Annotated in this window: 52 protein-coding genes and 1 riboswitch (2 of these 53 cut by a window edge); of the genes, 11 read left to right on the plus strand and 41 right to left on the minus strand. The window is 35.1% G+C overall.

Annotated elements, in window-relative coordinates; all coding sequences use genetic code 11:
- From SM124_RS16425 to SM124_RS16515, 19 genes are all read right to left on the minus strand, one after another.
- Nucleotides 1-467, minus strand: partial view of an acyltransferase family protein gene (locus tag SM124_RS16425; protein WP_322447604.1) — the 5' end (the start) only. 664 nt of this gene lie to the left of the window's left edge; 467 of the gene's 1,131 nt are visible here — the first part of the coding sequence; its start codon is at nt 465-467; its stop codon lies off the left edge, out of view.
- A gap of 133 nt (nt 468-600) precedes the next feature.
- Nucleotides 601-1,743, minus strand: a complete 1,143-nt coding sequence (locus SM124_RS16430; protein WP_322447605.1) for a GNAT family N-acetyltransferase — start codon at nt 1,741-1,743, stop codon at nt 601-603.
- 159 nt (nt 1,744-1,902) lie between these two features.
- Nucleotides 1,903-3,417, minus strand: a complete 1,515-nt coding sequence (locus SM124_RS16435) for a lipopolysaccharide biosynthesis protein (protein WP_322447606.1) — start codon at nt 3,415-3,417, stop codon at nt 1,903-1,905.
- A gap of 3 nt (nt 3,418-3,420) precedes the next feature.
- Nucleotides 3,421-4,710 carry a glycosyltransferase family 4 protein gene (locus SM124_RS16440; RefSeq protein ID WP_322447607.1) on the minus strand — a complete coding sequence of 430 codons (1,290 nt, stop codon included), beginning with the start codon at nt 4,708-4,710 and terminating at the stop codon, nt 3,421-3,423.
- Nucleotides 4,685-6,115: an O-antigen polymerase gene (locus tag SM124_RS16445; RefSeq protein WP_322447608.1), complete on the minus strand. Its 1,431-nt coding sequence runs from the start codon at nt 6,113-6,115 to the stop codon at nt 4,685-4,687. Before SM124_RS16445 ends, SM124_RS16440 begins: the two co-directional genes overlap by 26 nt.
- A 27-nt stretch (nt 6,116-6,142) precedes the next feature.
- Nucleotides 6,143-7,297, minus strand: coding sequence for a glycosyltransferase family 4 protein (locus SM124_RS16450; RefSeq protein ID WP_322447609.1), 1,155 nt, complete (start codon nt 7,295-7,297; stop codon nt 6,143-6,145).
- 28 nt (nt 7,298-7,325) lie between these two features.
- Nucleotides 7,326-8,543: a glycosyltransferase gene (locus tag SM124_RS16455; protein WP_322447610.1), complete on the minus strand. Its 1,218-nt coding sequence runs from the start codon at nt 8,541-8,543 to the stop codon at nt 7,326-7,328.
- 2 nt (nt 8,544-8,545) lie between these two features.
- Nucleotides 8,546-9,670 carry a non-hydrolyzing UDP-N-acetylglucosamine 2-epimerase gene (gene wecB, locus SM124_RS16460; RefSeq protein ID WP_322447611.1) on the minus strand — a complete coding sequence of 375 codons (1,125 nt, stop codon included), beginning with the start codon at nt 9,668-9,670 and terminating at the stop codon, nt 8,546-8,548.
- Nucleotides 9,671-9,673: 3 nt separating this feature from the next.
- Complete coding sequence (locus tag SM124_RS16465) at nt 9,674-10,783, minus strand: polysaccharide biosynthesis C-terminal domain-containing protein (RefSeq protein WP_322447612.1); 1,110 nt, start codon at nt 10,781-10,783, stop codon at nt 9,674-9,676.
- Between the two features lie 22 nt (nt 10,784-10,805).
- The gene (locus SM124_RS16470; protein WP_322447613.1) at nt 10,806-11,831 is read right to left on the minus strand and encodes a polysaccharide biosynthesis protein; all 1,026 of its coding nucleotides are present in this window, start codon (nt 11,829-11,831) and stop codon (nt 10,806-10,808) included.
- Nucleotides 11,832-11,847: 16 nt separating this feature from the next.
- Nucleotides 11,848-13,044 (minus strand): glycosyltransferase family 4 protein, encoded by a 1,197-nt coding sequence (locus tag SM124_RS16475; RefSeq protein WP_322447614.1) that lies wholly within the window; start codon nt 13,042-13,044, stop codon nt 11,848-11,850.
- 54 nt (nt 13,045-13,098) lie between these two features.
- A complete protein-coding gene (locus SM124_RS16480; RefSeq protein ID WP_322447615.1) occupies nt 13,099-13,227 on the minus strand; it encodes a hypothetical protein in 129 nt (42 codons plus the stop codon).
- A 109-nt stretch (nt 13,228-13,336) separates the two neighbouring features.
- Nucleotides 13,337-14,023 (minus strand): CpsD/CapB family tyrosine-protein kinase, encoded by a 687-nt coding sequence (locus tag SM124_RS16485; RefSeq protein ID WP_322447675.1) that lies wholly within the window; start codon nt 14,021-14,023, stop codon nt 13,337-13,339.
- Entirely contained in the window at nt 14,016-14,744 is a 729-nt protein-coding gene (locus tag SM124_RS16490; RefSeq protein WP_322447616.1) for a YveK family protein, read from the minus strand. Before SM124_RS16490 ends, SM124_RS16485 begins: the two co-directional genes overlap by 8 nt.
- A gap of 147 nt (nt 14,745-14,891) precedes the next feature.
- Nucleotides 14,892-15,500 (minus strand): SGNH/GDSL hydrolase family protein, encoded by a 609-nt coding sequence (locus SM124_RS16495; RefSeq protein ID WP_322447617.1) that lies wholly within the window; start codon nt 15,498-15,500, stop codon nt 14,892-14,894.
- A 273-nt stretch (nt 15,501-15,773) separates the two neighbouring features.
- Nucleotides 15,774-16,118, minus strand: coding sequence for a helix-turn-helix domain-containing protein (locus tag SM124_RS16500; protein ID WP_322447618.1), 345 nt, complete (start codon nt 16,116-16,118; stop codon nt 15,774-15,776).
- A gap of 69 nt (nt 16,119-16,187) precedes the next feature.
- The gene (locus tag SM124_RS16505; RefSeq protein WP_322447619.1) at nt 16,188-17,351 is read right to left on the minus strand and encodes a DegT/DnrJ/EryC1/StrS family aminotransferase; all 1,164 of its coding nucleotides are present in this window, start codon (nt 17,349-17,351) and stop codon (nt 16,188-16,190) included.
- A 50-nt stretch (nt 17,352-17,401) separates the two neighbouring features.
- The gene (locus SM124_RS16510; RefSeq protein WP_322447620.1) at nt 17,402-18,019 is read right to left on the minus strand and encodes a sugar transferase; all 618 of its coding nucleotides are present in this window, start codon (nt 18,017-18,019) and stop codon (nt 17,402-17,404) included.
- Between the two features lie 152 nt (nt 18,020-18,171).
- The gene (locus tag SM124_RS16515) at nt 18,172-20,001 is read right to left on the minus strand and encodes a polysaccharide biosynthesis protein (RefSeq protein WP_322447621.1); all 1,830 of its coding nucleotides are present in this window, start codon (nt 19,999-20,001) and stop codon (nt 18,172-18,174) included.
- Between the two features lie 1,241 nt (nt 20,002-21,242).
- Here SM124_RS16515 and SM124_RS16520 point away from each other — a divergent pair.
- The 4 genes from SM124_RS16520 (at nt 21,243) to SM124_RS16535 (ending at nt 24,498) form a co-directional block, all read left to right on the plus strand.
- Nucleotides 21,243-22,349: a hypothetical protein gene (locus tag SM124_RS16520; RefSeq protein WP_322447622.1), complete on the plus strand. Its 1,107-nt coding sequence runs from the start codon at nt 21,243-21,245 to the stop codon at nt 22,347-22,349.
- Nucleotides 22,350-22,545: 196 nt separating this feature from the next.
- Nucleotides 22,546-23,235 (plus strand): hypothetical protein, encoded by a 690-nt coding sequence (locus SM124_RS16525; RefSeq protein ID WP_322447623.1) that lies wholly within the window; start codon nt 22,546-22,548, stop codon nt 23,233-23,235.
- Between the two features lie 14 nt (nt 23,236-23,249).
- Nucleotides 23,250-23,819 carry a signal peptidase I gene (gene lepB, locus SM124_RS16530; protein WP_322447624.1) on the plus strand — a complete coding sequence of 190 codons (570 nt, stop codon included), beginning with the start codon at nt 23,250-23,252 and terminating at the stop codon, nt 23,817-23,819.
- Nucleotides 23,820-23,838: 19 nt separating this feature from the next.
- Entirely contained in the window at nt 23,839-24,498 is a 660-nt protein-coding gene (locus tag SM124_RS16535) for a hypothetical protein (RefSeq protein WP_322447625.1), read from the plus strand.
- Nucleotides 24,499-24,909: 411 nt separating this feature from the next.
- On the opposite strand, the gene SM124_RS16540 is transcribed toward SM124_RS16535, so the two are convergent.
- Both SM124_RS16540 and SM124_RS16545 read right to left on the minus strand, forming a co-directional pair.
- A complete protein-coding gene (locus SM124_RS16540; RefSeq protein ID WP_322447626.1) occupies nt 24,910-26,013 on the minus strand; it encodes a 5-methyltetrahydropteroyltriglutamate--homocysteine S-methyltransferase in 1,104 nt (367 codons plus the stop codon).
- Nucleotides 26,014-26,126: 113 nt separating this feature from the next.
- Nucleotides 26,127-26,228, minus strand: a riboswitch (SAM riboswitch).
- A gap of 94 nt (nt 26,229-26,322) precedes the next feature.
- Nucleotides 26,323-26,886, minus strand: coding sequence for a CGNR zinc finger domain-containing protein (locus tag SM124_RS16545; RefSeq protein WP_322447627.1), 564 nt, complete (start codon nt 26,884-26,886; stop codon nt 26,323-26,325).
- Between the two features lie 204 nt (nt 26,887-27,090).
- On the opposite strand from SM124_RS16545, the gene SM124_RS16550 reads away from it, so the two are divergent.
- The gene (locus SM124_RS16550) at nt 27,091-28,245 is read left to right on the plus strand and encodes an epoxide hydrolase family protein (RefSeq protein ID WP_322447628.1); all 1,155 of its coding nucleotides are present in this window, start codon (nt 27,091-27,093) and stop codon (nt 28,243-28,245) included.
- A 243-nt stretch (nt 28,246-28,488) separates the two neighbouring features.
- Entirely contained in the window at nt 28,489-29,316 is an 828-nt protein-coding gene (locus tag SM124_RS16555; RefSeq protein WP_322447629.1) for an alpha/beta fold hydrolase, read from the plus strand.
- A gap of 89 nt (nt 29,317-29,405) precedes the next feature.
- On the opposite strand, the gene SM124_RS16560 is transcribed toward SM124_RS16555, so the two are convergent.
- The 7 genes from SM124_RS16560 to SM124_RS16590 all read right to left on the minus strand — a co-directional run bounded on the left by SM124_RS16560 (nt 29,406) and on the right by SM124_RS16590 (nt 38,318).
- Entirely contained in the window at nt 29,406-30,752 is a 1,347-nt protein-coding gene (locus tag SM124_RS16560; protein ID WP_322447630.1) for an MATE family efflux transporter, read from the minus strand.
- Between the two features lie 150 nt (nt 30,753-30,902).
- Entirely contained in the window at nt 30,903-31,724 is an 822-nt protein-coding gene (gene nikE / locus SM124_RS16565; RefSeq protein WP_322447631.1) for a nickel import ATP-binding protein NikE, read from the minus strand.
- 19 nt (nt 31,725-31,743) lie between these two features.
- Nucleotides 31,744-32,574 carry a nickel import ATP-binding protein NikD gene (gene nikD, locus SM124_RS16570; protein WP_322447676.1) on the minus strand — a complete coding sequence of 277 codons (831 nt, stop codon included), beginning with the start codon at nt 32,572-32,574 and terminating at the stop codon, nt 31,744-31,746.
- 19 nt (nt 32,575-32,593) lie between these two features.
- Complete coding sequence (gene nikC, locus SM124_RS16575) at nt 32,594-33,424, minus strand: nickel ABC transporter permease subunit NikC (protein WP_322447632.1); 831 nt, start codon at nt 33,422-33,424, stop codon at nt 32,594-32,596.
- Nucleotides 33,421-34,365 carry a nickel ABC transporter permease subunit NikB gene (nikB, locus tag SM124_RS16580; RefSeq protein WP_322447633.1) on the minus strand — a complete coding sequence of 315 codons (945 nt, stop codon included), beginning with the start codon at nt 34,363-34,365 and terminating at the stop codon, nt 33,421-33,423. The genes nikC and nikB overlap by 4 nt, the downstream gene beginning before the upstream one ends.
- Before the next feature lie 16 nt (nt 34,366-34,381).
- On the minus strand, nt 34,382-36,019 hold the full coding sequence (nikA, locus tag SM124_RS16585; protein ID WP_322447634.1) for a nickel ABC transporter substrate-binding protein: 1,638 nt from the start codon (nt 36,017-36,019) through the stop codon (nt 34,382-34,384).
- 334 nt (nt 36,020-36,353) lie between these two features.
- Nucleotides 36,354-38,318 (minus strand): hypothetical protein, encoded by a 1,965-nt coding sequence (locus tag SM124_RS16590; RefSeq protein ID WP_322447635.1) that lies wholly within the window; start codon nt 38,316-38,318, stop codon nt 36,354-36,356.
- Between the two features lie 281 nt (nt 38,319-38,599).
- On the opposite strand from SM124_RS16590, the gene SM124_RS16595 reads away from it, so the two are divergent.
- From SM124_RS16595 to SM124_RS16605, 3 genes are all read left to right on the plus strand, one after another.
- Entirely contained in the window at nt 38,600-38,755 is a 156-nt protein-coding gene (locus tag SM124_RS16595; RefSeq protein WP_322447636.1) for a hypothetical protein, read from the plus strand.
- An 88-nt stretch (nt 38,756-38,843) separates the two neighbouring features.
- Nucleotides 38,844-39,227, plus strand: a complete 384-nt coding sequence (locus SM124_RS16600) for an aspartyl protease family protein (protein WP_322447637.1) — start codon at nt 38,844-38,846, stop codon at nt 39,225-39,227.
- A gap of 347 nt (nt 39,228-39,574) precedes the next feature.
- Nucleotides 39,575-41,272, plus strand: coding sequence for a M3 family oligoendopeptidase (locus SM124_RS16605; protein ID WP_322447638.1), 1,698 nt, complete (start codon nt 39,575-39,577; stop codon nt 41,270-41,272).
- 223 nt (nt 41,273-41,495) lie between these two features.
- On the opposite strand, the gene SM124_RS16610 is transcribed toward SM124_RS16605, so the two are convergent.
- From SM124_RS16610 to SM124_RS16645, 8 genes are all read right to left on the minus strand, one after another.
- On the minus strand, nt 41,496-42,302 hold the full coding sequence (locus SM124_RS16610; protein WP_322447639.1) for a DUF8832 domain-containing protein: 807 nt from the start codon (nt 42,300-42,302) through the stop codon (nt 41,496-41,498).
- Entirely contained in the window at nt 42,295-44,781 is a 2,487-nt protein-coding gene (locus SM124_RS16615) for an FtsX-like permease family protein (RefSeq protein ID WP_322447640.1), read from the minus strand. The genes SM124_RS16610 and SM124_RS16615 overlap by 8 nt, the downstream gene beginning before the upstream one ends.
- Complete coding sequence (locus SM124_RS16620; protein ID WP_322447641.1) at nt 44,753-45,469, minus strand: ABC transporter ATP-binding protein; 717 nt, start codon at nt 45,467-45,469, stop codon at nt 44,753-44,755. The genes SM124_RS16615 and SM124_RS16620 overlap by 29 nt, the downstream gene beginning before the upstream one ends.
- Nucleotides 45,470-45,608: 139 nt before the next feature.
- Nucleotides 45,609-45,854: a hypothetical protein gene (locus tag SM124_RS16625; protein WP_322447642.1), complete on the minus strand. Its 246-nt coding sequence runs from the start codon at nt 45,852-45,854 to the stop codon at nt 45,609-45,611.
- A gap of 209 nt (nt 45,855-46,063) precedes the next feature.
- Complete coding sequence (locus SM124_RS16630; protein WP_507185125.1) at nt 46,064-47,446, minus strand: sensor histidine kinase; 1,383 nt, start codon at nt 47,444-47,446, stop codon at nt 46,064-46,066.
- On the minus strand, nt 47,409-48,089 hold the full coding sequence (locus tag SM124_RS16635; RefSeq protein WP_322447644.1) for a response regulator transcription factor: 681 nt from the start codon (nt 48,087-48,089) through the stop codon (nt 47,409-47,411). Before SM124_RS16635 ends, SM124_RS16630 begins: the two co-directional genes overlap by 38 nt.
- Before the next feature lie 309 nt (nt 48,090-48,398).
- On the minus strand, nt 48,399-49,829 hold the full coding sequence (gene aspA / locus SM124_RS16640) for an aspartate ammonia-lyase (protein WP_322447645.1): 1,431 nt from the start codon (nt 49,827-49,829) through the stop codon (nt 48,399-48,401).
- A 172-nt stretch (nt 49,830-50,001) separates the two neighbouring features.
- Nucleotides 50,002-50,886 (minus strand): glycerophosphodiester phosphodiesterase family protein, encoded by an 885-nt coding sequence (locus tag SM124_RS16645; RefSeq protein ID WP_322447646.1) that lies wholly within the window; start codon nt 50,884-50,886, stop codon nt 50,002-50,004.
- 386 nt (nt 50,887-51,272) lie between these two features.
- Between SM124_RS16645 and katG the strand changes: the two genes are divergently transcribed.
- Entirely contained in the window at nt 51,273-53,453 is a 2,181-nt protein-coding gene (katG, locus tag SM124_RS16650) for a catalase/peroxidase HPI (protein ID WP_322447647.1), read from the plus strand.
- A gap of 115 nt (nt 53,454-53,568) precedes the next feature.
- On the opposite strand, the gene SM124_RS16655 is transcribed toward katG, so the two are convergent.
- The 5 genes from SM124_RS16655 to SM124_RS16675 form a co-directional block, all read right to left on the minus strand.
- Nucleotides 53,569-53,946: a VOC family protein gene (locus tag SM124_RS16655; RefSeq protein ID WP_322447648.1), complete on the minus strand. Its 378-nt coding sequence runs from the start codon at nt 53,944-53,946 to the stop codon at nt 53,569-53,571.
- Nucleotides 53,947-54,025: 79 nt separating this feature from the next.
- Nucleotides 54,026-54,421: a VOC family protein gene (locus tag SM124_RS16660; protein WP_322447649.1), complete on the minus strand. Its 396-nt coding sequence runs from the start codon at nt 54,419-54,421 to the stop codon at nt 54,026-54,028.
- 219 nt (nt 54,422-54,640) lie between these two features.
- Nucleotides 54,641-55,378, minus strand: a complete 738-nt coding sequence (locus SM124_RS16665) for a CPBP family intramembrane glutamic endopeptidase (protein WP_322447650.1) — start codon at nt 55,376-55,378, stop codon at nt 54,641-54,643.
- A 26-nt stretch (nt 55,379-55,404) separates the two neighbouring features.
- Nucleotides 55,405-55,953, minus strand: a complete 549-nt coding sequence (locus tag SM124_RS16670) for a hypothetical protein (protein ID WP_322447651.1) — start codon at nt 55,951-55,953, stop codon at nt 55,405-55,407.
- A gap of 26 nt (nt 55,954-55,979) precedes the next feature.
- The gene (locus SM124_RS16675) at nt 55,980-56,420 is read right to left on the minus strand and encodes a MarR family winged helix-turn-helix transcriptional regulator (RefSeq protein ID WP_322447652.1); all 441 of its coding nucleotides are present in this window, start codon (nt 56,418-56,420) and stop codon (nt 55,980-55,982) included.
- A 237-nt stretch (nt 56,421-56,657) separates the two neighbouring features.
- On the opposite strand from SM124_RS16675, the gene SM124_RS16680 reads away from it, so the two are divergent.
- Nucleotides 56,658-57,671: the 5' portion of a M1 family metallopeptidase gene (locus SM124_RS16680; protein WP_322447653.1), read on the plus strand. Its footprint extends 534 nt past the window's final position; the window shows 1,014 of its 1,548 coding nt (coding positions 1-1,014); the start codon lies at nt 56,658-56,660; its stop codon lies beyond the right edge, outside the window.

A 57,671-nucleotide genomic window follows, 5' to 3' on the forward strand; every position in this document is an offset into this window, starting at 1 on the left:
ATTAGGGTCCAGATTACAACATTTATTGCATAAATGTTATAGTTACCAATAAACAGGTAATGTTCGAGGATTATTTTTTTATTTAGAGGCTCTACCCAAGAAGTATTTAAAAGGTTACCTAAAGTTGCAATTCCTCCTTTTGACAACATAGAACATAAGAATATAGCAACAGTGATTGCTACAACATACGGAATAAACAACCGAATTACTCTTTTTAATATAAATGGGAAATAAGAAATCTTATTTCTGGAGAAAAAGACTAGTGAAAGAACATAGCCACTTAGAACAAAAAATAGGATTACATGTTGCTTTCCTGTAAAAAAGAAGTGAAGTGGAGAGAGGTTTAAGACATTCCACGTTATTTTTTCTCTCCATGAATCTGGAAAAACCATTAGAATATGGAATACAAATACACTGAATGCTGCAATTCCTCTTAGGGAATCAAGTTCTTTATACCGTCTAATCATTACATATTCCCCCTATCTGATATAGATAGATTTTGAACTGTTGGAACGCAGGTAGTTTAATTCAGTACATATTAGATTAATATTTTTAATTTTTGTTATTATTTATTATTAGAATTCAATAAAATGCTAACACTTATCTTTCTAGGAATAAGGAATACTGAGGCTTATCACGATAAGACGGAAAAAAGTCACCTGTAACTTTTGTTGAGTAATACTTTTCCCAGTTTGCAACAAGTAATTGGTATATAGAGAGATTATGAATCTTTTTCCCTACATAATATTTACGTAAGCCTTCTTGATTAAATCTATATTTAAAATTGAATAATGAATCTTCCTTTTCATACCCCCCACCTAGATAAAATGTATCACATCCATTAGATTTTCCCCAAAGCGCTAAATTATGGAATAAGAAAATATTTGAACCTAAATTTAGATATGTTTCATTAGAACAGCCTAAATGGTAATGTAATTTGCCATTCTCATACATGCATAGAGCTGCAGCAACCATCTTATCCCCCGTATAAGTGGCAGCTATTAGAGAGTTACTATTTAGTCCAGTCAAAAGTTCTTTTATATAAATCTCTGAGAAATAATAATAGGGGGAAGCCTTAAGTCTATCCATAGTTTTTTTGTATAAATGATAAAAATGATTAACTTGATGTACTGCTTCCTCTTTTTCAAACACTTTAAAATGCAAATTGTTTCTTACAGCCTTCTTAATATTACGTATATGATTTTTATGATAATTGCCCAGAATTTCCTCTTCACTTAATTCTAAATTTATATATACTGTATCCCTATCATAATTTATTTCTAATAAATTATTAAAATATCTATGATTTTCTAAAAGGGGATGAAACCTTATAAATTCACTAATTATGTTTTCATTCTTACAGTAATGATCAAACTCCTTTCTAAATTCCTTAATTTCAATGTCATTTGTATCCTGAGTAATAGGCCCCCCATAACCGTAAGGAGTCATGATATCATACAATTCTTTTTTAGAAAGATTAGTATTGATAAAAGGAAGTTTTATCACTCTTTTTATAAATGGATAACAGATCATCCCGTCATTGTTTTTATATAAAAACAAATAGGGCTCACCTTCTCCATTTAAATATGACAATTCACAGTATTGTTGAAAGTAATAAACATCCTTTACTCGAAAAAGTTCAATCGTCCTATTCCACTTTTCCTTTTCATTAATTGAAATAACTTGATACAAACTAGTAACACATCCTTCAAATAAATTCGTTGGTTCAAAACTATGGTTCAAAAGAACATAACCTCTTCACCATAGATACATCAGCTTATTTCATGTTAATCTATTTCAGAAATATACCTGGTTCATCAAGTCTCAAACACTTTTTTCTATCATCCATGTGACAATGTGAATAGCCAGTAAATGAACTAACTGAAGTGATTACCCATAATACTAAGCTCTTAAAACACTTTTAACCTTAGTATGCAATTTTAATCTTCTAAGTAAATCATATGAAGCCCGAAGATCGGAAACTACATTTAGTGAAACAATAACTAAAAATGTTATAAGAACCACTTTGATAGCTAACTCTAACCAACTGAACCATGAGTCAATGGCTGTAGTAAAAGGAATAAATGTAATAATTAAAACGGCCACCATATTCACAAGCAATCTAATTATTACTTTATGATGGGAACGATTTAAAATGTTTTTATGCGTAAAAACTATAAATAAAATAGTCCTAATCATTCCCGTAATAAAGCCTGCAATTAAAACAGCCAATATTCCATAATATCTAACCAGTATTAAAGATAATACAATATTTAAAATCGCCTCATAGATGTTCAACATTTTATTCTCTTTGTATTTCCCAGCAGCTTCAACAAGTATCACATATGGTATTCTCAAGCTGTATGTAAGTCCACAGCAAACAAATAGAACACCTAAGGTTGGTAAAATATAGTTAATATCATTAATACCTTTTGTATATAAAGAAACAAAAGGGATAATTAATATTAATGCACACAAATAACAAAAAAATGTAACCATAAAATATAAATGTTCATACGTATTAAAGCTTTTGATTAATACTTTTTTCTCATCTGAAGCAATTATGTTTCCAAATGAAGCTGAAAGCCCTGCAGAGAATATTGACACAATCATAGTTAGTGAGCCAAATACCATATTATAAATTGAATAGACACTAGCCTCTTTTAGACCACAGAAAATTGATATGATTACTACTGGGCTATACACTGTAATAATTCCAGAAATTTGGTAACCGAAGGCATCCCATCTTCCTTTGATAGCATCCATAGATGGCTTTACATTAAAGTCAACCTTCGGATAGTTCTTTCTTATATAACGCTTCATTAATAATAGCCGCAAATAAAAAGTTAGGGTTGTTACCAAGAGGATTGTAAGCACAGAAAAATTAAGTTTTATAAACAAAATAGATACAACAGTATTTATAATAACTCCAACAGTTGTTGTCCTAGAAATAATATAGTTTCTTTGATCTGCCACTAATAACACTGTGAATTTATTTACCAAGACTTGTTCCACAATTGCTCCTAATCCGATTATAAAAATGGCTAACATGATAAAGGATGAAGAAAGATTGGTTTGAATGATAAAAGGAAAAGAGGCAATGAAAAGCAATAACAAAAGGCTAAAAATAAACCCTGTTTGGTAAAAATAAGCCTTAGTTGCTGCCAAAATACCATTTGTTTGATTAATATCTTGCTCTGCTAAAGGTTTGTATAAAGCTGCATTAGAAGCTACTGCTATACCTGCACCTGCTATACTAAAATAACCAAGAAATTGCTTTATTGAAGCTACTAATCCATTTACCTCAGACCCATATGCTTCTAAAAAAAATCTAGGTAGAAGTAGACCCGAGAATACAATTATTAACTGAAGGAGGGTACTAGACAGAACGATTCTTATTGCTCTCTTTGTCCGCACAACTTAATCACCTCCTACACCAGAACGAAGCTTATCTTTAGAAGCTTCAATTATTCCCTCAACCGCTTTATCATAATATCTTTCCCATGAGTAGAGTTCTGCAGTTTGTCTTGCATTTTTACTCATTTCAGTAATATAGTCATAATTGTTTAAAAACCAAATAACCCTATCTTGAATAGCCTCAATGCTTGCGCTTTCAACAACGAAACCATTCTTTCCATTAACAACAATATCACTAGCTCCAGTACTCTCGCTAACAATAACAGGCAACCCACAACTCATAGCTTCTAATACAACTAATCCAAAACCATCTGCGAGTGATGGTTGAGTGAGCACATGAGATTTATTGAACAGTTCTACCATTTTGTCATGTGTGACTAATCCCACAAACTCACAGTATTGCTCATAAGGTGTATAAAGCTCTTTATCTCCGTGAATATTGCCTACAACTAGAAGTTTCAATCTTTTATTATTCAATCTTTTAAATGCTTCTAATATATAGAAAATGCCTTTATGTTGAGATACTTGACCTGCATAAATAAAAGTTAAAGGATCTTCTCTGTCTGTTAGTTTTTTCTTGAAGTTGAATTTCTTAATATCAACACCATATTGTAAATTGATAACCTGATTTATTCGAACACCATTATAGAATAGAGATTTATTTACAAATGAGGAAGGGCTAAGGAAAATATCTGCATCCTTAATCTCATCTATATATTTATTAATGAGTTTATGGCCACCAAAATTGGGTAATGTATCTGAAAATCTACCACACCTCTTCTGATCCTTATCAAATATCTCTTTCTGAAAGTTTCTCGCTGGGGTTGAAACGTCCATTACTCGTTTAATATGTGGGGCTTTTTGTTTTAAAATTTTAAAAGCGTTTGAAGAGTTAGAATCGTACATAATAACAACATCGACATTTTGCTTTATTGCATATTGTGCGACCTTCTTCCCAAAACGATTAAAAGTAAACTCATTCCACCAATTATAAATCTTCCCTGTTTTATCAATTCTAGATAATAATAATGTTATTAATCCTTCTATCTCACAGAATTGCAATACATCATGATCTGAGAGTGAAGCGCATTTTCTACTATTGGCTCTTTTTAAATTTTCTTTACTTAAGAACTTTTTAGTTAGTTTCATTAGAATAGAAGAATCTTTGTCATAAACAGTTGTAATGTATTTGAACAATAAATCACCTTTTTTTAGAGCCGTTGCTAATTGGAAGGAATGTTGTCTACCAGGATGAGCTAATAGTACTTTAATTTGATTTTCTTGAATGCTCACGGTAATCACCTCCTTTTTTTGTTAAACTTTCAATAATTATTATTGGCAGCAATAAAAAAACCATCAAATAGAAATTTGATGGTGTATATCCTCTAATAATTAACTGCATTAAGGATGGGAGAAATATTGAATAGGCAATCAATGAATGAACTGAGGTGTTTTTTCCTTGATATAATATTTTAGCCCAGCCACACAGCTTGCCAAAGAAAAACATGAATACAATACAACCTACTATTCCAAACTCCAAATAAAACTCTCCGATATTAGGAAAAGCAATACCTGCATCTGATGCATAAGGAGTCACTGATTTTGCCAGCACCTCATCCAGATTAGAATAAGGTTTATTTGGCCAAATTGCTCTTGGTATAAACATAATTATCGTGTAAACAAATATTTGTGCTCCAAAAGAGTACCCTAATTGATCTGGAATGACCTCCACCATCCCGTAAAAAGGCTGGTATAAATTAAAGTTTCCAATAACAGCATCCATTACGAAATCGAAATTAAAAGAATCCCATTGTGTTTCATTACCATACCTAACATCTCCACGCATAAATCCTATTAACCCAATCATGAACATCATAATTACTCCAAGGAAAATAAGTAATATAATATTAGGAGTCTTTTTATTCTTTATATAGTAATAAATAATAGGAGCCATTATTAAAATCACAATAACAAATCGAAATCCTATTACAATAAAAACAATTAAAGTCAAAACGTACAAGACCTTTTTTAAAAACGAATTTTTACTATACGCGAAAATGTACATCCATATAGGAATCATTGAATATCCAAACATTGAAACAAAGCCTGTAGGAGCATCTATTTTTCTACTTGAATCGATATCTCCAAGTGTACCTATTGTGAGAATGTATAGTATATTTTTTCCACTGATTATCAAATCAATTAAGGAAAGTAAAAAGAAAATAATCCAAAATATTAATGAAATAAGTGTAATTTTACTTTCATCGTAAGATATTCTACCAATACTCTTCTTATCAATGTTCTCTTTCATTTTTGGAGTATTTTTCTTAAAGTAATAGCCGACTAAAAATGCTATATATGAAGTTACAAAAATCCAAGTAGCCTTCTTTGCCCCACCCATAATATCTTTTCCAAAAAATAAAGTGTCACCTTTAATTATATTTATTATTGGAATGATTGAGAAAATCATTAAATAGAGAAATGTCACAAAGATAATCGGTTCAAAAAGGTTCATATTGGTTGCAATATAAGATAGTAAGAATAATCCCGCAACAATAAAGTAACACATCGTTAAGGTAAGATAATTAGCATACTCACTATCTGTTAGATGATGTGGAGTAAATATTATGATGCTAATTCCAATAATTAAGTAGACTAGTGAAAAGATTATTGTTCCGACTATTTTACTTTGCTCCACTCAAAGACTCCCCTTTTAAAACTCAGGTTAATTAAAGCTGTTAATCATTTCTTTAACACATTTTGCTATAGCTCTCTCCGGGTCATACAAGTTTTTTGCAACCATTCTTGAAGTATCTTTTGCCGAATTAATCCAATCCAGATTACTGTCAATTGCTTTTTCAATTTGTCTAATTGTATTTTCAGGATCTTTATAACTAAATAAATATCCGTTTTTGCCCGGAACTAATACTTCAGGGTAATTCCCGACTTGGTCTGATATTAATAAAGGTAACCCACACCATAATGCTTCAATACACGTTAAGGGATTGGGATCATCAACTGAGGGTAACAAAAAGAAGTCCGCAATCGAGTATAGTTTCAACATCTCATCTTGTGATTTAAATCCCAAAAGTCTAATATCTAAATGTTTATTTTGTTTAATTATTTCTTCAATTTTTTCATTTAATTCTCCATCGCCAGCAATCAAGATTGATGCATTTTCGGCATTTCTACAATTAATAAATAATGATAAAAACTCTATTATGCCTTTTTGTTCTGACAATCTAGCTGGACAAATAAACAACCTTTTACTAATATCTAAATGATAAAATGTAATGATTTCATCAAAGCTTTTCATTTTTATTTGATCGACACTTTCATAAAGGCTGTTATCAACCAAGTTAGGCAAAAAATACATCTCCTTACCTTTTGTTGTATATTTCTCAATAAAATCTTTAGAAAGTTCACCAGAGTACCAAAATCCATCAAAATTTTTATACGTTACAAATCTAACCATTTCCCTAATTGTTTTCTTTATCCCCTTTAAATTTTCTCTTTTAACTAAATTAGATTCTGACCAAAATAGTAGTTTAAAATTTAAAGTTTTTTTTAAGGTCAACAATCTTAAAACGGTTGGCATATTATAACTACCTGCAGCAATAACTAAATCAGGGGAAAAAGATTGCAATGTTTTTTTAATAAACCTGTTTATAAATAGATCTTTTTTTCCTAAGTTAATTTGATCCATTAATACCGTAAATGATTTTTTATATTGATGATAATACCAATTCCTATTTGATTCTGTTTCTGCCATTACAAATACTTTAAATTCGATATTTTCACTTAGAAGATAGTTATACAATTTCTCATAAAAAAAAATACGATAAGGTGTTAAAATATTGGTAACTAGAGCTATTTTCACGAGCTTCAGTCCTTCTATATGATATTATCTATACCATTGAGGTAGATATAATAATACTTTTATATAACTCCAGATACTCTTGAAATCGCAAATTTTTATTAAATAGCTTACTTCTGTTTAGACATTGTTCTCTTAAATTATTCGGTTCTCTTTCTTTTATCTGTTCAATGGCTCCTACAAGCCTTTTCATATCCCCTTTTTCGACTACCATTCCACATGTATCGTCAATACTTTCTATGCTACCACCTGTATTAAATGTGATTACCGGGGTCCCACATGCTAAAGCCTCTAAATTTGTGGTTGGAAAATTGTCTTCTAAAGTTGGGTTTACAAAAACGTCTGCTACTGAATATAAATTTGTTAATTCATAAATACTTTCTGTTTTCTTAAATCCTATAATGTTTTTCGGTAAGTTCTTAATTTGTTCCTCATTTAAACCTACAAGAACCATGATGTCATTCTCACTAATCTTCTTTGATAATTCCAGAAAAAAATTGAAACCTTTTCTCCTATCCCAAATATTTGCGACTCCCAAAATAATAAACTTATTTTCCAAATTGTGAGTTTTTCTAAAATCACTATGCGTAGGTTTAAAGATTTGTAGATCTATTCCATTATTTATTACTTTTATAGGATGTTTTCTTAAAAAGGATTGCTTGACTAGTCTAGCTAGCCACCTTGAAGGAGTAACGATACTAAGATTATCCAACTCACTAGTTAATTCTCTTTTCACCCTATAATTCTCACTTGAGTTATCGAATAGGAAGCTGCTAGGATAACTTTCCTTCTGAGGACAACTAGAGCAGCCCGTTTTCCATTTACTACAGTCTACAAAATCAAAATATGCACAATGCCCAGTAAATGCCCAACAGTCATGAAGAGTCCAAACTACAGGTTTCTCGGAAGACTTTAAATAGTTAAGTAAATATTTAATATTTAAATAGTATCCATGGATATTATGCAAATGAATGATATCTGGATTTAATTTTTCCATTGTCCTAATGAATTTTTTTGTAGCATTAATAGATCCGAGTCCATGTCTATCAAAAATTCTTGTCTCAGCAACATGAATGTAGTTATCAAGTTTACTCCCAATTCTTATCGCCGAATCACAGTTCTTTGCCATATTCCTTCCATAGGCTATAAAACTGTCATGACCACTTTCTTTTAAGAATCTATCTAGATCAGTGGCAATTCTGCCTGTGCTTCCAATTCCACAAACAGAATTGATTTGAAGTACACGCATAGCTATTGTTTCCCCCATACAACCTTATTAACAATCTCTGTATAGCTTTGAATAATTTTAACAACTTTCACCGATATATTGTCATCCGCATAGTCATTAGCAAGATACGTCTGCTCTTTGTCAAACATAGTTCTGCTTAATTCCACTGCCTGAACAATGTTTTTTTCTGTAATTCCACCAATAACTACGGTTCCTTTATCCAATACTTCTGGTCGCTCCGTTGATGTTCTTATCAGTATTCCTGGAAAACCGAGAATAGCGGATTCCTCTGAAAGTGTTCCACTGTCTGAAAGCACAGCAAAAGCATTTAACTGTAGTTGATTGTAGTCAAAAAAACCAAAAGGTTTTAGCTGTTGGACTAATGAATGAAATGTAAAACCCCTCTCATCTATTCTTCTCCAACTACGTGGATGAGTGGAATAAATAATAGGAATTTGATAAATCTCAGCTATTTGATTGATTGCATCCATAAGGGATAGGAAGCTCTCTTCATGATCGATATTTTCTTCCCGATGTGCTGAAACAAGAATGTACTTTCCTTTTTTAAGACTGAGTTCTTTAAGTACAGTACTGTTCATAATTTTTTCCATGTTTTTGTTTAACACTTCTGTCATTGGTGACCCCGTAACAAAAATATGCTCTTTTCGAATTCCCTCCAATAATAAGTAACGTCTGCTATGCTCCGTATATGCAAGATTGATATCTGATACATGATCAACAATCTTTCTATTAATCTCTTCAGGAACATTTTGATCAAAACAACGATTTCCTGCTTCCATATGAAAAATTGGTATTTTAAGACGTTTGGCTGCAATTGCACTTAAACAACTGTTTGTATCCCCTAAAATGAGGAGAGCATCCGGTTGGACTTGCTTTAAGACCTTGTATGATGCAGATATAATGTTACCCATTGTTTCACCAAGATCCTCACCAACAACCCCTAGGAAATAATCGGGTTGCTTTAATCCTAATTCTTCAAAAAAAATATCATTTAACGTATAGTCCCAATTTTGCCCAGTATGAACTAAAACATGATTAAAATATCTATCGCATGCTTTTATTACTTCTGATAGTCTAATAATTTCAGGTCTTGTTCCAACAATTGTCATAACCTTCAATTTCTTCACTACCTATACCTCCACGAAGTAAGTATCCGGTTTTTCAGGATTAAAGATTTCACAGGCCCAAAATAAAGTAATCATATCTTCAGTTCCTGTATTTTGAATGGAGTGGGTATATCCTACGGGTATGTCTACAACTTCTGGAACTTCGCCACTTACTTTATATTCAATGATCTTATCTGAATGAACGTTTCGAAACCTAATAACTGCATCTCCCTGTATAACTAGGAATTTTTCTACCTTAGTGTGATGCCAGTGATTTCCCCTTGTAATACCGGGTTTCGTCTTTGAAATAAAAATTTGACCCATACTTTTAGATTTAATGAATTCTGCAAGCCAACCGCGATTATCAACATTCTTCTTTAATTTATATGAAAAATTATCTTCCTCTAAATACGATAAGAAAGTACTATATAAACCTCGATCAAATTCATCTTCTAATGATGGCATTACTAATGATTCTCTATTATCTTTAAAATGATAAAGTTTCTCTGCTATCTCACCTAATCTAACTCTATGTGTGACCGGAACATAGCAAAACTCCCCTTTTCTTGACTCTCCTCCTTCTATTGCTCTCAAGAATTCATTTATGACATCATCTATATAGGCTAAGGTAAGCTCCACATTTGAATTATGGATTTGAATATCTATGCCTCTAGCAATATTGTGAGAAAAAGTCGCAACTACACTGTTATAGTTTGGTCTACACCATTTTCCAAATAAATTTGGGAGTCGGTATACCAGGACTTTTGCACCTGTATCTTTACTATATGAAAACAACAAATCCTCTCCTGCTTTTTTGCTTTTACCGTATAGATTATCTTTTTCAGCTTGAATAGAAGATGTTAAAAGAATAGGCGATTTATTATTATGTTTTTTTAATAATTCTAGTAGTTCCAATGTATAATCACGATTAACTTCCATGAACTCATTTTCATTTTTCGGTCGATTCACTCCAGCGAGATGAAAAATAAAATCACATTCTGCAATATAACTCTCCATTAAGAATGATTCTGTTTCTTTCGTAACCTTAAATATATTTTTATACCCTCTATTAATTAATTCAGCAATCAAATTCTTCCCTACAAACCCATTTGCACCTGTAACTAAAATTTTCACTTGAATCACGCCCTTCATAATCCTAATGAGACACCATAGCGTTCTCCAATTCCCTTTGTATAAATTCTAAATTTAGTAGTTTCTCTTTAATTTGCTCAATATTTAATAACTCAGTATTGTGAGAGTTATATTCCTTCTCTATTGATAATTTTCTATTTCCTAGTGCAAAGTACTTTTCATAGTTCAAATCTCTCTTATCTGCAGGAATTTTATAAAAATCCCCTAAATCTTCTGAAACAAAAAATTCTTCCTTTGTCAGAAGTGTTTCATATAACTTTTCACCATGGCGAGTTCCAATTACTTTAATTACATTTTTAGCCTTAAATATCTCTTTTAGAGCCTGTGCTAAGTCACCAATTAAGCAGGACGGAGCCTTTTGAACCATAATATCGCCAGTCTCAGCATTCTGAAATGCAAAAACGACAAGCTCCACTGCCTCTTCAAGGCTCATAAGGAATCTTGTCATTTCTGGATTTGTAATAGTTATAGGCAGACCATTTTTAATTTGTTCGACAAACAAGGGTATAACGGATCCACGGGATGCCATTACATTTCCATATCTAGTTCCACAGATTAGAGTCTTTTCTGGAGAAACCGTTTTGGATTTCGCTACAAATACTTTTTCCATCATTGCTTTTGAAATCCCCATCGCATTGATTGGATAAGCAGCCTTATCAGTAGAAAGACAAATTACCTTCTTTACGTTATATTCAATTGCTGCCGTTAGAACATTTTCAGTACCTAAAATATTTGTTCTTACCGCCTCCAAGGGGAAAAACTCACAGGATGGCACCTGTTTTAAAGCTGCAGCATGAAAAATGTAGTCCACATTATGCATAGCATTTTTTATGCTCGCTAAATCTCTTACATCACCTATATAGAATTTTAATTTGTCATTTTTATATATGTTTCTCATATCATCTTGTTTTTTTTCATCTCGAGAGAAAATTCGAATTTCCCTTACATCTGTATCAAGAAATCTCTTCATAACAGCATTACCAAAGGAACCCGTTCCACCGGTTATTAAGAGTGTTTTATCACTGAACATATCCTCACATCTCCGTTCACAAATGCTTGGTAATGATACTAACCGTTTTTCTTATATCGTAGTTCTCTTCTAGGAACTTTCTTCCTTTAGCCCCCATTTGCTCCCTAAGTACTTTGTTAGTAGATAGTTTAGTAGCATTTTCGATAAAATGTTCTAAATCACCACTCTCTGACCATAAACCACTGTCAGACTCTAATAAGATATCTCTTAGGTCGGTATATTTATCTGTTGCAGCAAGTATCGGAAGGGAAAATTCCATGTATGCTGTTAGTCTTGAAGGAAAATTAGGAATCGTAAATCTCTTATCTAAAAAAATAAGACCAACATCGGCCATTTCCAGTAAAAGATCATATTCATTCTTGGGTAAAAATTTAAATAAACTGACATTCTTTGGACTAGAGAATTCTATGTGATTCTTTATGGTTTCGTATTCTGTTCCAGAACCAACAATTAGTAGATACCCATTTTTCACTTTATAAAAATGGTCAATTACATCCAATAAGAAAGTGATCCCTTGAGGTTTTCCTAGATTACCGCCATATACAAATAAAGTTGAATCTTTAGGGATGTGGTATCTTGCTAGAAAGTCCTTACTTTGTTTTGGCTTTACTTCATAAATCTCGATTGAATTCGGAAAGATCTCAACCCTATTACTTGGTATAAATGTATTATTATCTAACACGTACTCTACATTTCTTTTTGACATACAACCAATCATATCTGAGACTTTATATAATTTTTTCTCTTTATTTCTAAAGTATTTCCAAATAAAGCTTCTGTCTTTGAGTATTCCAATATCCACAGCATTTTGAGGAAAGATGTCTTTAAGAATTAAGTAGGTTTTACTTTGGTGATTTTTTTTAAAATAGCTAACAATTCTCTCAAAAGTAATTGGTGGGGTTGAATACATCACTAAATCAAACCTAACATCCGGGAAGTACTTTTTAATAGCATTAAGAAACTGATTTTCTATTGTAAGTGTTGAGATTCCCTTTTCAATGAAGTTTGTTTGTGTGATGTTTCCAGTCCTTACTTTTAAAAGTTTAATATTTTCAGAAGCTTTTAACTCGGTAAATAAACCTCTTCTACGTTCCCTTGGAAAAATAACATATACATTGGTACCTCTTCTTGCAAGTTCTCTTACTAAGTCTGTATAAATTCCTCTTTCACTTATATTTTCCATATTTGCTAAAGTTAGGAATAATATATTCAAAATAATCACCCACTATATTCACATTTACACTTAAAATAACCCCATATCTATTTCTTAATCATGGGGTCCAATCATCTCCGTAATCATTTCGTATGTCTCTTGAAAGATAAAATCCCTTGAGGTTGTATCATGTGCATTAGTTACAATAAAGTGAGTTAGTTGATGGTTGATGATACTGTCCATGCTATCAAACTCCATATGGCTCCGAGGACCAACATCCGTATAAGGTAGGATATGGAAATGTGAGACAATCAATCTCAATCGACATAGTCCTTATAATTTATTTGCTCTCTTATTTATATTGACTATAATATTCACCTTTTTTGGAATTCACTCCATTCATAACTACACCAAGTATGTGCGATTGAGCTTTTTCTAACAGCTCTTTTGCTTTCTTGGCTCTCTCCTTTCGGGTCTTTCCACTCCCCACTACCATGACTATTCCGTCACATTTATTTGCTAATATTTGTGGGTCAGATACTGCTAGGACGGGTGGTGTGTCAAATACGATATATTCATACATTTTCTCTATTTGTCTAATTAGGGATTGCATTGGTTCAGAATTCAATAACTCGGAAGGATTAGGTGGTACTGGACCACTTGTTAGAATATCTAACTTAGGTATATGTGTTTTAATTATGGTGTCTTCTAAGCTACTATTCTTTGTAAGTACATTAGTTAGGCCATTTAAGTTACTAATATTAAAGGCATAATGAAGAGTTGGTTTCCTTAAATCAGTATCAACTAATAAAACCTGTGTTCCCTGTTGAGCCAATACAATAGCAAGGTTTGTAGCCGTTGTCGATTTTCCGTCAGCTGGCTCGGACGAAGTAACCATGATAGTTTTTATTTTTTTTTGGACTGAGGAGAATTGTATATTGGTTCGAATAAGTCTATACTGTTCAGAAATCAATGATTTGGGATGGTAATGGGCAATTAAATTAACACCTAGTTTCTCTTTATGTCTCCGCTCATACACCAAGAGTTTCATCTCCCATATTTGGTATTGAATGAATGTTAATATCCTTTTGTTTTGGTAATCTTTGAATGGATCCTAGGACAGGTAATTCAAGATATGCCTCCACATCTTGACCATCTTTTAATGTGTTGTCTAAAAACTCTAAAAGGTATGAAATTACAATACCTAACATTAGACCAACAAAAGCAGCCATCGCTATGTTCATTAAAGGCTTGGGTTTAACAGGTATTGGTTCTTCTTTTAATACCGCTTTTGCTAGAATACTAACATTATCTACATTCATAATGCCTTTTATCTCTTTTTGAAAAGTTTCAGAGACAGAATTAGCTATCACAACTGCCCTTCCTGGATTAGTATCTTGAACAGTGATAGAAAATACTTGTGAATTCTCATGACTATTAATCATAATATTCCTATTAAGATAATCTGCATTGTATGGCAGTTCAAGTTCTTTTATTACCACATCTAAAATGGCTGGACTTTTAATGATGACACTATAAGTATTTATTAAATCTATATTTCCCCTTAATTGGGTTACATCAAGTCTTTCTGAGTCTTTCTGATTTACTAATATTTGTGTTGAAGCTTGATAGATTGGTTTAATTAAAAAAAATGTAATGGAACCACTAGTAGTAGCAGTAAACAATATTAAGAGTAATATTAATTTCCATCGTTTCAAAAGAATGTTAAAAATGGTTTTAATGTTTAAAATATCATCCATTAGGTCCTCCATCCTTCATTCAAGGATTCATTATACCTATTTACTCTTTTCTAAACTTTGTTAATCCAGGTTTTTTAGAAGATTACCTATTGATTTGTGTTAAAGCACCCATTTCTTTGTAGCATTTTTAACCAAAGAAATAAAAAATTAATTTTTAAGGTTATCCTCCTTTAAATAATCGAAAAAACTTTCAAACCATAAGTGATTCCCTCTATCGTTAAAATAAACATAATCACTTGCTAAAATATCCACTAGTAAAACATTTTCTTCTCTTAATTTATTAGCAATTCTCTCAATGGTATTAAAATATAGCCATTTTTGTTCTTTAATAAGTTCCTCTGAACCTTTAATATAGTCTAAATACGATAATCCAACGCTATTAAGGTCTTCACTGTTAGCTATTGGATTTGAAGACATTATAATTATTTTCGAATTGGGGAGTCCTTCTTGTAACATTTTCATGATTTCTTTTAAATTCTCCTGTGTTTCAGCCATACTGGTTGCTTTCAAATAGTTATTAACCATTGCATTTTCAAAGATTACTAGATCAGGCTGATTATTAATAACTAATTCAATCTTTTTCCCCTCCAGTAAATCTGTTGTAGAGTACCCGCTATTTCCGTGCCTAATAAATTGTATTGAATCAAATTCTTCCCTTTCGTAGGGGAGGTTTCTTTTTAAGAGCTCAGACCAGCCATTAAGAGAACTACTAGACCCTCCCTCAGCAGCGCTACTTCCAAATACAGTAACAACCACTTTTTCTTGTGTAAGAGCCCTATACTGTAAGAAATCAAGGATTGATTGCGATTTGTTACTCCCTGGCCTTAAACTAGAAATTAAAGCTTCTTTCTCTTCCTGTTCTTTTCTATTAATATACTCAGTAGCATTTTTCCCATCCGAAATAGCTTTTCTATTGGCATTTTCCCAATACTTATAACCAAATATTAGGATTCCTATACAAATAAAGGGAATTAAAGTTGCAACAATATACTTAATGGCACTTGAGCCTCCTTCCCACTTTGAGAGTGTTTATTTTTTTTCCGAATGATTATTCTGCCATCTGATAAATTCAATCAAAGTTTTGTAATTCTTAATTTCTTCCTTTTCAATCCCTGCTTCTTTGAGCTCTTCTAGAAAATCAACCCACTCTTTCTCAATATGTGGATGTTCTCTCACTTCCGCTCCATTTAATAATGTTAATAAATCTACATTTAGTACGGATGCTATTTTTTGCATAACCTCCAGGGAAGGATTTTTATTTATACTTCGTTCAATATTACTTAAATATGACTTTGAAATATTAGCTAGTTCCGCTAATTCAGACATAGAATATCCTCTGTTTTTCCTAATTTCCACTATGTTTTTTCCAATCATTTTTCTACCTCTTTATTTTTCATTTAGTTACATAAGACTTTTCACTTTCCTTTCAGATAACGAATACATTTACTTATTATTAATAATTTTATTTTTTATACATTTAATAACTCTCATTTGATTTTCAAATGTCATATTTGATCCAGATGGTAAGCATATACCTGAATAAAATAATTTGTTAGAAATGCTCTCTACATCGTAATGAGAATAATATTTATTGTTTTGGAATAGTGGCTGTAGATGGAGGGGCTTCCAAACTGGCCTTGCCTCTATATTCTCTTCTTCCAAAGCAAAGAGTAACTCTTTAATCGAAACTCCGGATTCTAGTTCGTTTATTGTTAACGCTGATAACCACCGGTTGGAGAAGGTATTCTCTAATTCAGGCATAAACTGAACACCCGGAAGGTCACTTAAGTTCTCTTCATAAGTTCTAAAAATCCTTCTTCTTGCTAGTATTCTACTATCTAACACTTCTAATTGACCTCTTCCTATCCCTGCTAACACATTGCTTAAACGATAGTTATACCCTGTTTGACTATGTTGGTAATGAGGAGCCGGATCTCTAGCTTGTGTGGCTAGATACCTAGCTGTTTGTAATTGGGAAGCATGATTAGAAACAAGCATCCCTCCACCTGATGTGGTGATAATTTTATTGCCGTTAAATGAGAAAACCCCAAAATCTCCAAGGGATCCACTAGCTTTTCCTTTATAGGTTGAGCCAAGTGATTCAGCCGCATCCTCTATTATCGGAACATTGTACTTCCTACAAATGGGAACCAATTCATCCATTTTGGCTGACTGCCCATATAAATTTACAATAATAACTGCTTTTGGAAGAGTATTATTTAGATTTGCTTCCCTGAATGCTTTTTCTAATGCTTCTGGTGACATATTCCATGTATCTGGTTCAGAATCAATAAATACTGGTTCAGCACCTTGATAACGAATCGGATTTGCAGAAGCTACAAATGTTAAAGTTGAACAGAAAACCGTGTCACCCTTTTCCACTCCTAATAAAATAAGAGCCAAATGAATGGCTGCAGTACCAGAACTGAGGGCTACAGCTTCATTGACTCCTACATAACTAGCTAATTCTCTTTCAAAAGCATCTACATTTGGCCCCAGTGGTGCAATCCAATTGGATTCAAATGCTTCGTTAACGTATTTAATTTCTTCCCCGCTCATATGTGGTGAAGAGAGAAAAATTCTGTTATTGGTTTTCGTTTTGACCATTTAATCACCTTCAATACATTTGTTATGTTGAATGTATAATGTGATAACTATTATTGCGATAGACTTTTTCCATTCTGCTTAGTTGTCCCTTTAAATGGAATCATTGTATTTTGCTCATCTTGATCTATGCCTTCCGACTTAACTACTTTTATTAATGTTAAACCTAAAATTTTCATATCAAGTAAAAAGGTCTGATGATTGACATACCATACATCTAGCTCGAATTTTTCTTCCCATGTAATGGCATTTCGACCATTTACTTGTGCCCAACCGGTGATACCTGGTTTCACTAAGTGCCTTTTAGCTTGTTCGTTATTATATAAAGGGAGATATTCCATTAATAAAGGGCGTGGTCCGACTAAGCTTAAATCACCTTTTAATACATTAATTAATTGTGGAAGTTCATCCAGACTAAACTTTCTAAGCCATTTACCGAATGAAGTTAACCTTTGTATGTCCGTTAATAAAATCCCTTTACTATCCTTTTTGTTACTCATACTTCTAAATTTATATAGGTTAAAAGGAGTTCCATTTAACCCAGGTCTTTGTTGCTTAAATAGTATAGGTGTACCTAGTTTGAATTTTACCAAAATAGCAATTATGATTATTACTGGAGTTAAAAATACTAACCCAAAAAAGGAAATAATTATATCAAATGCCCTCTTCATGGTTTCACATCCACAAGGTTAATAGTGTACTACTTTACAAAATGTTATCAAAATATTTTAGTTTTAAAAGAGCCCAATCATTGTTTTGCACAAAAACACATCCTCAAACTCTCGAGGTTCTTTGCCTTCCTAACCCTCATGCATTTTCCACCTTATAAGCGGCTCGATGGCATTAATGATTTCTGGTAAGTCTTTTTATTGGCTAATTTTATAAGTGTTTCTCTTAACATCTCTCTATCCATATTTGAAAAAGTATTTATAATGTCTTCAATTTCTTCAATAAAAAGTTCTGCCGGTTTGCCTATATATATTTTGGGATAAACTTGTTCTTCAAGGATTTCTTCTTCATCAAGTAACTCTTCAAATAGCTTTTCACCTGGCCTAATTCCTGAAAACTCAATTCCAATATCTTCAATTGTATTCCCGGAGAGTTTTATCAAGTTTTTAGCAAGGTCCATTATTTTTACAGGCTCCCCCATATCTAAAACAAAAATTTCTCCACCCTTTGCAAGAGCACCGGCCTGGATAACTAATCTTGCCGCTTCAGGTATTGTCATAAAATACCGAACCATATCTGGATGTGTAACCGTGACTGGTCCTCCTTTTTCAATCTGCTTTTTAAATAATGGAATTACACTACCCCGGCTACCTAATACATTTCCAAAACGCACAGCAACAAATTGAGTTTGACTTTGTTGATCCATGTACTGAATGACCATTTCCGCCAGTCTTTTTGTAGCACCCATTACACTGGATGGTTTAACAGCTTTATCAGTGGAAATCATTACAAATCTTTCAACATTAGATAAATTAGCTGCATTTGCTATGTTAATTGTTCCTAGAATGTTGTTTTTGACCGCTTCTTCTGGGTTTCTTTCCATTAATGGAACATGCTTATGAGCAGCTGCATGATACAACACGTTTGGTTTGTGGATATTCATAACAGTTTCCATCTTATTTGCGTCTTGTAAATCAGCAATTTCTGTTACAATTTCTATACTTACGCCTTTAAATGTCTCATTCAGTTCAGTTTCTATATTATAAATACTGTTTTCACCATGTCCCATCAAAATTAGCTTTCTAGGATTAAATTTAACGATTTGTCTGCAGATTTCAGAGCCAATGGAACCACCTGCACCGGTAACTAACACCGTTTTATTTGATATATATTCTGAAATACTATTAATATCTAACTCAATAGGTTCTCTACCTAATAAGTCTTCTACTTGAACATCCCTAAATTGACTAACAGAAACTTTTCCGGTTACTAGGTCTTCTAGCATTGGTAGGATTTTTGTTTTTGCATGTGTTTTCACACATTCTTGAAAGATAGTATTTAATTCCTTTTTATTAAGAGAAGGAATAGCAATGATGATATTATTAATTTCTAAATCCAAAACAGCTTTTTCTATGTCTGTAACTCCTCCATAAACAGGAATTCCGAGAATATCTAATTTATGTTTTTGGGGGTTATCATCTATAAATGCTACAGGAAGTAGTACACATTCATGGTTATTTATTAGCTGTCTTGCTACCATTGTACCCGCTGACCCTGCTCCGATAATTAAAGTACGCTTTCTTTTGTGATTATATTTAATAAAAGTATCTCGATAAACACGCCAACAGAATCTGGACCCACCAATAAACAACAGATTAATTAACCATGTAGTCGCCAATAGCCTTAAATATATTTCTCCTAAGAATAGCTGTTGTACTAGAAAAGTGATGAGTATAGAAAAGGTGACTGCCTTTAGGATAATCACCAATTCTCCAATACTGGCATATTCCCAGGCTTTTTTATAAAGTCTGTAACGGATTGAAAAATAATGAAATAGGAGTAGTAAAGTGAAGGAACTTGTTAGGAGTGGTATAGAAATGAGACTCAGTTTACTAGTTACTAATAAACTGCTAATTAATATTGCTATCAAAATCATAAGGGAATCAATAATGGTTAAAATGGTTACTCTCTGCTGATATATCATATGATGTCACCTACCTTCTTTATGTAAACCCTTCGAAGTATATTAAAGATGAAAGATAAATGAACTACTAAATATTTAACTTAAATAATGATATAACAAATATGGGCATCTAACCCTCCCTCACATCATACTTTCGACGACTTGCGTCTAAGGTCTTACAACCCACAGCATGACCGAGTGCCACCTTTGATATCGGCAAGGTGACATCACCAAGATCTCCTTACTATAACAAACAAACCATTCTTAATTAAGAACAATCGGATAAAAAAATATTTTTCTTCTTTTCCTTTAAGTACAACGCATTATTTATATGTTACCTAATGTTTATTAACCCTAAAATTTATTGTAAGAATGAATGGTCCTTCCCACTATTGCTTTTAAATTTATACTCATTTTATTTATTTGACCTCTTATATAGAACGATAAATTTCATAACTTTCTATATATTGCTTGTATATTTATCTTTTTGCAGTCTCTGCAGTTTAGAATTTTCATATCGAGATATTTGTTAGTATTTATCCCACTGTTTTTTACTTTCAAAATCACATCATTTAAAAACTTTTATTCAAATTTCCGCCTTCATACTTGTTGCTAAAAAAATGGATAGATCTAAACTTCTCTAATGACACACCCTTATAGAGTTAAAGCTTCTATTTTTTTTTTCCTAAGTAGTAATTTCTTCGTTAATCTTCTCTATTACTACACCAACACCTTATTCTTTACTCTGTATTAATATCTGGTAGCTTAAGATCTTAGTTAATTAGATTAATTTTACTATGAAGAAACTAAACACTTATTAAACAAAACCATTTTCCTAGGTCAAAAATAATGTTATTTATATAGAACATAATCGTTTTTTATAAATAACAAAAAAGTAAGGAATTGGGAGATATTTTAAGAAATAGAGAACAAATAGTTCGTTATATGGTAAAAATGAACAAATTTAAAGATTTTCAGTATAAGGAAAATGACATATACTCAAGTTGCGGGTTCAATATAAAGAACGAAACGAACGCTAGAAAGAAGAAGTTTGAACATCAGCATCAAATACATAGTAAAGATCCTTTATTAACTTAAATTTTTTAAGAGTTGAATACTATGTCATATTACATTGCTTGTTCTTAATAACTTACATTTCTAGCTTCGGGATAATTCTTGTCACATTGTCCCTGAAAGTAACACTGCCATTATTCTTACTTATTAATGATGAAAACAAAAAAATTATTAAGGGAGAGAACAAAATGAAAAAAATTCAAATCAAATCAGTTAAAGGTAAAATTGTAGCAGGAGTGGTAGCAGCAAGTGTATTAAGTACTTCGGCTTTCGCGTTCGCTGATACGAACGCAGGAAAACAATTTACTGCTTGGGGTCAGCTGCAAATTGATGCTGCTAAAGCAGCTGTTCAATCTGCAATTGATGGATCACGTACTACAGCTCAGACTAAAGTTGAAAACGATGCAAAAGCTGGTCGTGATGCAGCTGAAGGACAGATTAATTCAGCTGGTGCGGGTGAAAAAGCTGATACTAAAACTAAAATTGAAGGTAAGTTAGCTGAGCACGTTGCTTCATTAACCGCTGCTTTACAAACTTTCATGGATAACATTGGAGCTGATTTTGATGCAGTAGTTGCAGAAGAAAATACTGAAACAACTACTAATCTTAATAACCAATACAACACATTAGAAGCAAATATCACATCCGTGCTTACTGCAGCTAAGAATACTAATGTTAATGATGTAACAGAACAATCTCTATTAGTTAAAGGTAAAGCAACTTCTGACTTAATTAAAAAGATTAATGAAGTTAAGAGTGCTTTACAAGCAGAGATTGATCGACAAAAAAAGGATGCAGATTCTGAAGTAAGCGATCACCTGGCTTCTGAAGTGGCCCGTATCAACAACGCGATAACTGGTTTAATTTCTGGACTTGAAACAGAAGCTAAGACAGCTATTGCCGCTGCTGGTCAAAAAGTTGAGGATAGTGCTATTGCTAATTTTGAAAGAGTAATTAATAGAATTGGTGTTGAGACTCCAGTAGTCGTAGATCCACAAAGATTAGACTGGGTTGTAACTAAAAAATTCGGTGGCGCTTTTGATGGGAAAATTAAATTCAAGGTCACAAATACTAACGAATTTGATGTAGTGTTTAGATATCAGTTTAGAGACCTAAAAGGCGCTCAAGGAGGAGTAACTGAAACTCCATTTGCAGAAAGCAGTGTTAAACCAGGAGTGGAAGAACTAGAATTTAACAACATCCCTGTTCCTGTATTAGGTGCTGGCACTCTGTATATTGAGTACATGGATGAGAATGGTGACTTCCAATATGCTGCAGAATTAGGTTTATGGTAAAAAATATTTAGGCAGAGGATATTCTTCTCCTCTGCCTTTTTTAGAACAAACAAATGTTGTTCTGATTTTCATAGAATAAGAATACTATATCTCTGTATGTCATTCGGGCTATATAATTAAAAAATCTTCATTCCTCTTCTACTCTCTCCCCTGTTTTAGCATAGCCTTATCAAAATAACAATAAGGAGGCACCCAGATGAGGCTTTCAAGAGTTAATAAGTACAGAAAAAAAAGAAGAAAAAAAAATTATTCAATCATTTCAAAAATTAAAAGACAGTCTAAAAACCCAATGAAGAAATTAATAATTAGTTCTACTCTTATAGGTACAGCTCTATGTTCTACATCTGTAGCCTATGCACAGATAGGAATTTCTGATCACATAAGAAATTGGTATATAGAGCGCCTTTCTGAAGTAGAGGAGTTTTTAACCACTTCAATTAAAACAGATGCTACCAATCAAAAGGCAAACTTATTACGCCAAGTTCGTGAACAAACTGAATTATCTGTAAAAGAACTTCAGGAGTATGCAGCAGATAAGAGAGCCTCAATAAGTACCAATATCGAACGAAAAGCTCAAGAAACTGCTACTATTATTGATTCTCAAAATCAGGAAGATATGCAGAAGGCTAAAGAGAACATTGATGAGCAAGTAAATAAAGAAATGGAAGATGCCGCAAAGGATCAAGCAGAAAATCAAAAAGAAAATCCTCCTGAAGAAGACAAGAAACAAGAAGAACAAGAATCAGGTAAGGAAACTGAACAATCAGAACCCACAGGAGATTCTAAAGTTGAAACAGAGCCTTCGGAATCCACAAAAGATTCTAAAAAAGAGGAATCTCCAAAAGAAGATACTACTGAAGAAAATTCTAGTGATAATAATGAGTAATGGAGTTGAAACGCATGGAAAATACTGCAATAAACGAAACCAACATCGAAGTTAAGGATACTACTAAAAAAAGTTCCATTATGGAGTGGGTTAAATTTATTCTAATGCTAGCATTAGTAGTTATTGTAATCCGTAATAGTATAGGCTTTACAAAAATAAGTGGATTGTCTATGTTTCCAACGTTTCAGGATGGGGACTTCATATTAGAAGAGAAAATTAGCAAATACTTTTCATCTCCTGAAACAGGTGATGTTGTCATTATTAATAAACCTGAACAAGGTTATAAAATTATAAAAAGGGTTATTGCTTTAGGTGGAGATACAGTAATGATTAAAGATGGTACTGTATTTGTAAATGATCAACCCCTTCCAGAAATTATGACATCAGGACAATCATCAGATATGGAGGCTACCAAGGTTCCAGCTGATCATATTTTTGTTATTGGAGATAACAGAACTCCTGGAGAGAGCATTGATAGTAGAGATCCAAGTGTGGGACCTATCCCCCACTCAGACATAGATGGTTACGTACTTTTTTCCCTAATTCCTTTTAAGTCAATTCCAAAGCCTATTGAAATTGAATAGATGAACTGAGGGACATTATATGAAACTCATTAAAAGACTGATAAAGAAGCCTTTAACATGGATATTAATAGTATTTATTTGTAGTATTAGTACAGTGTATGCCTCTACTGATACTTATCACCAAACACTCGCTTGGGCAGAAAATCAAAAAAAGATAGCACAGTATCATCTGAAAACCAATCTATATGAAACTGTTAACAACCAAATAGCAAAATTGACTTATAATACTGAAGAATCTTTACAGTTATCAGAAAAACAACTAGAGGATTTTAGTAAATTGGAGTCCCTAGGAACGAGTGACTCAATCACAAATGCACTTAAAAAACATGAAAATGAACTTGAACAAACTGCTCAATCTATTGTAAATAATACTAGCCTAGACTTTGATAATATTGTTAGTAGGGTGAATCATACAGGAAATGAAATTACAAATAGCGTAGAATATGATTATCTAGATGAATTAAGTAAATTGTCTTCAAATCAATTACCTGAACATAAGATACATTCCTCTCAATCTAACGAACAATTAGATAATGAAATACAACTTACACTAGCCACTATCCATCAACTCGAGATGATGTTAGAATCTGAGTCAGATCCTGCTATAAAAGAATTTATACTAAAAAAAATAGATTTATTAAATCAATTAATCATCATACTCACTGATGATGATATATAATAGACCTCTAAATGCGATATTGGTTTACATATTCAAGTATAGAAACAGATTCTATACTTGAATATGTAGTAAAAAATATCAGTTATAAAAAATCTTCTACAACTCAAACAGGTAACAATATTAATTCCAAATCTACTGCTTAGTTATGTTGTTTTTTTCTTTTTTGATTCTTCCCAGCCCCTGATGCTAACTTTATTTGAACCCTCCCATTCTTCTACATGATGAGACCACGAGTAACACCAAACTCAGTTTTATATACTATACTAACAAAAAGAGGATCACATAGATTGACCTTCCTCTTATTTCTCATGTTTTCCTTTTCCACATTAGTCAACGGGACAAGAAAGTGAAGTCACCTCCAAAAGCCTAGGTACTCACTCTACCTTATTAGATGCAATCCAGACTTCTCCCCTACCCCCATATCTCCCGAGAAAGCTCCACAATATACCTTAACTTATCCCATTGCTGCTCCTCAGTTAATATATTCCCATGATGAGTAGAAGCAAACCCACATTGTGGACTAATACATAATTGCTCTATCGGCACATATTTCGTTGCTTCCTCCACACGTGCTTTAATGTTTTCCTTGTCTTCTAGCTCTCCATGTTTTGATGTAAATAGTCCAAGGACCACTTGTGGACCTCCATTTGGAATGTGTTGTAACGGTTCGAAGTCGCCAGAACGGTCATCATCATATTCTAGGAAAAATCGATTTACTTTTTCTTTTGCAAATAAGGTTGGCGCAATTTTGGCATAACTACCTTCAAACGCCCACTTTGAACGATAGTTTCCTCGGCAAAGGTGGGTAGTTACGAGTAAATCTTCTGGTTTATCTTCTAAAATGCTATTCACCACATGTAGTGCTAAATCAATCAACTCTTCGCGGTCTAAACCACTATCATTAAAAGGAATTTCTGGAGCATTAAGACCTGCAATATAAACATCATCTAGCTGCAAGTAGCGACAACCCGCATCATAAAAGGCTTTAATCGCATCACAATAGGTTTGAATCACATCGTTTGTATAATCCTGTAGATTTGGATAGATTTCCAGATTTCGAATACCCGCGTTAAAAAGTTGGTTTGGACTTGGAATCGTTTGTTTGGCAACGGCACGATCACCAACAATTTCTTTAAACAAGGTAAAATCCTTTACATGTGGATGATTCGGATTAAATGAAATTTTACCCGTTACACGTATATCGTATCTTTCCGTTTCCTCCCCTTTAAATTGAAAACCGTGATCTGGAACGTAACCCTCTACTCCGTTTAAATGCTCTAAGAAATCTGTATGCCAGAATCTGCGACGAAACTCCCCATCTGTTACAGCTTGTAGTCCTACTTCAATTTGTTTATCAACAATTTTTCTAATTTCTTCTGTTTCAATGTCATGTAACACTTGAGCTGTGATCTTACCTTCTTGAAATTCTTTTCTAGCTGTATGGATTCTTTCAGGTCGTAATAAGCTCCCCACATGATCTGCTCTAAACGGAGTATGTACCAATGTGTTAGTCATAAATAATTCCACCCTTTTATTAGTTTTGTATTTTTCTTACCTTCTAAACGCAAAAACCCCCTCTTCTACAACATAAGAAGAGGGGTGAAAAAACAAAATGAATGTACCTGCTCTTCTTATCTTCTAGCAAAATGCTACTGGAATTGGCACAGTACTATTAAAAGTCCGCTGCCGAGGTATCAAAGGGCCAGTCCCTCCACCTCTCTAGATAAGAAAGTTTCGAATATTAAATTATTTGAATTCAATATAATATTAAAAAGTTGTTTTGTCCAGTATATTTTAACATTTTTATTTATCTTTCTTAAGAAACTACTCTTTTAGATGTTTTATTTTTTCTCTATAAGTTTTATTTTTTGCTCTATTTCCACAAGCGCTCATAATACACCATTTCCCAGTACCTGGCCTTGAATAATCAATAAAAACCCACTGACAATCTTCAGCAGAACAAACCCTTATCCGATGCCATAAAGCTTTCTTCCTAAGCTCAAAAATTAACAATATTAATCTTCCTATTCCCCTTCTTCCACCCTCTCCATGAGGAATGATTTTTTCAGAATCTAAGGAAAATTCAATTGAAAATGTAAATGCATCTATTAATTTGTTAATTTCTTCTATAAGATTATCATCCGTTTTATTGTAATCATTATTGACAATCATTTTTCGTGCTTCGTTTCTAAACTTAATAGCATGAATTAAGTCCTCATCCGTCACTAGATCTTCTTCTTGAATAAAATGATACTTTAATAACCATGAATAGAGAACCTTTGAGGATGTAAGATGTTCAACACCCTCGTCCCCTTCAAAGCGGGTCCGTTTATCATGAGTATTAAAAAAATCAGCAATAATCTCAAGATCATAATAATTTTTTTCCATAAAAACACTCCTATTGACTATATTTACCATAACCATTAATATAGTTTTAGTGGTCATCGTGACTATTAAACAATTTTTAAAGGTCACCATAGAAGATAGAATACTAGAATAAAGTACATGAACGAATACTTATAAAATGTTCCATTCTTTAATTATATCTTTATCTTACTATTTACTTAATAAAATTATTGGAGGTATGAACTTATGGATATAAGACCATTTTATTTGAATATCAATGAGGAAGAAATTTTGAAATTGAAGAATCGATTAGACTTTACAAGATGGCCTGATGAAGTTCCTGGATCTAATTGGGAATACGGTATCCCTTTAGATTTTATGAAGGATATAACAGACTATTGGAAAAATGAGTTTGATTGGAAAAGAGTGCAGAATAAAATAAATTCATTTTCAAATTTTCAAGTAAGAATAGATGATGTAGATATCCACTTTATTCACGAGCGTGGAAATGGATCTAACTCTCTACCTATCATTATTCCTCATGGTTATCCAGGGTCTTTTTATGAACTGCTAAACCTTATTCCCTATCTGACAAACCCGGAGAAATATGGTGGAGATCCTGAAGATTCTTTCGATGTCATTATTCCGTCTATTCCTGGTCATGGGTTTTCAGGTACTCCATTAAAATCAGGCTTTGAGGATCGACAAGTTTCTCATCTATTGGTGAAATTAATGGTGGATAAGCTAGGATACGAGAAGTTTGCAGCCCATGGGTATGATCTTGGAGCCAGTATTTTAGGATTATTATGCTTAGACCATCCAGAAAAAGTAATTGGTTATCACACTACTACACCTGGAAACCCTAGTCCGTTTGTTCCTGGAAATGCTTTATTAACAGAATCAGAAGAAAATTACCTTAAGCTTTCTAGAGAATGGTATAACGAAGAAGGTGCCTACGCTCATATGCTTGGTACAAAGCCACAAACGATCGGTTACTCACTCACAGACTCTCCGATAGGTCTTGCAGCATTTATTTTAGAAAAATGGTACTTATGGACAAATCCACAAAACGGGAATTTATATAAGCATTTCAATAAGGAAGAGCTACTTGCAAACGTTACCATTTATTGGCTAACCCAAACTATTAATTCAGCAAATAGATTATATTTCGAAGGTAAACATACGAAATGGCCAGGACCGGAAGATATTACTACCGTCCCCATTGGAGTATCTTTAACAGCCACTCAACCAAATGAACGACCTCCAAAGGCATATGTTGCAAGAATGTTCCCGAATATTCTAAGTTGGGAAGAGTTAGGCAAAGGCGGACACTTTGTTGCCACCGAGGATCCTAGGTTAGTTGCTGAACGAATACGTTCTTTTTTTAAAAAACTGAGGTAAAAGTGCAGAGTTATAGAATAGTAAACTCTGATATCCCCTCACTTTTTATTGTAATTATGGTAATTAATAATAAAGATATTGGGATCTATTTTTACAATTCCTTCGACTACTATAACCCTTTTTGAAGTTTGCTAGTCAATTAAAAAGTAAAAAGTGTAGATATGAACTCCTCCTGTTTTGAATATGATTTAGAAAGAATGGTTTTCGTAATTCTTATTAGACTGAAAAAACAGGAGGTAACCCATGACTACAAACAACGGAACGTATATCGAAGTAGAACCAGGAATTGAATTGTATGTTCAAGATGTTGGAACAGGAGACCCTGTTGTATTTATTCCGGGGTTTACTTTTACGACAGATGTCTTTTCCGAGCAAGTCCAACACTTTTCACAAACTCACCGTACGATCGTGATTGACCCTAGAAGCCATGGGCGCTCAACTATGACGGTACATGGGAATGACTATGTTACACATGGCACGGATTTGCAAAAAGTTTTGACTGCATTAAATGTAGACAATGCCACCCTGGTCGGCTGGTCATTTGGATGCTTAACCGTATGGGAATATGTACGCCAGTTCGGAACCAACCATATTAAATCACTAGTTTTAATTGATATGCCACCAAAATCTTTATCCCTTCAACAAGATGTGGATTGGGTAGAAGGAAATCTTGATGACTTGGCTGCGGCCTATACGAACTATTTGCGGAATTCAAAGGGGCAACGCGATTTCATTTCGGCATATGCAACTGGAGTCATGGTTCAACGCGATCTCAAAGAAGAAGAATTAACGTGGATTGTAGACCAGTCCCTTAAAACACCATATTACATTGCTGCCAACTTATTTTCTTCAGGTCTATTCTCTGATTATCGAGAAGAGGCCACTAGTAGTAGTGAGTCCCTCCCTACTCTATATATTGTCGCCGAACATTGGGCAGAGAGAGCCACCAACTATCTAGCAAAGCTCACCCCAAAGGCCTCAGTGAAGGTACTCGGTGGACATTTCATGTTTTGGGAGCATAGTCAAAAGTTTAATGAGATCGTCACGAAATTTTTAGAAGAGAATAAATAAAGAAGATTTATATTAATCTAGCAAAATAGTAAAGACTACTCCCTATTATTAAGGAGTAGTCTTTACTTATTAAAATACAATGGTTTTCTTTATCCAAACTTTACTCGTGTTAATTTCGGAACATACAACCATAAAAAGAAGGATCTGCCCGCGCTAAAAATAATAAACGATAGCCAAACCCCATTATTATGGAGATGAGGGATGAATAACCAGTTGGATAATAAAAAAATGAGTAAAGCAAATAAAATAGAGTCTCTAATAAAACGTGCCTCTGTAGCACCTGAGAAAATTCCCTCTAATTGCAGCCCCCAAAATCCTACAAAAGGAAAAATCAACATCCAGATTAAGAGGTCATATGCGGTCACTTTTACTTCATGAATGGTTGTGAATAGAGAAACGACCTGTTCCCCAAAAAAGACTAAACACAAAGATAAAACAATGGCTGCAAGGAAGCCCCATTGTGCAGACAAAGAAAGGGCTCTTTTAAAAAGAGACTGGTCTTTCCCGCCTATTGCCCTGCCCACAATGATACTGGACGCATTGGCAAAACCTCCTAATAAGTAGGCCATTAAATAATGAATTTGCAATAGAACAGCATTGGCTGCTAACGTGACTTCACCCATACTAGCCCCTTTTGCTGTAAAGATCCCTGTCATGGTAAGTAAACAAACCGTCCTCAAAAATAAGTCTCGATTTACCTTTAACATTTTTATTAAAGGTGCAGGATCTAGCAACTTGCCAAATGGGAAGTTTGCGAGAGTTAGCTTATTTGTACGAACAATAATCCACGCACCAAAAAGTACGGCACTTACTTCGGATATTAACGTGGCATAAGCGACCCCTGCCACCCCTAATCCAAGAATGGGAACGAAAAGTATATCTAATACGATATTTAAGAGATTCATGAAGATTTGGGTAGCCAACGTCCATTTTACTTTTCCCAATCCCATGAGCCAGCCAATCATGACATAGCTCAGCAGCGTAAAAGGGGCTCCCCAAATACGGATGGAAAAATAGGTTGAAGAAAAGGCAGTTATTTCATTACTTGCCCCAATAAAATAGATGGCGCTATGTAAAATAGGCTTTTGTAAAAGAATAAAAATTAAGCCTACCATTACAGCAATAAACATCGGCCGTAGAAACGTTAATACCGTTTCATTTTCATTATGAGAACCTTGCGCTTGTGAAGTAAATCCTGTCGTACTCACTCGAAGAAAACCAAAAAGCCAATACATCGTATTAAAGATGAAGGCCCCGATAGCTACTCCTCCAATAGCCGATGGGTCGGGCAATCGTCCAACTACAGCTGTATCGACAGCACCCAATATGGGCGTTGAAATTCCAGAAATAATTAAAGGGATAGCAAGTAATAAATATTGTCGATGACTAAAGGAGTGTGATACCTTTATGGCCAAGGCAGGGCTTCCTATTTTCATTTTTTTCTCCTTTTCTTACTTTACTTATTTTCAAATGAGAGAATTCTACTACTCTAGCCAATAAAAATGCCACATCATATTGAATATGCTGTGACACTACATTTTTGCTTCAGTTTTTACTAAACATGTAGGCTTCCTGTAACAAAAGTTTTACGCGAAATTCTCTCTTCTAGTAATGGATCGGAAGCGAGGATGTTCAGCAAGAATGGAGTCTCTTAATTGTAAAATGACCGGATTCTTTGAATAAAAGAACTCATCCTTTGAATCATAAAGCTCAATTAGCTCCCCTTTTTCTAGTACACCCAGTCGGTCAGAAATAGAAAAAGCAGCTTTAATATTGTGAGTAATGAAAAGGTAGGACAAGCCATAATCTTCTTTTAACTCTTTTAATAGTTCTAAGATTAAGCTTTGTGTGACCATATCTAAACTACTAACAGACTCATCTAGGACGATTAACTTCGGTTTGAGAGCAATGGCTCTAGCAATATTAATTCGTTGTAATTGTCCACCACTAAATTGATTTGGGTACTTGTTTAAATCCTTTTCACTTAAACCTACTCTTTCCAACAACGAAATGACCAAACTTCTTTGTTCAGCTATCGTTAGCTTTTCATAGTTCTCTAATGGTTCGCTTATAATCTGTTCTGCTGTCAATCGCGGATTAACAGATGAATAAGAGTCCTGAAATACCACTTGTAAGTTACGACGTATGTTTCGTTGAGTCATTTTGTCCGAACGATAAATATCATGTCCTTGAAACAAAATCTGCCCCTGCTCGGGAGGTTGAATACCAAGAATCACTTTTCCTAAAGTACTTTTACCGGCTCCACTTGTACCAATTAAGCCTAAGCATGTTCCTTCTTCAATGGTAAAGGAGATATCATGAAGGACGTTATTCGATTGATCCTTCCAGTTAAAAAACTTCTTAGAATGATAGCTATGATTGACCTGCTTCACCTGTAATAAGCTCATCAGTGGTATCCCCCCTCTTTTATAACTGATAGGTATAAGGTTGCTTTTCGATGTATAAAGACGGCCTTGTCCTTAATAGTTTTTTCGTATAGTCATGTTGTGGATGATCAAATAATTCAAACACATCTGCTTTTTCCACAACTCTTCCTTTTTGCATGACGATCACATCATCTGCCATCTCTGAAATAACACCTAGGTCATGAGAAATGAGTAATATAGATGTTCCAAATTCACAGCGAATATTATCTAACAGTCGAAGGACTAATAATTGGTTATGAACATCGAGCGCCGTAGTTGGCTCATCCGCAATGATAACGGAAGGATGTAAGCATGCAGCCATGGCAATCATGACTCGTTGCAGCATCCCTCCACTTAATTGAAAAGGGTATTTTTTTAATAATTTACTTGGCTCTGGTAAATTTACACTGTGCAACACATCGACGGCAAGTTCTTTTGCTTGCTTTTTATTTAGTGAAGTATGAGTTCGAATGGTTTCAACAAATTGGTGGCCTATAGTAAATACCGGAGTAAATGCATTCATCGGATTTTGCATGATAAAAGCAATATCCTTCCCCCGAATTTTCCGCATTTCTCGGTTGTCTAAGCCGTTCAATTCCTTCCCCTTTAGAGTAATACTTCCTTCAATATTCATATTTTTATGGTCGTGTAGTTGTAAAATGGACATACTCGTAACCGTTTTTCCGCTACCACTTTCTCCAACTAGACCTAGAATTTTCCCTTGTTTTAGTTCAAAATTAATGTCCTTAACAAGTGTGATTTGACCATTGTGGGTTTTTACTTGAACATGTAAATCCCTTATATTTAGAATTGTTTGTTTGGTTGTTTCCATCATCAACATTCCTTTTGTATTAGCGACGTTTAACCCCATATCTTTCTGAAAGTGCCTCACCTAATAAATTAAAGGTTACGACCACGAGCATAATCATCAAACCAGGATAAATCATTAAAGTTGGATTTGTTCTAATATAAGACTTCCCTTCGTGGATCATCGCACCCCATTCGGGTGTAGGCGGTTGTACACCTAAACCTAGAAAGGACATGGAGGATAAATCCATAATGGCCCAACCCATTTCTAATGTTCCTAATACCGCTAGCGGCGGAAGGACATTAGGAATGATATGTTTTTTTATGATAGTCCATTGAGAAGAACCACTTATTTTTGCTGCAGCAATATAGTTCTGTTCCTTAAGGGTTAGCACCATTCCTCGAATGATTCTAGCATAATAAACCCATTGTACTAAAATCAACCCTAGAACAACCTGTTTTAGACCCGCTCCCCAAATCCCAACGAAGCCAAGTACCAGTAAAAGACTTGGGACAGCCATCACCCCATCAGCTATTCTCATGAGCAATTGGTCAATCCACCCACCTTTATATCCAGCAATGATCCCAACAATCAAACCGATACTTAAAGATGAAACAAAAATCAAGGCAGCAAACCCTAAAGAAATCCGAGCTCCATATAAAATACGTGATAATGTACACCGTCCTAAGTGGTCCGTTCCTAATGGGTATTCCAAAGAGGGAGATTCTAGCTTATGAGCCATATTAACCAGGACAGGATCATTAGGTGCAAGCCATGGAGCAAAGATCGTGATTAAAACTAACCCACCTAGCATTAGAGAACAAACGACTATTACTTTTTGACTTCTTAATCTCTCACGAAGCTTTGCTATCATTGAACCTGCCTACCTTTTTTTGAAATACGTGGGTCAATATACATTTGAATGAGATCAACAATTAAATTACTAAAAAGGAATAACCCTGCTGCCAATAGTATATAGCATTGGATGACAGGTACATCTCGATTAAAAGTTGCCTCAATAAAATACCGTCCAAATCCTGGCCAAGAAAAGACGGCCTCCACTATAATGGCGCCTGTCATTAGTTTCCCTACATTCATACCGATTCCTGTTATCATCGGAGAGATGGACATTCTCAGTACATGCTTACCCATGATGATTTTTTCATCCATACCTCTAGTCCTTGCAAACAGAACATAGGACTCTTGTAAATTTTCAAGAACACTTGCACGTAACAGTCGGGTATATAAAGCAATTAAGGGAAGCGCCAAAGTGATAGAAGGTAAAACCAAGTGTTTCCAAGTTCCAATCCCTTCTACAGGAAAAAGGTCCAGCTTGACTGAAAAGAAAAAAATCATTAAATATCCAAGCCAAAAAGAAGGAATGGACGCTCCAAAAAAGGAGAGGAATCGACTGAAATGGTCGATTCCACTGTTTTTCTTTATAGCAGCTAAAAAACCTAGAGGAACACTCACTAAAATCGCAATCATGATGCTCCCTATCGTTAACTGAATCGTTGCTGGCAATCGAGAAGTAACCTCTTCCCATACCGGCTTATTTGATACGTAAGAAACCCCAAAATTTAATTGACTGATTTTAATAATAGAATTCACATATTGAGTTAGGAGAGGCTGATCTAGGCCAAACTCCTGTCTTTTCTGGGCCAATATCTCATCTGTTGGTTGGATATGCGCAGCTGCAAGGTAAGCTTCAGCTGGATCTACTGGCGAAAGATGAATCATCCCAAATGTGATCAAAGTAGCTAAAAGGAATATTGGAATGATTGTCACTATTCTTTTCAGGATATAAGTGCCCATAAAAAATCTCCTAACGTTACTTCTCTAAATTCAATCCTACGAATGGATGTTCATCTCGGTTAGCTGGGAAATTAAAATTAGAAACATCCTTTTGGTAGATTGCTATTTTTTTAATATAAGAAATAGGTACAATCGCACCTTGTTCTTGAAGCGAACCTAAAATGGCTGTGTAAAGTTGTTGACGCTCATTTTCATCCGTCGTTTTTTGAACTTTAGCTATTTGCTCAAGGATCTCCTCTTTATTAGGATAAGCTGAGATAGCCTCTTTAAAGCCAAATCCTTCAGTAGCAACTACATTTACAAAAGCATGCGGATCATACGGAGCACCATAGTTACTAAAGAAATTCATGTCGAACTGATTCGCTTTAAAGCGTTCTACTTGTGTAGTAAGCTCAACTCCCACAATATTTAATTTAACCCCTAATCCTGCCCACTCAGACTGTAATGTCTCAGCCATTGTTTTTTGAATGGATTCCGCAGAATTAAACATTAATTCAATTTCAAGTAGTTTTCCATCTTTTTCACGAACATTTTTGCCTTCTGGTAGCTTCCAACCTGCTTCATCAAGTAATTGCTTTGCTTTCTCTACATTATAATCAACCTTGGTAGCATTTACTTCAGAAGTATAAGGGAAGTTTGTCGGTAAAATATAATCTGCTTGCTCTTCTAAACCTGATGTTACGCCCTCAACCATTGCTTGTTTATTAAAGCCATAATGCAATGCTTGGCGAACACGCATATCGGAAAGTTGTTCTTTGTTCGTATTCATTACTAATTGTCTAGTAGCGACTGGTTCAGAAACACTAGTCTTGTAAGAACCTGTAGATTCTAATTGTTTAAAAGAATCTACACTGATAACACCCTCACCATATACTAAGTCTAAATCACCTTTTTCGAAGGCAAGTACGCGTGTTTCAGCATCAGGAATCACTTTTACTTTAATCTTCTCTACTTGAGGAACTTCTCCCCAATAATTTTCATTACGCTTAAAAATAGCATATTCATCCACTTTATATTCATCTAATACCCACGGACCAGTTCCAACCGGTTTCACTATTTCTTTAGATGTATCTCCATCTTCAGGAAAACCAGCTTCCCCTAGGAATCGAACGGGACGTACAACCGCTAACTCCTGAATAGTTGGGTAATAAGATTCATTTAATACTAATTTAAAAGTATATTCATCTACGATCTCTGTTTGAGAGACTTTAGGTATAAAACCTAACCAGCTGTGTAAATCTACATTTTTTAATATAGCATCAAAGTTCTTTTTTACAATCTCAGCATTAAAACTTGTTCCATCAGAGAATTTCACATCTTGGCGTAGGTGGAATACATATTCTTTTCCATCTTTAGAAACGTCCCAAGACTCAGCTAAGTGTGGTTTGATTTCTCCACCATTCTGATAACTAACTAAAGGTTCATAAATCATGGATTGAGCAAATAATTGGTTTGGATTATATAGATGGGGATTCATTCCACCTATATCTCTAGGCCATGCAAAAGTGACCATATGTTCCTTGTCACTTGAAGAGTCTTCAGAAGAATCTCCTGTTTCATTTGTACAACCAAGTAAAACCATGGAAAGCATAAGAATAACTACAGAAATAAAAGTAAATCGTTTTTTAGTTTTCATGTTTATTATGTTTGACATCTAAAATACTCCTTAAGTTGATAATGAGAACTATTATCAATATAGAGTTTAAACATGTCCTTGTCAATCTTATTTTGAATTATTCATAAATTCGCCAAACCTTCCTTTTCTGAAGGCTGTTTAAGGCTCATTTTTAGCCGAAATGTTTTATTAACGAAAAATACTATACTTGGTTAACAGCCATAGCAGTAACTCCTGAACTTACAGCTTCCCCATTCACACCCCATAGTAAAATACTATTATTTTCAGCTTGTAAAAAAGCGTACCCAGTGGAAGGGTACGCTTTTTACAAATTTGGAACTAATTATTTATAAGCAAATACATTTTTGCGAATCTACTCAAAGATTATCTTTACCGTTACTTCCAATCTTGTTGCAGGGTCTGTATTGGAAACATTTATTGGTAGAGTAAAGAATTCACTATAGAGGGTATATTCACCCGGTTTTTTCCATGATTCAAAAACAAATGGTCTAATATCCCACCTTACTTCAACTTCATGCTCTTTATCTGCAGAATCAACTATGGTTACTTTATTAGGTAATGCGGCCTTAAATTGTTCCAATGTAATATCTTTTGAGACATAGAGTTGTTCTAATGGCTTAATTTCTTTTAGCGTATTATCTGTTTTAATTACGATTTTTACATAATTTGCTGTAGTGCCTCTATCAGCTACAACAAATAGGTTATTTTCACCGTACAATGTTTCTTTATAGGCGTCACCAAGTAGTATCTCATGCGTATACATCCCTTCAGGTACATCAAAGTGGATGGTATATTCTCCAACTGGAATCGCATTTAAGATGTAACTTTCCTTACGATTCCAAGGGGTACTTCCCTCTCTATATTCTTTCCCTGTTGCTTTGTTCTTGAGATAAAATGATCCTTTAATATTTTCAAAAGATATTTTATTACTACTTGTATCAGAATCTTTATATAGGCTTATTTGTACTTTCCCTGTTACAATTGGTGCTGGTTCCTCTCTTACAATCGTTATTTCTCTTACAGTTTTGTTCCCAGCCCCGTCTATTAGCACATAAGTAAAGACATTCTCACCTACTTCTAAGTCTACAGACCATTCTAAAGTTTTGTCCATTTCAGAACTATAGTTCCCTTCGTATAGCCCAATATGACTATCAAACTCATACAGTTCTAAATAACTGAATCTATCCTTCATATTAATTTCGAGTTGAGCTGTATCTGAAGTCGTTTCTCTTTCTTTCACCACAATATTTAATTCTGGAGGTGTCGTATCAACATAGAACCTTCTCGCAATACTTCCATTTTTTCCAGATTGCGAAATAACATTTACACTAATAGCATGTGAATTATCTTCTAATGTAAGAGTTTTACTGAATTTATATGCAGGTCCTTTATGAACAACCTGCCCGTTGCTTTTTACTTCTGCATTTTCTTCATATACAACATCCGCTTCTTGACCTTGAATCAGGATTTTTTCAAGATATTTTACATTTGTTACATAACCTTCGAATAAAATATTAGAATCCGCAAATGTTTCTAGAGATGTTGGGGAATGCATATATATGGATGGGAAGAAATAATTATCTGCTGCTTCTTTCTCAAGATATTGAATTTTTTCTAATAATGCCCCTAATAATTCTTCGCCTACAATATCCGCATTTGGATTTATTTCTTTCACTTTATCCACCTTATTTATTGCAGCTAATACTGCTTCCTTATCCTTAATTCTTATATCTTCAAATGATGGCAAAGATTTTATTGCATCTTCTGCCTCTTGAATCATATCAAGTAATAATAGTTGTTTTATTCTATTTTCTAATTCCTCTAATCTATTCAAATTGGTCACTAATTCTTGCTCTTCAGGTGTTAATGCATCATAATATTTTCTTGCTGCTTCTACCATTTCTTTATCATCTAATGCTAATTCCATTACAGTTGGCAGCTCATCAATTCGTTTGATCGCCTCATTAACACGGCTCTTATCCATTACATACTTTATTTTTTTTGCTAGTTTTACGATTTCATTTTTTCCACTAAAGACCTTTATATCTATTTCAGATGCTTTAAAAATTGATTTTGTAAAATAGCCATTTTTGTCTAGGTTTACTTTAAAGCCATTAATCTCTAAACTTACCTTTTTATTTCCTTTGTAACTCTCTGGTACGTCTAAGGCACCTTTGATGTCTATTTTCTTACCCTCAGAGTCTATTATAGTTGGTTCCTTAACCCATCTAATATCATCTGCTTTTTGACCAAATACAACCGCACTACTCATAAGCATTGTCATTACCACTAGAAAAAATAGTATTTTCTTACTCATCTCGATTTCAAATCCCCCTAACGTATTGTTAATTCAATAAATAAATATTCCTACTTTCCTCTTAATATGTATTTTTTGAATATTTAATCTTTTAACTACTTGTCTAAACTACATGATTTTCAATAGATTTATTAATAGAAAGAGGGTTTAGAAAGGGGGAATTATCCTGACCACTTATAAAATTATTTTTAAATGCACTGAATCATAAGAATACTATTGATAAAATTTATGAAATTGAGCTAGCTATACCTTATAATATAGGAAAAGGAGAGATGATATATATGAAGTGGCAAGAAGTTAGAGAATTATTCCCAAATCAGTTTGTATTAGTGTCGATTCTTAATTACCATGAGGAAGAGAATAAGAAAATTATTGATGAAGTCGCAGCCATTCGGTCCATTCCAGAAGAAAATGTAAATAAGGAATTTTTAATGTAGAACCTGGACATATTGTCTACCATACATCGAATGAGGAATGTATCGTTCATATTCGTAAAGACCCGTTGATGAGGGTGAGACGAATATAATGAAAATATCATTTGATGGACAACTTATTACAACATCACTTAAAGTTACTTTTCGAGGTCGTACGTTACAAATCGATGATATGATTATTGATACAGGTTCCTCTCATACTGTAATTAGCCCAGATATATTAGAAGACATAGGGGTAACGTATGAAAATGGTGACGATATTTATGAAGCGTACGGAATTGGTGGTTCAGTTCCATTCTATACAAAGGTAATGGAAGAAATTCAAATCGATAAAATTAATCTAAAGAATATTGAAATTGATGTGGGGGTCCTTCCAAAAAATCATAATGGACTACTAGGGTTGGATATTTTAATGAACTACAATTTTATTGTAGATTTGGACAAGTTAGAATTATATCCAGCAAAATATAAATAAGAGATTTAAGTATAATGAATATAATTTCTAGGAACAAAGTTTTAAAATCCAAATACATCACTACTGCAAATATTTTTAACTCCACAATACACTCACTCTATTTCCGCTAATTTTTCTTTCTTAAAATTATTCCTCAAATTTAAAAGATTCTTTTAGTACTCAAAATAATAATTGTAAGAATCAATGCATTCTCATTTTCTCAAGAAAAAACCCAGTCCCGGGCTTTTCTCACGATATTTTTCATAATTTCCTCGAGTACTCCACTCGCTTTTCTTTCAATAACTAAAAATTAATAATATAATAATTTAGATAATTAAAAAAACTCAAAGGAAAAGGTGAGTTCAAACATGACACAAGATACAAGTCAAAACTATTATAAAGAACTAGTTGATTTAAAAGATGTAGCCGGATTAGAAACTCAGATTCGAAGTTTGCTAGATGCTCCGATCGAATCCGTTTCTGACTTAGAAACGTGGTTAAACGATGAAAAGGATTTAACAATGCAGATCACAGAGGCCATGACAGGACATCAAGTCGACTTCTACCGAAACACAGAGGATGCTATTATCAAGTCAACTTATCTTCATGACCAGCAAGTCATCCAGCCACTTTTAATGAAATATGAAGCAGAGTTGAATAAAAAGTGCTGTGAGTCTCCTTATTTCCATCAACTAGATGAAAACCGTTACGGCTTGATGCGACGCGTTCGCGAGTCTAAAGTGAAACTGTTCAGAGAAGAAAACATTCCATTAATGGTAAAAGAACAAGAGCTTAGTACGAAGTATAGCGAAATAATGGGGGGGCTAACAGTTGAATGGGAAGGCGAGGAAAAGCCTTTTCCGTTTATCGAATCCCAACTCGATCATCCTGACAGAGCCGTGCGTGAAAAAGCTTATCGATCAATGATGGCAACCCTTCGTCAAATTAAGCCCGATTTGGATGCCATCATGGACGAGCTTGTCCAACTGCGCCATCAAATGGCAGTAAATGCAGGTTTTGAAAATTATCGTGATTATATGTTTGTGGTTAAAAATCGCGAGTACAGCATCCAAGATTGTTATGACTTTCATGAAAATGTTGAGAAGCATATTATCCCTGCTTGGAATCGACTCGCAGCTGTTTTTAAGTCCAAGCTTGGTGTTGATGCGTATCGTCCTTGGGATAACACCGCTAAACTCATGAAAAAACCACCATACTCCGAGGTGTCTACGCTAATGGATGGTGTAGCGGAAATGTTAGGCAATACCGACCCTTATTTTGCAGAACGTTTCAATTACATGAGGGAGAATGGATTACTAGATCTTGGCGATCGGAAAGGAAAAAGCCCAGGTGGTTTCTGTACCTCCTTACCTGTTTCAGGGGATACCTTTGTCTTTGCTAACTTTAGTCCATCCTTTTTCTCGCTTATCGCCCTCATTCATGAAATGGGCCATGCGGTGAATGGGTACCTTCAGTTTTCCGAACAAGGGGCTCTCGAAGAATACAAACTGCGAGCAGAAGTTGCGGAACTGTATTCTCATGGGATGGAAATGCTCCTATTGGATAAGCTGGATCGTTTTTATACAGAAGAAGAAGATGTTAAGAGCGCCCAGCGTGAAGAACTGAGACGGGCATTTACCATGTTATACGGCCCATTATCAGGGGACCTTTTCCAGCATTGGATGTATACGAATCCTAACCACACGGCCAAAGAACGGGATGAAAAGTTCTTTGAAATCTCAAAACGTTATGGCTTAAACCCTGTCGATACATCTGGGTTTGAGGAGGAAATTGGGATGAGTTGGGCTAAGACCCTTCATTATTTCCAGGTTCCATTCTATCTTATTGAATACTCCATCTCAATGCTCGGTGCTCTACAACTACTTGAGAATTATCAAAATAATCCTGAACAAGCTATCGAATTCTTTAAAAAAGGGGCAAGTGCGGACTACAACCAATCCATTGCAGCGATTTATAAAGAAACTGGGGTCAGTTTTGATTTTTCAGAGCCAGCCGTTAAGCGTATGGGTGAATTCCTAGAAAAAGTCATTCAAGACATTCATTAAGAAGTGGAGCACAAACTCAATTCCTTATAGCAAAGAGGTACAACTAGTGAGATTTTCTAGTTGTACCTTTTGTTTATGTAAGGTCATTTTTATGAATTCCTATTAAGATGTAGGTACGGACTTTTTATAAGGAACGTAAAAAAAGGCAACACCCATGAGGGTTAGTTGCCTTCTTCTAAAATGACTTGGAACAAACACTCAACGTGTGTAAAGTGAATAGCCCCTAAGGCACCTCCACCACATAAGGCACCGTAACAACCTCCCCATCCCTCTGAAACTGCCCCCAAACCTTATAAACCCCACTCTGAGGAAACTCTGTCTCAAATAACGCTTCAGGTCCACTCCCCTGCTCTTCCAACGCATGCACATGCAAATACCGCTCTCCGTCTTCAGACAATACAACCACGTGTCCAATTGACCCCAAATAAGGTTCAAGGTCCGTTACTGGTTCCTTCCCATCCCCCTCGGAAACCGTAAACTTTAATGTTACCTCCTTCCCAGTCTCAAGCCCTGGCTCAACAGATAACACCACATTCATTCCATCAACCTTCTTCTCCAAACGATCATCTACCTTAACAGCTACACCTTGAGCAGCTTCCCCTTCAACCGTCACCCAATCCATTTTACTTATGGAATGGCCGTTTGTTGGTTTGAAATCTGCAATCATCCGGTACTCCCCTCCTGCCGGAAATTCATTCTCAATTTCAAACACTCCATCCCCCTTATACTCGGGATGGATATGGTTAAAGTAGGATAAATCCTTGCTTACCACAATTAAATGTAGTAGCTTCTCATGGTTCACTTCAAAATCATCCATTGGCTCGCCTTTATTTGTAACAGATATCCTAATTAAATCACTTTTACCGGAAGCTTGATTCTTTTCAAGCTCCCAGTTCACCTTCACATCATCTGTAATGATTCGATTGCTTTCCTCTACAATCTCTTCTTCTTCCCATGATGATTCCTTACCGCAGGCTGACAATAGCAACGCAGCCACCGTTAAAAATAGTAACCCTATTCTCCTACTCATATCTCAACGCCTCATTCAAAGGTATTTTTGCCGCTCTTCTTGATGGTGTAAAACTAGAAACTAAACTTACGATGATCCCAAACAAGAAAATCAATCCAATAATCAAATTAGAAACTCCAAATTCAAAGGTCATGGAATTATACTCCATAAAATCAGATGTCATATAGATTAATAGAATTCCGACTAAAATTCCCACGACGGTTGCAGCCAAACCAATTCCAAACCCTTCAAGGAGAATCATTTTAATAATTTGTTTTCGTGTAATTCCTACTGCGCGCATCATTCCAATTTCACGAACGCGTTCCATAATATTGATCAGTAAAGTATTTGTAATTCCAATACCCGAGATAATAATGGCAAGAACCACTAAAGCATTAATGATGCTAAATGAACTAGTAATCATCGATCCAATAACCGATACCCAGTCCTCAGGTCCCCACATTTCTTCTACTCTCTCACCAAACTGACCATAGATATTCTCTCTTAATTGAAGCGGACTTGTTTTTTCATCCTTAACCACCAGTGCATTTTTTTCATATTTGACGCCAAAGCTCTCTTTAAAATGGTCATCCTTCATAAATGCCGCAAAGCCTTGATTTTTCATCGTGTTTACGACCGCCACAACCTTAAATGGTTTTGGCCCCTCTTGTGTGTCTAGTGTAATGGTTTCACCCATACTACCGCCCCACACTCCATAAGAGATTTCATCAAGGACCACTTCATCGCTCTTTAAGTTTTTGATTAAGTCACTATGCGTCCCTTTTTGACCAGTAAATAGCGGGAAGCGGTCAATCCAATACTCTCCCACTCCATAAACAGGGAGCATTCTTTTTTCATCATCAAGGGTCCAAATCATCGATTGGAGAGAATAAGTCGTTGCATCGACCACCCCTTTTGTTTCTTTAATCGTTTCTAAATCTCCCTCTTCAATATGGTGGAACATAATATCAAGATTTCCGCCATAAGTAGAGTGAATGACTTTTTCATATGTCTGTAAAAGAGCGGAATTCAGCGAGCTCATTAAGACAATCATAGCAATCCCAAGACAAAGGATCACTGAAGTCATTGATGAACGACTTAAATTGCGATTCAAATTACGAAGGGCCATGTCACCTGAAAATCGAAAAACGAAACCATAAAATCCTTTCATGAATAGAACAAACAGTTTAAACAAATACGGGAAAATCAACGCAATTCCAGCTAATAATGGTAAAACTAATAGGAGATGATTGATAAAAAAGCTCGATATAATTAAACCGACTCCGATGATTCCAAACCACTTATTCGTTCCTTTCGCTTTTGCTTGGTTGTCTTTCAACACCTGAATGACACTGATCCTACCCACATTTCTAATCGGAAACCAAGCTGCTACAACCGGAACAACCAAACCAGCAATTAAAGACAAGACGATACCTGGCAAGAGAACCATACTGCTTCCACCACGAATTCCAATCAGCATAAATACGAGAGAACTTAATCCCAGGGCCATTCCATATCCAACTAATAATCCAATTCCCGTTCCAATCAAGGCTAAAAGAATGACCTCTGTTAACACCATCACCTGTAATTGACCAGGGGTATACCCAATCGTTTTAAGAACCGCAAATTCGTTCTTTCTTTCCTTCATGCTTACGTAAAGAGAATTAAAAATAATGAACGCGCTTAGAACGATACCAAGAAATCCTGCAATATAGAGGGCCAGAAAGAATGAATCCATCTTTTGGAACTCCTCGTCAATGTTCACGACTACTGGCTGCATAAAAATGCCCGAATGTCCCTTTACCACTTCATCCATTGCCGTTTCAACTGCTGCTATACTCTCCGGATTACTTCCCTTCACCTGAATCCCTTGAATCTTTCCATCTAAGTCGAACCACTCCTGAACAACCGGCAGCGGGAGCGCTACAGCCCAGTGGTGATACTTTGCCATACTCCAGCTTGATGGCCCCATTAATTCTTGGGTGTATTTGACAATAGCCGTAATTTCAATTTCTTTTACACCACGATCCGTTTCAACCTTGAAAGTATCACCAACATTGGACTCCCAAATTTTAGCCGTTTTGTCTGTAATCACGGCCCCTTCCTTCTTTAAGTCCCCTTCAATGAGTTTAAAACCCGTAACAGCTGTATCCAACTTGCTATAACCTGTTACCACAACCCTTTTTTGAATGGATGATATGCCTTCATCCTCTACCAATAACTTTGTATTCTCTTTTAAGACCGCAACAGCTGTTGCATTTTCAATATTATCCACTTCTTCATAAACATCTTCGGAAAAATAAGCCTCTGTCCCTGCTATATTGAAATCAGCTTTAGCAAATGCTTCCTTTATAAAAATAGGGAAGGATTTCTCCGCTGAATCTACTGCTGCAATCACAGAAAACGTTGATGCCACACCGATAATAATGGATAAAATGGTCAGGAAGGTTCTCGACTTCCTCCGCATTAAGTTACGCCAAGCGATTTTCCACTGTTTCATTTGGATACCCTCCTTTTTTACCTTCTTCAACAATCAATCCATCACGTACGGTAATAATTCGGTCCGCTACTTGTGCGGCTTGTATATCATGCGTCACCATCACAATGGTCATTTGTTCTTCCTTATTAAGCTTAGAAAGAAGCTTTAAAATGTCTTCTCCATTTTTTTGATCGAGATTTCCTGTTGGTTCATCAGCTAAAATTAATTTCGGTTTCATGGCTAGAGCTCTCGCAATTGCCACCCTTTGTTGCTGTCCGCCGCTTAATTGAGAAGGAAACTGTGACTCTTTTCCGACTAAATTCACATCAGATAAAAGCTGCCCAACAGTCGACTTAATTTGAGCCTTTGATGCTTGATTGGCTGAAAGAGACAAGGCAATGTTCTCTCCAACCGTCATCATCGGTAAAAGCTGATAGTTTTGAAACACAAATCCAACTTTCGTGCGCCTAAATTGAGTCAATTCCTTTTCGTTCAATCCATTTAATTGAGTATCGTCTACCACAATGTCACCAGAGGTTGGAACATCCAGTCCCCCTAGCAGTTGTAGCAACGTACTTTTCCCTGAACCACTCGGGCCCATTATCGCAACAAATTCCCCTTTTTCAATGTGGATATTGTTATTTTTCAATGCGTAAAAATCTCCTGACTCTAATGAGTACACTTTTGAAACGTTAGAAACCGTAATCATAATGTTATTCCTCCCATTTTTTACACTCCATGCAAACCACCATTACGTTTCGTTTACATTCATTCCAGATGACCACCAATAGATGATGCAGTTAATGTAAAACTTGAATATGAACTCAATGTGAACTCCACCCAATTTTTTACCAACCCGTTTTTAACAATGTTCCTAAGACCAACAAAATGCAGATGAACGAAACGAAGAATACGAACAGAACATGTTTGCCTTGCAAAATAGATGCTTTTAACTGATCGAAAATGACCCATAATATCGTTCCTAATGTGAGGAGGACCACTCCCCTTCTCACATATACTCCCATATCAACAAACCAGTTCAATGAAACAATAAAGGTTAGAATTAGTAGTAAAATGATCTTTTGGAATTTCACAAATGTTCGGTCCCCCTTACATTAGAAAATAAGCTTCTACGATGGTGATTGGCTCTGAATGTACTATAAGTCGCTTTTATGAACTCAATATGAACTGAGAAAATTTATTCAGTAATGCAAAAAAAACGCCCAGAGAATGTTGATTTCTCTGAGCGCTTGAGCACAATCTCTATTTATTTGTTTCGTAACTAAATTAAACCCCGGTTACTTTAAGCTCTACTATTTGTCAAAGGCAGTGTAACCGTAAACTTTGCCCCTCCCTCTGGTCCCTCACGAACTTCAATATCCCCATGATGCAAATCAACAATTTGCTTCACGATGGATAAACCAAGTCCGTTTCCTTTTATCGAAGAATCTCTAGACTTATCAATTTTATGGAATGGTTTAAAAATATCCTTTCTTTCTTCTTCCGGTATTCCTGAACCATTATCGACGATTGAAACAGTGATTAATTGATTTTTCACTTCAGCTTTTACCCCAATTGCTCCTTGCACAGGGGTAAATTTAATACTGTTATTAATCAGATTTGTCCATACTTGCTTAAGCTGGTCTTCATCCGCTTCGACCGTAATGGGGTCAAGCTGAATATGTAAAGTAAGATCCTTTTCTGACCATTGCGGCTCTAAGCCAATGACAACATTACGCAGTTGTTCGTCTAATCGAAAACTCGTAATGTTTAACCGATGCTGGTCATGCTGCAAGTGAGATAAGCGGAGCAAATTTCTACCTAATCGGGATAAACGTTCGCTTTCCTCTTCAATAATCGTTAAATAACGGGTACGGTCTTCCTCACTCAAATTCTTTTGTTTTAACGCTTTTGAAAAACCAGAAATGGACGTAAGCGGAGATTGAATCTCATGAGAAACATTCGCTACAAATTCTTGCCGCATTTGATCAAGCTTACTAAGTTCATGTGCCATCTCGTTAAAGCTTGCACTCAAAACACCAATCTCATCTTTTCGTTTTGTCGAAAGCTCAATTTTAAAATCCCCCTGAGCCATCTTCTTCGTTGCTTCGGTCAATCGAATAAGGGGAATGACAACAAAACGAGCTGCAATAATAATCAAAAGACTTCCTAGAAATAAAATAATGACATACATCAAATGAATAGAATTCATAATTTCATCTTCCACACTATTCTCTTCAACGGTTAAAAATAATGCGTAACTTTCCCCTCCATGTTGAAAGGGAATACCCACGAACGGGTAGCTTTTCATTCCTGCTTGTATATTGTCTACTGTTTCACCAGCAATAACTGATTCAATATACTTTTTATCAATCTCCATCTCATCTTTAAGGAGAGGAACACCCTTCTTATTAAATAGCTGGAGCCGAGTTTGGGCGGTTCCTGAAAAAGCCTCCAAAAACGGAACTAGATTTTCCGATTCGGTAGAATGATAGATTTCAATCACCTTTTCACCGTTACTGACCAAAATATTTCGAATTTCATTATGTATCCTTCCTTGATACAAAATATTCGTCCCCAAGTATGCAATTACCAAACTCAACATGACAATACTGACAAATATGACAACGATTCTAGTATAAAGTGACTTAATGGGAGTACACCTCCAACCGATAACCAAGGCCACGGATGGTGACAATTTTAAAGTCTGATTCAAAACGAGCGAATCGCTCCCTTAGTCTTTTGATATGAACATCTACCGTCCGTTCATCCCCCTCATAATCCATTCCCCATATTTGCTCGATGAGATGGTCACGAGTAAACAGCTGGCCCGTATAACTTCCCAGCTTATAAAGCAACTCAAATTCCTTCATTGGAATTGTCACCCTAGAGCCATCCTTATAAATAACCTGGTACGTTTTACGGTCTAATTCAATTTCGCCTAGCTTAATCACATTTGAAGCAGCAATCCGGTATCTTTTTAACAACGCTCTTACTCTAAGAACTAACTCCACTGGATCAAATGGTTTGACTAAATAATCATCGGTTCCTAGCTTAAAACCCTTAATTTTATCCTGTGCTTCTCCCTTTGAAGTAATCATTAAGATAGGAATATCACCAAGCTCGCGTAATTCCTTACAAAGTGCCCACCCATCTAACTTTGGCATCATAATATCTAAAATCACTAGGTCTACTGTATTGTTCTCAGCATACTCTAGCGCATCCATTCCATTCGACTTCTCAACGATTTCAAATCCCTCATCGTTCAGATACAACCGAACAAGCTCTCGAATATTCGAATCATCATCCACTACCATAATCTTTGCCAACGAAGTCACTCCTTTTCTAAAACCTCTACCATGTATGTAAAAAGTAAGAACGATTAACCTAAGAAAATATGTAAATATTATCCTACCTCTCTTTATTTTTCGCAATTTATTTTTTCTTGTTGCGAATGCATTGAGGATAAAAAAAATCCCAAGCACCTTACAAAACAAGGGTCTTTATCTCGGACATCTAGAGTCACAGACAGACCACAAAAAAAAGCACTCACAAACATTGTTCCAAACAACATTTGCAAGTGCTTATCTACCTTTTAAAATCAAAAGGTTTTCAGTCTAGTTTAATACTACTATTCTCTAATCTCTCTCTAATAACACAGCACCAGCAATCCCTGGCTTTGTCATTTCATAAGGATCCAAAATCAAATTCAATTCCTCTTCCGTCAGCACATCATATTTCAAGCAAAGCTCTCGAACCGGAACCCCTTCTAAAATCGCTTCACGTGCAATACGAGAGGCTACTTCATATCCGATATGTGGGTTAACAGCTGTAATCACTCCCACACTCTTTTCCACGTACTCTTTCATTCTCTCTTCATTAGCTGTGATTCCTTTTAAGCAATGCTCCGTAAAAGTACGGAATGCATTATTCATAATACTGATTGATTGAAGCAAGTTAAAAACTAACACAGGCTCCATCACATTCAATTCAAACTGACCCGCTTCAGACGCAAGGCAAATCGTTTGGTCATTACCAATTACTTGGAAAGCCACTTGATTAATCAACTCTGGTAAAACAGGATTTACCTTACCAGGCATGATCGATGAACCTGGTTGTCTGGCCGGTAACATGATTTCTCCTAAACCTGCTCTTGGTCCTGATGCCATTAATCGTAAATCATTCGCAATTTTGGACATGTTCAGCATACAAACTTTTAACGTTCCTGATACTTCTGTGTAGGCATCTGTATTTTGCGTAGCATCTACTAAATGATCCGCTCCCGTAAGCGGAAGTCCACTGATATCTTTTAGGTAACTAACAACTAACTCAATATAACGAGGGTCCGCGTTTAATCCCGTTCCAACCGCAGTTGCCCCCATATTCACTTCGTATAAATGCTGTCTCGATTGTTGAATTCGTTTAATATCACGTTCAATCACACGACTATAAGCTTCAAACTCTTGCCCTAGACGAATCGGAACCGCATCCTGTAAATGAGTGCGTCCCATTTTAATAATATGATTAAATTGCGTTGCTTTCTCTTTAAAAACAGCATGCATTTCTTCCATTGAAACTAATAACTTTTCTAACAAGTTTAATACAGAAATATGAATCGCCGTTGGGAAAGCGTCATTCGTCGATTGAGACATGTTGACATGAGTATTCGGACTACAGTGAGTATAATCTCCTTTTTCATGCCCTAGGAGCTCAATCGCACGGTTGGCAATTACTTCATTTATATTCATGTTAATCGACGTACCTGCTCCACCTTGAATAGGGTCGACAATCACTTGGTCATGCCATTTTCCTTCTAATAACTCATCAGCCGCCTTAACAATGTTTTCCCCAATCCCGGAATAAAGACGTTTCGTATCCATATTTGCCAGTGCAGCTGCTTTTTTTACAACCGCCATAGCTCTAATTAGCTCTTCGTGAATGTGATATCCTGTAATAGGAAAGTTCTCAACGGCACGAAGAGTTTGAATTCCATAATACGCATCAACCGGAACTTCCTTCGATCCTAAAAAGTCTTTTTCCATTCTCATTTGGCTCTGTGTAATTGACATAACTTCAGTCTCCTCTATTTAAAACAATCATAAGCTATTAAACTATATGTATATCTACTGCTATTAAAACAAATAGTATGGGATTCCTCAAGGTGTTTATGTACTGTATTAAAGAACTGAAGTGGATGGATTAAACTCGCCATTTTAGAAAAAAAATATAAAGGAAACTTTGCTACAAATCCTCATAAGTGATAAAATTTGTACACACGATATCAATCCCTTTTTCAAGCCACCTTCTAGCCTCTTGTACATCATCTATCGTGTGGACGATGATTGATAAATGATTAAATTTTAATTTTTTTATTAAAGTATCGGTTAAATACTCTGGTCTGGCAGCTACTGAAACAATCCCTTTTGTCTTGCAAAATAAAATAACCTCATCTATATTTTTCAGTTCTGATTTATGTATAAAATATTGATAATATTTAAATGAATGCACACTATTAAACCCTTCATACATATCTGGATTACCTATTTGTATTAGAACTCGATCTAATAAATTCATATTATCACGAAATACTTCTACAATGGCTTTGGCCGTTTTAATGGAAGTATTTCTATCAAGTGTTCTAAGGTCAAACTCAAAGTATAAATCTGGGTATTCTTTCAAATACTCCACCATTTTCGTTGCATCAATCGTAGTATATTTACCTTGGATTTTTGTATTCATAAATTGTTCATAGGTCATAACCATATTTTTGGGATTATAGGCAACTCCTGTATCATGATAGGTTTTTTCATTCCATCCGTGGCAGGCAACTAATCGATCATCTGCTGTTAGTATTAAATCTACTTCAATCAACTTATACCCTAGACTGACTGATTGTTCTAAACCTTCTAAAGCATTACTATAAATATATTTCTCTTCTAATCCACCTAAAGCATGGGACATAATCTTATGTTGAAAAAAAGGGGGTTTTTCTGGAGGAATGTTATTAAACGTTTTCAAACTAACTATAGCTGTTTCAGTATTCGCAGCCTCTGCAGTAGTTCCTAAGAATAAAGAAAAAATGAATGCAAATAGTAACGTGATGGCGAAATCATGCTTCTTTATCACTCACATCGCTCCTCTACCTTATTTGATAACTTACTTTAACAAAGTAATGTTTATCAGCTGTATACGTGAAATTAATTTACGGTAAATAAATGTAAAACAAAATAAATATACTTGTACGGGCATAAATTAAATATTAAGGCAATGATGGAAGCACAAAGTTTAGTTCTATTAATCCCTTGAATGGAGGCGGTTTAATTCTGAGTTAATTAAAGAAATATCGATCATGCACATTACTCGCATATTTTCTTATCTTCGGTTATATTTTTTATAATAATAACTTAATAATAATTATTGTAATTTATTTTCTAATTTAGTATAATTACAAAGTAATAATAATTATTAATATCTATTTCTATTAAATTGAGTTATATAAGGAGGAAACAATTATGAGTATGAAAGACGCAGCTAAAATGGGCGGATGTCCATTCCATGGTGCCGCTACAAGTCCAAAAACAAGTGGTACAACGAACAAAGACTGGTGGCCAAATCAATTAAACTTGAACATTCTTCATCAACATGACAAAAAATCGAATCCTATGGGAGAAGATTTCAATTATGCAGAAGAATTTAAAAAACTAGACTATCAAGCTCTTAAAAAGGACCTTCATGATTTAATGACAGACAGTCAAGACTGGTGGCCAGCTGATTACGGTCATTATGGTCCATTCTTTATTCGTATGGCTTGGCATGCTGCAGGTACATACCGCACAGGTGACGGCCGTGGGGGCGGTAATACGGGGAATCAACGTTTCGCTCCACTAAACAGCTGGGCTGATAACGGGAACCTGGATAAAGCACGCCGTTTACTTTGGCCGATTAAGCAAAAGTACGGAAACAAAATCTCATGGGCTGACTTAATGCTTTTAACAGGGAATGTGGCTATTGAATCGATGGGTGGTAAAACATTTGGTTTCGGAGGCGGACGTGCTGACATTTGGCATCCAGAAGAAGACATCTACTGGGGTACTGAAACAGAGATGCTAGGGAATAGCCGTTACTCCGGCGATCGTGACCTAGAAAATCCACTTGCAGCTGTTCAAATGGGATTAATCTATGTGAATCCAGAAGGTCCAGACGGTAATCCAGATCCAGTAGCAAGTGCACGTGACATTCGCGAAACCTTTGCACGTATGGGAATGAACGACGAAGAGACTGTTGCCTTAATTGCTGGCGGTCATACATTTGGTAAAGCACACGGTGCAGGAGATGCTGCACATGTTGGCGCTGAGCCAGAAGCTGCTCCTATTGAAGCTCAAGGCTTAGGATGGTTAAGCACACACGGTAGTGGTAAAGGTCGCGACACGATCACAAGTGGAATCGAAGGTGCATGGACAGCTAACCCAACACAATGGGATAATGGCTACTTTGATTTATTATTTGGCTATCAATGGTGGTTAACAAAGAGTCCGGCTGGTGCTTATCAATGGCTGGCAGTAAATCCAGACGAGAAGGACCTTGCACCTGATGCTGAAGATTCATCTGTACGTGTTCCAACGATGATGACGACAGCTGATATGGCCTTACGTTATGATACAGAATATGAAAAGATTGCTCGTCGTTTCCACGAAAATCCAGAAGAGTTTGCCGATGTATTTGCTCGCGCATGGTTTAAACTTTTACACCGTGACATGGGACCAGTTTCTAGATATTTAGGACCTGAAGTGCCACAAGAAGAGCTAATCTGGCAAGATCCAGTACCAACAGTTGATTATGAATTATCTGCAGAAGAAGTAGAAAAAATGAAAGTATTAATCTTAGACTCTGGTCTAACCATCAGCGAGCTTGTAACAACGGCTTGGGCTTCCGCAAGTACATTCCGTGGTTCAGATAACCGTGGTGGTGCTAATGGTGCACGCTTACGTCTTGCTCCACAAAAGAATTGGGAAGTCAATCAACCAGAACAACTGGAAAGAGTGCTTGCTGTGTATGAGGACATTCAAAGTCACCTAGAGAAAAAAGTAAGCCTTGCTGACCTTATTGTACTTGGTGGTAGCGCAGCAGTAGAAAAAGCGGCTCAAGAGGCTGGTTTTGATGTAAAAGTTCCGTTTGCTCCTGGGCGCGGTGATGCTACGCAAGAGCAAACAGATGCAGAAAGCTTTGATGTGTTAGAGCCTGTTGCAGATGGTTTCCGAAACTACCAGAAGAAGCAGTTCAGTGTAAGCCCAGAAGAGCTTCTAGTTGATAAAGCTCAATTGCTAGGCCTAACTGCTCCTGAAATGACAGTACTTGTTGGTGGGCTGCGTGTTCTTGGCACAAACCATGGCAGCACACAACACGGCGTATTCACAGACCGTGTAGGCACACTAACAAACGACTTCTTTGTGAATTTACTAGATATGGGTGTCCAGTGGAAACCTGTAGACGGTACTCTTTATGAAGGACGTGACCGTCAAACAGGTGAAGTCGTGCGTACAGCCACTAGAGTGGACCTTGTATTTGGTTCAAACTCTGTTCTACGTGCGATTTCAGAGGTTTATGCTCAAGATGATAACAAAGAAAAGTTCGTTCGTGACTTTGTTGCTGCTTGGGTGAAAGTGATGAATGCTGATCGTTTTGACCTTAGATAATATAAGTAATTAGAAAACAACCCCTGGCAGATTATCGGATTGCCAGGGGTTTTCTTATTTTAGCATTCTGCTAGTTATTACATTAAGGTTTCAGAAACTTCTGCGTAAAAAATCCTTATTTATCTTCCCTTAAAATATAATCATTTCCATCTTGATCATAAAAAGTGAACATCGTGCCAAACGGCATTCTCATCATTTCGTCCACTTTCACACCATTTTGCGTCATTTTCTCATAAGCCGATTCAATATCAGTCGTGCTAAATAGAACAGACGGATGAGCCACCTTAGAAGGTTTTTGCTTCTCCATCGCTGACTTAGAATAAAGAACTAAAGTCGTAAATTCATCCTCACTAGGGCCTACCTCGATCCAAGACATATTAGGTCCCATTTGTTGTTCAAACTTTAAAACAAAACCAAGCTTATTTAACCAAAAATCCTTTGCCTGCTCTTGGTCTTGTACGTATACCGTAATTTTTCCGATTTTATTAATCAAGATGTAAGCCTCTCTTTATCCATTTAAATTATGAAGAAACATATTATCAGCATTTTGTTCCGATTCATGAATGCCAAGATTATTTAGCATTTTGATCGGGCTGGTGAATGCCGAAAATATTTCCTTCTGTATCAATATAATACCCCTGCCAAGCCATTCCAGGCAAAGCATATTTCGGCATAGCTACCTTGCCGCCATTTTCCAGGATTTTCGTTTCCGTCGAATCGTAATCTTCTACACCCATTGTGCAAGCGTATCCGTTCAAAGGTTGGTTAGGTTCTGGTTTAGGACTTTGACGTTGCATCAAAGCACCGTTAATTCCAGGCTCCCCTTCTGCACCAGTCACCGCTCCGAAATAAGGCATTCCAGCATACTCGGTCCAATCTTGAAAATCCCACCCAAATACCTCTCCGTAAAAACCTTTTGCCCGTTCCATATCATCCACATGAATTTCGAAATGTACTAATCTACCCATAACTTCCTCCTCATAAATCTAATATATTTTTTTCTTATGTATCTTAACTTCGACCTATATTTTTGGAATCCCTTCATCATTATGATAGATAATACAAAAATTTATTCTGCTCCCACTGTATTAAAGTAAAAAACACTTACTAACGGTTGATAGCAACATTAGTAAGTGTTATTTTAAAGCTATTAAATTCTTGAAATACGACTATTAAACTAAGTTTAATTAATCGCTGCCTTCATCATTTGAGCCCCCTATTTTTCCAATATAATCAGCCAAAAAGTGAAATAATATGACTGGAATAAGAGAATCTAGACTAATATAGATCAAAGCCAAGAATAATCCCATAATCGATGTTCTGATTACATTATTCCACCCTTGATACGTATGTGCCAAGCCGAATAATACAGAAGATACGATTAAGATGACCCAAATCGATAAGTCTGGAAAAAGTTGCGTTAAAGCAAATAATAAGAATCCACGATAAATGATTTCTTCCGTAATCCCTGCTGTCCAGGAAACGAACGTCCATACTTTTTTATCATGTTTGGATACAGGCATGATGTCATTAAACTTACTTTTCTCTAACTCTGCCTGTTTGGCTTTGGCAATTTCATTTCTCATTTTCACACTAACTTTTGAACCAATGAGGTAGTAAATTAAAGCTAATGTATAAACGGCAAATAACCCAAGCGTAATATAAGTTACCCACTTACCAAGTGTTTCTGTATGCAATGAAACACCTTTTATCCCTATGTCTTGTAGAGTGATTGGTCCAAATAAGACTAATCCTAAGATAAACAAAGTAGGAACCCAAAGTCCTATCATGATTTTCTTATAATATTTGACCCTTTCACCCGAATGAATTCGTACTTTTTCTTTAAACTTTTGATAATCAAAATATCCATAAATAGGTTCATACGTACATAGAAAAGCGATTACGATCCAAAAATAAAGCTCCATTCCTTCTTCCCCCTAAAACGAAAATATTAATCCTCTTTATTTTTTATCAGACGATAGAAACTCTGTTCATCATCGACCGTCAGGAAAATTCTTTTAATCATTTTTCTGTTTCCAAAGTTCCCTTTACTTTCAACCGGTTCTTTTAAAACCAATTCAAATGTAGGTAAATCGAAACCTAATAGAGATAAATCCAGCACATCCTTACTCTTCTTGTCATTTTCATAGTTGATATTACCGTTCTTTATATCCTCCACATTTTCAATCAACACTATATATTCAGGTCGTGACCCTATTTTTAAAGTCAACGTGTTTTCTTGTATACGAATTGGATTTTTCACTACCGCTCTTAAATCAAACACTAAAAATATAATGGTTAAGATTCCAAGGACTAAGTGGATCCAGTGCAAGATTGGGCTCCATTTATACAGAAGGAAGGACACCCCTACTGATTCTAATATCATGACGAATATCATCGCGTATATAAATCCAACATAGCCAGATTTCTGATGATAAGTAAAAAGCTTTGTTTCTTCCCGTTGATTGCCGTATTCCTTATTGATTGCTAGATTACTCATGTGTATTCCCCCATTCTAAAAAGCTCTTACTCCCCTTTTGTAACAATACCGTGCAAATCTTTTAATATTTGATGATATTTTAAAATATCTTCTTCAGGTAATTGCATAAAATATTTCTCTAAAACCATTTCATCAATTTCGTTCATTTCCTGAAAGAATTTCTTACCGTTTTCACTTAGAAGGACAAATACTTCCCTTCTATTTTCTTTGTTTACTTCTCTTACTACATAATCCTTACTTTCCAGCTTACGAATAAATTGACTAGCCGCACTCGGAGTCCCACCTATAATTTCAGCGACTTCATTCATATTCAGCTTTTGTTTCTTCTCTAAAATACTTAAAACCACCGATTGTTTCGTTGAAAAATCATGTTCACTTAAAATCTTATCGTATTCCTTAATAAATACGTTTTTAATGTCATCTGAGAAACGATTAGCCTCAATTAAGATTTTCTTGATATCCATCATCTCTTCTCCTTAATTGTTATTCTTCGATTAATAGTTAAGAGTGTTTAATGTTTTAATTAGAATAAATATTTAAGTTAACTTAAATATTATTCTATACCATTGATTTCCTTTTATCAACAAAAATATTAAAAAATCTTATTTTAAGTTCACTTGTAAAAAGTGTAAATATATCCCAAATACTAATGTATAATGATATAAATATCTACAGCAGAAAAATAAGAAAAAGGGGAGAGATTTTTGAAAAGAATATTATTTTGTTTTACGTTTATAGCCATGCTTATTAGCGGTTGTAGTAATGAATCGACTGGTAAGAAAGAAGATTTAGATAAAAAGGCAGAGACGGTTCAGACAGTAGAAGATACAGAAAAAGAGAATACCGAGAAACAAGAAGAAAACGTGGAAGAAGCGATTGTATTTAAGAAATCCACACCTATTAAAATGGATAAGAGCCTTCCACTAGAGCCTCTTGACTCATTTAAGACTCAAACTAGAGAAAATGAGAATGAAGCATCCTATCATTTAGATGTTACTCTTAAAGAGGACGAGGTTTTTGATGTAAAGGCAAATATTAATATAAAAAATTTATCAAAAGACACATGGGGAGATTTGATTTTTTATTTTATTCCAAATGCTTTTACAGAAAAAAACAAGCCAGAGTTCCTTGAGAGTCAAGCTGTTGTCAATATTGGCGAAGTTCTAGTTGATGGGAAATCAGTGGATTATAAGCTGCAAAAGGATACCCTTCAATTACTTCTAGATCATCCACTAAATCCGAATCAGGAGTTGAATGTCGAAGTAGCATATAGTTTTACCGTTCCTACTAACGGTATACGGTTTTCAAAGGCTGGTGAAAACTCCTATTTAGCCCAGTGGTACCCAATGTTATCTACTTATCATTCTGGTTGGGACAAGACAGACTATGAACATGGAGGAGAATCCTATCATAATGATTTTAGTCAATTTACAGTCAATTATCAGCTACCAGATGATTATGTAGTAGCAAGCTCAGCCGACAATGACCCTACACAAGCGAGTAGTAAAGGAAGCCTACATGGAGAAGAAATAAAAGAATTTTATATAACTTTTATGAAAAATATGAACGTCTCTAAGAGAGTGGTAGATGGTACTGAGATCCGGGTGTTTAGCTATAAAGAAGAGGATTTGAACCGAGAAACATACCTTAATTTAGCAGAAGAAACTCTACTATTTTTTAATAAAAATATCGGTAAATACCCTCATAAACAATTAGAC

Origin of the sequence: Robertmurraya mangrovi (assembly GCF_034427655.1) — a bacterium.
Taxonomy (GTDB): domain Bacteria; phylum Bacillota; class Bacilli; order Bacillales; family Cytobacillaceae; genus Robertmurraya_A; species Robertmurraya_A mangrovi.

Coding starts and splice junctions, on each gene's coding strand:
- SM124_RS16455 (WP_322447610.1), bottom strand. CDS start 8,543: ATGCGTGTACTTCAAATCAATTCTGTTTGTGGAATTGGAAGCACAGGC.
- SM124_RS16470 (WP_322447613.1), bottom strand. CDS start 11,831: ATGTTCAGTGATAAAACACTCTTAATAACCGGTGGAACGGGTTCCTTT.
- SM124_RS16480 (WP_322447615.1), bottom strand. CDS start 13,227: ATGGACAGTATCATCAACCATCAACTAACTCACTTTATTGTAACTAAT.
- SM124_RS16490 (WP_322447616.1), bottom strand. CDS start 14,744: ATGGATGATATTTTAAACATTAAAACCATTTTTAACATTCTTTTGAAA.
- SM124_RS16500 (WP_322447618.1), bottom strand. CDS start 16,118: ATGATTGGAAAAAACATAGTGGAAATTAGGAAAAACAGAGGATATTCT.
- SM124_RS16505 (WP_322447619.1), bottom strand. CDS start 17,351: ATGGTCAAAACGAAAACCAATAACAGAATTTTTCTCTCTTCACCACAT.
- SM124_RS16510 (WP_322447620.1), bottom strand. CDS start 18,019: ATGAAGAGGGCATTTGATATAATTATTTCCTTTTTTGGGTTAGTATTT.
- SM124_RS16515 (WP_322447621.1), bottom strand. CDS start 20,001: ATGATATATCAGCAGAGAGTAACCATTTTAACCATTATTGATTCCCTT.
- SM124_RS16520 (WP_322447622.1), top strand. CDS start 21,243: ATGAAAAAAATTCAAATCAAATCAGTTAAAGGTAAAATTGTAGCAGGA.
- SM124_RS16525 (WP_322447623.1), top strand. CDS start 22,546: ATGAGGCTTTCAAGAGTTAATAAGTACAGAAAAAAAAGAAGAAAAAAA.
- lepB (WP_322447624.1), top strand. CDS start 23,250: ATGGAAAATACTGCAATAAACGAAACCAACATCGAAGTTAAGGATACT.
- SM124_RS16535 (WP_322447625.1), top strand. CDS start 23,839: ATGAAACTCATTAAAAGACTGATAAAGAAGCCTTTAACATGGATATTA.
- SM124_RS16540 (WP_322447626.1), bottom strand. CDS start 26,013: ATGACTAACACATTGGTACATACTCCGTTTAGAGCAGATCATGTGGGG.
- SM124_RS16545 (WP_322447627.1), bottom strand. CDS start 26,886: ATGGAAAAAAATTATTATGATCTTGAGATTATTGCTGATTTTTTTAAT.
- SM124_RS16550 (WP_322447628.1), top strand. CDS start 27,091: ATGGATATAAGACCATTTTATTTGAATATCAATGAGGAAGAAATTTTG.
- SM124_RS16555 (WP_322447629.1), top strand. CDS start 28,489: ATGACTACAAACAACGGAACGTATATCGAAGTAGAACCAGGAATTGAA.
- SM124_RS16560 (WP_322447630.1), bottom strand. CDS start 30,752: ATGAAAATAGGAAGCCCTGCCTTGGCCATAAAGGTATCACACTCCTTT.
- nikE (WP_322447631.1), bottom strand. CDS start 31,724: ATGAGCTTATTACAGGTGAAGCAGGTCAATCATAGCTATCATTCTAAG.
- nikD (WP_322447676.1), bottom strand. CDS start 32,574: ATGGAAACAACCAAACAAACAATTCTAAATATAAGGGATTTACATGTT.
- nikC (WP_322447632.1), bottom strand. CDS start 33,424: ATGATAGCAAAGCTTCGTGAGAGATTAAGAAGTCAAAAAGTAATAGTC.
- nikB (WP_322447633.1), bottom strand. CDS start 34,365: ATGGGCACTTATATCCTGAAAAGAATAGTGACAATCATTCCAATATTC.
- nikA (WP_322447634.1), bottom strand. CDS start 36,019: ATGTCAAACATAATAAACATGAAAACTAAAAAACGATTTACTTTTATT.
- SM124_RS16590 (WP_322447635.1), bottom strand. CDS start 38,318: ATGAGTAAGAAAATACTATTTTTTCTAGTGGTAATGACAATGCTTATG.
- SM124_RS16595 (WP_322447636.1), top strand. CDS start 38,600: ATGAAGTGGCAAGAAGTTAGAGAATTATTCCCAAATCAGTTTGTATTA.
- SM124_RS16600 (WP_322447637.1), top strand. CDS start 38,844: ATGAAAATATCATTTGATGGACAACTTATTACAACATCACTTAAAGTT.
- SM124_RS16605 (WP_322447638.1), top strand. CDS start 39,575: ATGACACAAGATACAAGTCAAAACTATTATAAAGAACTAGTTGATTTA.
- SM124_RS16610 (WP_322447639.1), bottom strand. CDS start 42,302: ATGAGTAGGAGAATAGGGTTACTATTTTTAACGGTGGCTGCGTTGCTA.
- SM124_RS16615 (WP_322447640.1), bottom strand. CDS start 44,781: ATGAAACAGTGGAAAATCGCTTGGCGTAACTTAATGCGGAGGAAGTCG.
- SM124_RS16620 (WP_322447641.1), bottom strand. CDS start 45,469: ATGATTACGGTTTCTAACGTTTCAAAAGTGTACTCATTAGAGTCAGGA.
- aspA (WP_322447645.1), bottom strand. CDS start 49,829: ATGTCAATTACACAGAGCCAAATGAGAATGGAAAAAGACTTTTTAGGA.
- katG (WP_322447647.1), top strand. CDS start 51,273: ATGAGTATGAAAGACGCAGCTAAAATGGGCGGATGTCCATTCCATGGT.
- SM124_RS16660 (WP_322447649.1), bottom strand. CDS start 54,421: ATGGGTAGATTAGTACATTTCGAAATTCATGTGGATGATATGGAACGG.
- SM124_RS16665 (WP_322447650.1), bottom strand. CDS start 55,378: ATGGAGCTTTATTTTTGGATCGTAATCGCTTTTCTATGTACGTATGAA.
- SM124_RS16670 (WP_322447651.1), bottom strand. CDS start 55,953: ATGAGTAATCTAGCAATCAATAAGGAATACGGCAATCAACGGGAAGAA.
- SM124_RS16675 (WP_322447652.1), bottom strand. CDS start 56,420: ATGATGGATATCAAGAAAATCTTAATTGAGGCTAATCGTTTCTCAGAT.